The sequence below is a fragment of the Microbacterium esteraromaticum genome (assembly GCF_016907315.1).
In the GTDB taxonomy this organism is placed as follows: Bacteria; Actinomycetota; Actinomycetes; order Actinomycetales; family Microbacteriaceae; genus Microbacterium; species Microbacterium esteraromaticum.
Genome location: NZ_JAFBBS010000001.1, coordinates 511088 through 568179 on the forward strand (window position 1 = coordinate 511088; position 57092 = coordinate 568179).

Annotated in this window: 54 protein-coding genes, 1 tRNA gene, 3 rRNA genes and 1 pseudogene (2 of these 59 running past the window's edge); 13 read left to right on the forward strand and 46 right to left on the reverse strand. The window is 67.3% G+C overall.

The window, feature by feature from the left end; translation table 11 throughout:
- On the forward strand, positions 1–1975 hold the 3' portion of the coding sequence (locus JOE67_RS02495; RefSeq protein ID WP_204974006.1) for an error-prone DNA polymerase. 1526 nt of this gene lie to the left of the window's left edge; the window shows 1975 of its 3501 coding nt (coding positions 1527–3501); its start codon lies beyond the left edge, outside the window; its stop codon occupies positions 1973–1975.
- Positions 1976–1990: 15 nt separating this feature from the next.
- Here JOE67_RS02495 and JOE67_RS02500 read toward each other — a convergent pair whose 3' ends face one another.
- The 3 genes from JOE67_RS02500 to JOE67_RS02510 form a co-directional block, all read right to left on the reverse strand.
- On the reverse strand, positions 1991–3217 hold the full coding sequence (locus JOE67_RS02500) for an ankyrin repeat domain-containing protein (protein ID WP_239527954.1): 1227 nt from the start codon (positions 3215–3217) through the stop codon (positions 1991–1993).
- Between the two features lie 93 nt (positions 3218–3310).
- Positions 3311–4195 (reverse strand): GNAT family N-acetyltransferase, encoded by an 885-nt coding sequence (locus JOE67_RS02505; protein WP_204974007.1) that lies wholly within the window; start codon positions 4193–4195, stop codon positions 3311–3313.
- A 37-nt stretch (positions 4196–4232) separates the two neighbouring features.
- The gene (locus tag JOE67_RS02510) at positions 4233–4598 is read right to left on the reverse strand and encodes a hypothetical protein (protein WP_204974008.1); all 366 of its coding nucleotides are present in this window, start codon (positions 4596–4598) and stop codon (positions 4233–4235) included.
- Positions 4599–4678: 80 nt separating this feature from the next.
- Here JOE67_RS02510 and JOE67_RS02515 point away from each other — a divergent pair, with 80 nt between their 5' ends.
- The 5 genes from JOE67_RS02515 (at position 4679) to JOE67_RS02535 (ending at position 8948) form a co-directional block, all read left to right on the forward strand.
- Positions 4679–6919, forward strand: coding sequence for an MMPL family transporter (locus JOE67_RS02515; protein ID WP_204974009.1), 2241 nt, complete (start codon positions 4679–4681; stop codon positions 6917–6919).
- Positions 6916–7350 (forward strand): pyrimidine dimer DNA glycosylase/endonuclease V, encoded by a 435-nt coding sequence (locus JOE67_RS02520; protein ID WP_204974010.1) that lies wholly within the window; start codon positions 6916–6918, stop codon positions 7348–7350. The genes JOE67_RS02515 and JOE67_RS02520 overlap by 4 nt, the downstream gene beginning before the upstream one ends.
- 55 nt (positions 7351–7405) lie before the next feature.
- On the forward strand, positions 7406–7831 hold the full coding sequence (locus tag JOE67_RS02525) for a pyridoxamine 5'-phosphate oxidase family protein (protein WP_204974011.1): 426 nt from the start codon (positions 7406–7408) through the stop codon (positions 7829–7831).
- A gap of 113 nt (positions 7832–7944) precedes the next feature.
- A complete protein-coding gene (locus tag JOE67_RS02530) occupies positions 7945–8205 on the forward strand; it encodes a DUF7218 family protein (protein WP_204974012.1) in 261 nt (86 codons plus the stop codon).
- A gap of 44 nt (positions 8206–8249) precedes the next feature.
- Complete coding sequence (locus JOE67_RS02535) at positions 8250–8948, forward strand: NAD(P)-binding domain-containing protein (protein ID WP_204974013.1); 699 nt, start codon at positions 8250–8252, stop codon at positions 8946–8948.
- Between the two features lie 65 nt (positions 8949–9013).
- Here the strand turns inward: JOE67_RS02535 and JOE67_RS15830 are convergent.
- Positions 9014–9661 (reverse strand): annotated as a pseudogene (locus tag JOE67_RS15830) (DUF998 domain-containing protein); the annotation flags it as partial.
- A 196-nt stretch (positions 9662–9857) separates the two neighbouring features.
- A complete protein-coding gene (locus JOE67_RS02540) occupies positions 9858–10361 on the reverse strand; it encodes a metallophosphoesterase family protein (protein WP_204974014.1) in 504 nt (167 codons plus the stop codon).
- A gap of 74 nt (positions 10362–10435) precedes the next feature.
- Here JOE67_RS02540 and JOE67_RS02545 point away from each other — a divergent pair, with 74 nt between their 5' ends.
- Positions 10436–10837 (forward strand): VOC family protein, encoded by a 402-nt coding sequence (locus JOE67_RS02545; RefSeq protein WP_204974015.1) that lies wholly within the window; start codon positions 10436–10438, stop codon positions 10835–10837.
- A gap of 36 nt (positions 10838–10873) precedes the next feature.
- Here the strand turns inward: JOE67_RS02545 and JOE67_RS02550 are convergent, their stop codons facing one another.
- The 9 genes from JOE67_RS02550 to JOE67_RS02590 form a co-directional block, all read right to left on the reverse strand.
- A complete protein-coding gene (locus JOE67_RS02550; protein WP_239527955.1) occupies positions 10874–11269 on the reverse strand; it encodes a hypothetical protein in 396 nt (131 codons plus the stop codon).
- A 133-nt stretch (positions 11270–11402) separates the two neighbouring features.
- Entirely contained in the window at positions 11403–11699 is a 297-nt protein-coding gene (locus JOE67_RS02555; RefSeq protein WP_204974016.1) for a hypothetical protein, read from the reverse strand.
- Between the two features lie 83 nt (positions 11700–11782).
- Entirely contained in the window at positions 11783–12631 is an 849-nt protein-coding gene (locus JOE67_RS02560; protein WP_204974017.1) for a nucleotidyltransferase domain-containing protein, read from the reverse strand.
- The gene (locus JOE67_RS02565) at positions 12628–13140 is read right to left on the reverse strand and encodes an SLATT domain-containing protein (RefSeq protein ID WP_204974018.1); all 513 of its coding nucleotides are present in this window, start codon (positions 13138–13140) and stop codon (positions 12628–12630) included. Before JOE67_RS02565 ends, JOE67_RS02560 begins: the two co-directional genes overlap by 4 nt.
- 4 nt (positions 13141–13144) lie before the next feature.
- On the reverse strand, positions 13145–14311 hold the full coding sequence (locus tag JOE67_RS02570) for an HNH endonuclease family protein (protein ID WP_204974019.1): 1167 nt from the start codon (positions 14309–14311) through the stop codon (positions 13145–13147).
- The gene (locus JOE67_RS02575; protein WP_338041471.1) at positions 14308–15465 is read right to left on the reverse strand and encodes an adenine-specific methyltransferase EcoRI family protein; all 1158 of its coding nucleotides are present in this window, start codon (positions 15463–15465) and stop codon (positions 14308–14310) included. Before JOE67_RS02575 ends, JOE67_RS02570 begins: the two co-directional genes overlap by 4 nt.
- 410 nt (positions 15466–15875) lie before the next feature.
- Positions 15876–16061, reverse strand: coding sequence for a hypothetical protein (locus tag JOE67_RS02580; RefSeq protein ID WP_204974020.1), 186 nt, complete (start codon positions 16059–16061; stop codon positions 15876–15878).
- A gap of 4 nt (positions 16062–16065) precedes the next feature.
- A complete protein-coding gene (locus JOE67_RS15745; protein ID WP_338041472.1) occupies positions 16066–16338 on the reverse strand; it encodes a helix-turn-helix domain-containing protein in 273 nt (90 codons plus the stop codon).
- A gap of 155 nt (positions 16339–16493) precedes the next feature.
- Positions 16494–16567: transfer RNA gene (locus tag JOE67_RS02590), tRNA-Pro, on the reverse strand.
- 142 nt (positions 16568–16709) lie between these two features.
- Between JOE67_RS02590 and JOE67_RS02595 the strand changes: the two genes are divergently transcribed.
- Genes JOE67_RS02595 through JOE67_RS02610 form a run of 4 tightly spaced genes read left to right on the forward strand, consistent with a single transcriptional unit; the run spans position 16710 to position 18844 of the window.
- Complete coding sequence (locus JOE67_RS02595) at positions 16710–17294, forward strand: GNAT family N-acetyltransferase (protein WP_204974021.1); 585 nt, start codon at positions 16710–16712, stop codon at positions 17292–17294.
- Positions 17295–17325: 31 nt separating this feature from the next.
- Positions 17326–17778, forward strand: coding sequence for a hypothetical protein (locus tag JOE67_RS02600; protein WP_204974022.1), 453 nt, complete (start codon positions 17326–17328; stop codon positions 17776–17778).
- A 20-nt stretch (positions 17779–17798) separates the two neighbouring features.
- Positions 17799–18467, forward strand: coding sequence for a lysoplasmalogenase family protein (locus JOE67_RS02605; RefSeq protein ID WP_204974023.1), 669 nt, complete (start codon positions 17799–17801; stop codon positions 18465–18467).
- An 8-nt stretch (positions 18468–18475) separates the two neighbouring features.
- Positions 18476–18844, forward strand: coding sequence for an RNA-binding S4 domain-containing protein (locus JOE67_RS02610; protein ID WP_239527956.1), 369 nt, complete (start codon positions 18476–18478; stop codon positions 18842–18844).
- A gap of 44 nt (positions 18845–18888) precedes the next feature.
- Here JOE67_RS02610 and JOE67_RS02615 read toward each other — a convergent pair whose 3' ends face one another.
- From JOE67_RS02615 to JOE67_RS02700, 18 genes are all read right to left on the reverse strand, one after another.
- A complete protein-coding gene (locus JOE67_RS02615) occupies positions 18889–19821 on the reverse strand; it encodes an NUDIX domain-containing protein (protein WP_204974025.1) in 933 nt (310 codons plus the stop codon).
- A gap of 76 nt (positions 19822–19897) precedes the next feature.
- Entirely contained in the window at positions 19898–20968 is a 1071-nt protein-coding gene (locus JOE67_RS02620; protein ID WP_204974026.1) for a Glu/Leu/Phe/Val dehydrogenase family protein, read from the reverse strand.
- Positions 20969–21055: 87 nt separating this feature from the next.
- A complete protein-coding gene (gene der, locus JOE67_RS02625; RefSeq protein WP_204974027.1) occupies positions 21056–22576 on the reverse strand; it encodes a ribosome biogenesis GTPase Der in 1521 nt (506 codons plus the stop codon).
- Positions 22577–22578: 2 nt separating this feature from the next.
- Positions 22579–23265, reverse strand: coding sequence for a (d)CMP kinase (gene cmk / locus JOE67_RS02630; protein WP_204974028.1), 687 nt, complete (start codon positions 23263–23265; stop codon positions 22579–22581).
- Positions 23258–24382, reverse strand: a complete 1125-nt coding sequence (locus tag JOE67_RS02635) for a prephenate dehydrogenase (RefSeq protein ID WP_204974029.1) — start codon at positions 24380–24382, stop codon at positions 23258–23260. The genes cmk and JOE67_RS02635 overlap by 8 nt, the downstream gene beginning before the upstream one ends.
- Positions 24379–25197, reverse strand: coding sequence for a pseudouridine synthase (locus tag JOE67_RS02640; protein WP_204974030.1), 819 nt, complete (start codon positions 25195–25197; stop codon positions 24379–24381). Before JOE67_RS02640 ends, JOE67_RS02635 begins: the two co-directional genes overlap by 4 nt.
- Entirely contained in the window at positions 25194–25832 is a 639-nt protein-coding gene (gene scpB / locus JOE67_RS02645) for an SMC-Scp complex subunit ScpB (protein WP_239528329.1), read from the reverse strand. The genes JOE67_RS02640 and scpB overlap by 4 nt, the downstream gene beginning before the upstream one ends.
- A gap of 7 nt (positions 25833–25839) precedes the next feature.
- Complete coding sequence (locus JOE67_RS02650; RefSeq protein ID WP_204974031.1) at positions 25840–26670, reverse strand: segregation/condensation protein A; 831 nt, start codon at positions 26668–26670, stop codon at positions 25840–25842.
- Positions 26654–27544: a ParA family protein gene (locus JOE67_RS02655; protein ID WP_204974032.1), complete on the reverse strand. Its 891-nt coding sequence runs from the start codon at positions 27542–27544 to the stop codon at positions 26654–26656. Before JOE67_RS02655 ends, JOE67_RS02650 begins: the two co-directional genes overlap by 17 nt.
- A gap of 71 nt (positions 27545–27615) precedes the next feature.
- Complete coding sequence (gene xerD, locus JOE67_RS02660) at positions 27616–28518, reverse strand: site-specific tyrosine recombinase XerD (protein WP_204974033.1); 903 nt, start codon at positions 28516–28518, stop codon at positions 27616–27618.
- Position 28519: 1 nt separating this feature from the next.
- Complete coding sequence (locus tag JOE67_RS02665) at positions 28520–29110, reverse strand: NUDIX domain-containing protein (RefSeq protein ID WP_204974034.1); 591 nt, start codon at positions 29108–29110, stop codon at positions 28520–28522.
- Positions 29111–29115: 5 nt separating this feature from the next.
- Entirely contained in the window at positions 29116–30819 is a 1704-nt protein-coding gene (locus tag JOE67_RS02670; protein WP_204974035.1) for a CTP synthase, read from the reverse strand.
- Between the two features lie 17 nt (positions 30820–30836).
- On the reverse strand, positions 30837–32525 hold the full coding sequence (recN, locus tag JOE67_RS02675) for a DNA repair protein RecN (RefSeq protein ID WP_204974036.1): 1689 nt from the start codon (positions 32523–32525) through the stop codon (positions 30837–30839).
- Entirely contained in the window at positions 32522–33427 is a 906-nt protein-coding gene (locus JOE67_RS02680) for an NAD kinase (protein WP_204974037.1), read from the reverse strand. The genes recN and JOE67_RS02680 overlap by 4 nt, the downstream gene beginning before the upstream one ends.
- Positions 33424–34221, reverse strand: a complete 798-nt coding sequence (locus JOE67_RS02685; RefSeq protein ID WP_204974038.1) for a TlyA family RNA methyltransferase — start codon at positions 34219–34221, stop codon at positions 33424–33426. Before JOE67_RS02685 ends, JOE67_RS02680 begins: the two co-directional genes overlap by 4 nt.
- The gene (locus JOE67_RS02690) at positions 34218–34388 is read right to left on the reverse strand and encodes a hypothetical protein (protein ID WP_204974039.1); all 171 of its coding nucleotides are present in this window, start codon (positions 34386–34388) and stop codon (positions 34218–34220) included. Before JOE67_RS02690 ends, JOE67_RS02685 begins: the two co-directional genes overlap by 4 nt.
- 44 nt (positions 34389–34432) lie before the next feature.
- Complete coding sequence (locus JOE67_RS02695) at positions 34433–35470, reverse strand: HAD-IIA family hydrolase (RefSeq protein ID WP_204974040.1); 1038 nt, start codon at positions 35468–35470, stop codon at positions 34433–34435.
- A complete protein-coding gene (locus JOE67_RS02700) occupies positions 35470–36462 on the reverse strand; it encodes a hypothetical protein (protein ID WP_338041473.1) in 993 nt (330 codons plus the stop codon). The genes JOE67_RS02695 and JOE67_RS02700 overlap by 1 nt, the downstream gene beginning before the upstream one ends.
- Here JOE67_RS02700 and JOE67_RS02705 point away from each other — a divergent pair.
- On the forward strand, positions 36403–37350 hold the full coding sequence (locus JOE67_RS02705) for a hypothetical protein (RefSeq protein WP_204974041.1): 948 nt from the start codon (positions 36403–36405) through the stop codon (positions 37348–37350). The two genes, JOE67_RS02700 and JOE67_RS02705, sit on opposite strands and share 60 nt — an antisense overlap.
- Before the next feature lie 161 nt (positions 37351–37511).
- Here JOE67_RS02705 and rrf read toward each other — a convergent pair.
- From rrf to JOE67_RS02720, 3 genes are all read right to left on the reverse strand, one after another.
- Positions 37512–37628, reverse strand: a 5S ribosomal RNA gene (rrf, locus tag JOE67_RS02710).
- Between the two features lie 103 nt (positions 37629–37731).
- A 23S ribosomal RNA gene (locus JOE67_RS02715) occupies positions 37732–40836 on the reverse strand.
- Positions 40837–41188: 352 nt separating this feature from the next.
- Positions 41189–42713 (reverse strand): 16S ribosomal RNA (locus tag JOE67_RS02720).
- Together the 16S, 23S and 5S rRNA genes form the textbook arrangement of a ribosomal RNA operon.
- Before the next feature lie 612 nt (positions 42714–43325).
- On the opposite strand from JOE67_RS02720, the gene JOE67_RS02725 reads away from it, so the two are divergent.
- Positions 43326–44603, forward strand: a complete 1278-nt coding sequence (locus JOE67_RS02725) for a CoA transferase (RefSeq protein WP_204974042.1) — start codon at positions 43326–43328, stop codon at positions 44601–44603.
- A 28-nt stretch (positions 44604–44631) separates the two neighbouring features.
- Here the strand turns inward: JOE67_RS02725 and JOE67_RS02730 are convergent, their stop codons facing one another.
- The 11 genes from JOE67_RS02730 to JOE67_RS02780 all read right to left on the reverse strand — a co-directional run.
- On the reverse strand, positions 44632–45438 hold the full coding sequence (locus tag JOE67_RS02730; RefSeq protein ID WP_204974043.1) for a DUF4184 family protein: 807 nt from the start codon (positions 45436–45438) through the stop codon (positions 44632–44634).
- Positions 45439–45440: 2 nt separating this feature from the next.
- Positions 45441–46742, reverse strand: a complete 1302-nt coding sequence (tyrS, locus tag JOE67_RS02735) for a tyrosine--tRNA ligase (protein ID WP_204974044.1) — start codon at positions 46740–46742, stop codon at positions 45441–45443.
- 28 nt (positions 46743–46770) lie between these two features.
- Positions 46771–47520, reverse strand: a complete 750-nt coding sequence (locus JOE67_RS02740; protein ID WP_204974045.1) for a hypothetical protein — start codon at positions 47518–47520, stop codon at positions 46771–46773.
- Positions 47517–48161 carry a SatD family protein gene (locus JOE67_RS02745; RefSeq protein ID WP_204974046.1) on the reverse strand — a complete coding sequence of 215 codons (645 nt, stop codon included), beginning with the start codon at positions 48159–48161 and terminating at the stop codon, positions 47517–47519. The genes JOE67_RS02740 and JOE67_RS02745 overlap by 4 nt, the downstream gene beginning before the upstream one ends.
- A gap of 76 nt (positions 48162–48237) precedes the next feature.
- Positions 48238–49677 carry an argininosuccinate lyase gene (gene argH, locus JOE67_RS02750; protein WP_204974047.1) on the reverse strand — a complete coding sequence of 480 codons (1440 nt, stop codon included), beginning with the start codon at positions 49675–49677 and terminating at the stop codon, positions 48238–48240.
- Positions 49674–50642: an ornithine carbamoyltransferase gene (gene argF / locus JOE67_RS02755; protein WP_204974048.1), complete on the reverse strand. Its 969-nt coding sequence runs from the start codon at positions 50640–50642 to the stop codon at positions 49674–49676. The genes argH and argF overlap by 4 nt, the downstream gene beginning before the upstream one ends.
- A complete protein-coding gene (locus JOE67_RS02760) occupies positions 50639–51862 on the reverse strand; it encodes an acetylornithine transaminase (RefSeq protein ID WP_204974049.1) in 1224 nt (407 codons plus the stop codon). The genes argF and JOE67_RS02760 overlap by 4 nt, the downstream gene beginning before the upstream one ends.
- Positions 51855–52757: an acetylglutamate kinase gene (gene argB / locus JOE67_RS02765; protein ID WP_204974050.1), complete on the reverse strand. Its 903-nt coding sequence runs from the start codon at positions 52755–52757 to the stop codon at positions 51855–51857. The genes JOE67_RS02760 and argB overlap by 8 nt, the downstream gene beginning before the upstream one ends.
- Complete coding sequence (gene argJ, locus JOE67_RS02770) at positions 52754–53911, reverse strand: bifunctional glutamate N-acetyltransferase/amino-acid acetyltransferase ArgJ (protein ID WP_204974051.1); 1158 nt, start codon at positions 53909–53911, stop codon at positions 52754–52756. Before argJ ends, argB begins: the two co-directional genes overlap by 4 nt.
- Positions 53908–54960 (reverse strand): N-acetyl-gamma-glutamyl-phosphate reductase, encoded by a 1053-nt coding sequence (gene argC / locus JOE67_RS02775; protein WP_204974052.1) that lies wholly within the window; start codon positions 54958–54960, stop codon positions 53908–53910. Before argC ends, argJ begins: the two co-directional genes overlap by 4 nt.
- Positions 54961–55229: 269 nt before the next feature.
- Positions 55230–57092 carry the 3' portion of a bifunctional hydroxymethylpyrimidine kinase/phosphomethylpyrimidine kinase gene (locus JOE67_RS02780; RefSeq protein ID WP_204974053.1) on the reverse strand. 264 nt of this gene lie beyond the right edge of the window, so the window shows 1863 of its 2127 coding nt (coding positions 265–2127); its start codon lies beyond the right edge, outside the window — the gene reads right to left on this strand; it ends in the stop codon at positions 55230–55232.

The following is a 57092-nucleotide window of genomic DNA, read 5'->3' on the forward strand; positions in this document are numbered from 1 at the left end:
GTACTCACCCGGTCAGCAGGATGCCTGGTCGAAGCAGGTCGACGGATGGAGCTCGGGCCTGCAGCCGGTCGAGGGGCATGACATCCCCGATGACGTGCTCGGCTATGCCGACGATCTGCTGCGGGCCCCTCGGCATCTCGGCATCCACTCCGGCGGAATGGTGCTCACCGACCGCCCTGTGGGCGAGGTGGTGCCGGTCGAGCACGCCCGTATGGAGAAGCGCACGGTGATCCAGTGGGACAAAGACGACGCGGCCTCGATGGGGCTGGTGAAGTTCGATCTGCTCGGTCTCGGAATGCTGGCAGCGCTGCAGCACTGCTTCGATCTCATCCAGGCATCCACCGGCGAGCGCTGGACGCTCGAGAGCATCCCCAAAGAGGAGCCGGGTGTCTACGACATGCTCTGCCGGGCGGATTCGATCGGCGTGTTCCAGGTCGAGTCGCGAGCGCAGATGGGTCTGCTGCCTCGGCTGCAGCCTCGATGCTTCTACGATCTTGCCATCCAGATCGCGCTCATCCGTCCCGGCCCCATCCAGGGCGGTGCGGTGCATCCGTTCGTGCGTCGCAAGCTCGAAAAGGACAGGGTTGATGCCGAGAACCGCGAACGTGCTCGCCGGGGAGAACCGCCGCTGCCGTTCGAGATCCCCTATCCGCACCACGATCTCGAGCCGATCCTGAAGCGCACGCTGGGCGTGCCGATCTTCCAGGAGCAGCTGATCCAGATGGCCACGGCGATCGGCGACTGCACCGCTGACGAGGCGGATCTGCTGCGACGGGCGATGGGCTCGAAGCGCGGGCTGGAGAAGATCGAGAAGGTCAGGGCGAAGCTGTACGCGGGAATGAGCCGCCGCGGGCTTGGCAAGGAGATCTCGGATCGCATCTATGCGCAGATCCAGGCCTTCTCGAACTTCGGCTTCGCGGAGTCGCACTCCCTGTCGTTCGCGCTGCTCGTCTACGCCAGCTCCTGGGTGAAGCTGCACTATCCCGCGGCCTTTCTCGCGGGCCTGCTTCGAGCGCAGCCGATGGGCTTCTACTCGGCGGCATCGCTGACCTCGGATGCCCGTCATCACGGCGTGCAGGTGCTGCGCCCCGACCTGCATGCCTCCGGGGTCATGGACGGCATGGAGCCGATCCAGAGCACGGAGGCCGGGACCGGACCGGCTCCAGGACCCACCGGACGGGAGTCGTGCTGCTCCTTCGACCAGCCGGCTCCCCTGCGTTTCGATGCCACTGCTCCTGACGAGTCGGCCGCGCATCGTCGTGACGGCCGGTTCGCCGTGCGACTGGGCCTGTCTGGCGTGCGCGGCATCGGCATGAAGCTCGCGGAGCGGATCGTGGCGGCGCGTGACGAGCACGGACCGTTCCGAGACCTGCACGACCTGGTGCGTCGCACCGACGCCACGACGGCGCAGATCGAGGCGCTCGCGACAGCCGGAGCCTTCGAGTGCCTGGGACTGAGCAGGCGCGAGGCGATCTGGCTCGCAGGCGCCGCCGCTGAGGACCGGGCGCGCTTTCTGCCTGGCACCGCCCTCTCGGTGCAGCCGCCGCTGTTCTCCGACCAGTCGGGGTACGAGCGCCTGGCAGCGGATCTCTGGGCGACGGGCGTCTCGACCGACGACCACCCGATATCGCATCTGCGTCCTGCGCTCGATGAGCGGGGCGTGCTGACCTCCGCCCGGCTTCGCACGCACGAGTCGGGCCGGCGCATAGAGGTCGCGGGAGTCGTGACGCACCGTCAGCGCCCGGCGACCGCCAGCGGCATCACCTTCCTGAACCTGGAAGACGAGCACGGCCTGATGAACATCATCTGCACGACGGGCGTCTGGGCGCGCTATCGGCGGGTGGCGCGCGACTCGCCGGCGCTCATCGTGCGGGGCATCCTCGAGCGCTCCCCCGAGGGCGTCGCCAACGTGCTGGCCGACGCGTTCGAAGACCTGCGCACCGGGCTCGCACACCGCTCGCGGGACTTCCGCTGAGCGATGCGGTCGGGTTCACCGATCGAGGATCGCGGCGACCTCGCCGTAGCCCAGCCGGCGCGCGTTCTCGAGAGCCGTTCGTCCCTTCGCATCGCGGATGCCGGGGTCGGCACCCGCGTCGAGCAGAGCGCGGACGATGCGCTGGGCATCCGCGCCGCCTCCGCCGAACACCACGGCCTCCTGCAACGCGGTCCAGCGATTGAGGTTCTGGTGATCGAGATCGATGTCGAGCTGCACGATGCGCTCGATGTACTCGACGTGCCCGCGCTCGGCGGCCGGGTTCGCCGGAGTTCCGCCGCGGCGATTGCGGATGCCGAGATCGGGCTGTCCTGGCAGCAGAGCATCGAGCATCCGCACGCTGCCGGTCACGCCGGTCATCGCCCAGGGCGTGTCCTTGCGGTAATCGAAGGCATCGACGTCGGCGCCGAGGGCGACGAGCAGCTGCGCGACCGCGACGTGATCGCCCATGACGGCGTGGAACAGCGGGGTTCGCTGCAGCTCGGCATCCCGATGCTCGAGATCGGCTCCTGCACGGATCGCGATCATCGCCGCGTCCGCATCACCGTCTCGGGCTGCAGCGAGCAGCGCCGCTGTCGGGTCGGCCGGCGCCGTGCGATCGCTGGCGGCTGCGAGGATCGCCCTGCTGCCGTCGAGTCCGCGCGCCTCCGCCATCAGCTGCGGCGTCTGGTGCTCGCCTTCCGACGCGCGATCGAATTCGGCGCCGCCCGCGATGAGCGCCCGCACCGTGAGGTGATACGGCTCTGTGTCCTCGCCGAAGATGACCGCCTCGTGGATGGCCTGGTATCCGATGCGGTTGACGTGGTCGCGTTCGATGCCCGCCTGCAGCAGCTCGCCCACGATGTACCCGTGGCCGCGCTCGGCGGCACGGATCAGGCCGGTGCCGTTCCAGCTGTCCTTGTCATCGACGTCGCCACCATGAGCGAGGGCGAGGCGCAGCAGGTCGAGATAGCCCTCGCTGGTGGCGATGAGGTAGGCCGACTGCTGCGTCTCGTCCTTGGCGTTCACGTCAGCACCCGCGGCGACCAGCTCGGTCGCGCGCGGCACATCGTTCTGCCAGGCGGCGTCTCGCAGCTCGGCGTTCATCGGATTCTCTGCCGGGCTCGGCCCGGCAGCCGGGGTCGATGACTGACGCGGCACCGGAACCGTCTCCGGGCTGCAACCGGCGAGCGCCAGCGCGGCGACCACGGCGAGCGCGCCGACGGCAAGCGAACGATGAGTCATCTGACCTCCTGAGCGGCTCCCAGTCTTCCCGAGCATGCGGGTGCAGGGCATCGCTCGGCCGGCGAGATCGACATGGCCGATCGGATGATGCGCTCAGCTTCCGGACGGCACCTCGATCGGAGCGGTCCACAGCGTCTCGGTCTCGGCGAACCCCTCGCGTGCGTAGAGACGGCGCGCATCGTCATTGCTGCCGAAGACGTTGAGAGCCAGAACATCGAGTCCGGCGGCACGTATCTCGGCGGCGGCTGCGCGCAGCGCCTGGGTGCCGATCCCCTGCCCTCGGCGGCTCTCGTCGAGAGAGATGTCGTTGATGAACCCGAAGCCGTCGCGAATGGCGACCCACAGGATGCCGGTGCGCTCGCCCTCATCGTCGCGCACTGTCCACAGAAGCTGCCCCGCGGTACGCGGCCCGTCCGGCAGCATCTCGATCATCTGCGCGGCGGCCGTGTTGCGAGCCGCCTCGATGCTGGGGTCGGCGCCGGCCGCGAAGCGCTCCTGCGCGTACTCCTCATCAGCGTGCTCACGATAGGCCGCGTAGTCGGCGTCGTCCATCGGCTGCAGACCAACACCCACCGGGTCAGGCGCGTCACGCACGTCGAGCTGCATCTTGGTCGCCACGCGCCGGGCATCCGGAATCCCGGTGAGAGAGGCGAGAAGCGGATCCCCGTCGATCACCCCGAAGCGCCAGTTCCCGGTCCACCCGGCGGCAGCCGCGAGCTCGGCGAGCAGCTGCCGCAGGCCCTGCGGGTCGTCGCCGTAGCGAGCGGGCGCATCGATGTCGAGCAGGGTCACCGAACGGGCATCCGGCATCGCCCACACCGTCACCGCCTCTTCGGCGAGGTGCCAGACCTCGCCCCGCTCGGCTTCGGGCTCGACCCAGCCCTGCACCGCACGGCGCCGGGCCTGCACACGGGAGGCAGCGGCGGCGATCACCGCCCGGCTCGCGTCGTGCTCGGCGACCCGCGTCCAGATGCCCATCACCAGAACCGATCGGCGACCCGCGTCCAGATGCCCATCACCAGAACCGATCGGCGACCTGAGCGGGCCGCTTGTCGGCTCCACCCCAGCGATCCGATTCGGCCTTCGCCGCCGCGGCCGCCGCGTCGGCCTCGCTGAGCGCCTCTTCGGCCGCCGATGCCGCATCGGTGAACGAGACGAGCAGCGACGTGCTCGCCCCGCGAGCCGACTCGGTCACCCGGCAGTCGCGAACGACCGCACGCCAGACGTCGATGCGCTCCCGGGTCACGTCCCGCACCTGGTACTGGATGCCGCGATCGATGTCGCGCACGGCGATAACGGTGCCGTCCGCCGTCTGCGCGACCTCGACGCGATTGCCCTTCGGCACCGGCGCGGATGCCGAGATGACGAGTGTTCTCTGCATGCCCTCATGCTAGGCCTGTCAAGCCTTCCGGGGACCTTTCTTCGCGCCGGTAGCGTGGAGGTGTCTACGAGGAGATGCACATGACGACACGGGCCGAGCTTCGCACCGAGCAGCACAAGCCGAGGACGCTCTGGCGTGCTCTGCTGTCGGCGGCGCTCATTCTGCTGTGGCTGACCGGCGCCGGGCTCGGCGGCCCACTGTTCGGCAAGATCGACGAGGTCTCGTCGAATGACCGCACCGCATACCTGCCCGACTCTGCTGATGCGACTGAGGTGCAGCGCGCACTCGACGACTTCCTCGGCTCGGATTCGATACCAGCCGTGGTGGTCTTCGCGTCGGAGGAGAAGATCGACGATGCCGTCGCTGACGATCTGACCGCGGCACTGGACGAGGCGACGACGGCTGAGGGAGTGAAGGACGGCTCTTCGCCCGTGATCGTCTCCGACGACGGACTCGCCGCCCAGGCCTTCGTGCCGATCGACACCGACGCCGATGTCGGAGACGTGTCGACCGCGCTCTCGAGCGACCTCCGCGATGCGGTCCCCTCGGGTGTGGATGTCTACGTCACCGGCCCCGCCGGCTTCACCGCCGACCTCGTCGCCGGGTTCTCGGGCATCGACGGCATCCTGCTGCTCGTGGCGCTCGCCGCGGTGCTGGTGATCCTGGTGATCGTGTACCGCTCCCTGCTTCTGCCCGTGGTGGTGCTCAGCACCAGCCTCTTCGCCCTCTGCGTGGCGCTGCTGGTGGTGTGGTGGGCGGCCAAGCTCGGCATCCTGCTGCTGAGCGGACAGACTCAGGGAATCCTGTTCATCCTCGTCATCGGCGCCGCGACCGACTACTCGCTGCTGATGGTCGCGCGCTTCCGCGAAGAGCTCCACATCACCCAGAACCGCTGGACCGCTGTCGGAAGAGCATGGCGCGGTTCGTTCGAGCCGATCCTCGCCTCCGGAGGCACGGTCATCGCCGGTCTGCTCTGCCTGCTGCTCAGCGACCTGAAGTCGAACAGCACGCTCGGTCCCGTTGCCGCCATCGGCATCGTGTTCGCGATGCTCGCCGCTCTCACCCTGCTTCCCGCCCTGCTCGGCCTGTTCGGGCGCACGGCGTTCTGGCCCCGACGCCCGAAGTACGAGCCCGAGCGCCTCGCCGAGGTCAGCCCGCTCGAGGGGCGCGGTCTCTGGCCGCGTCTCGCCCGCGGCATCCGGCGCCGCCCGCGCCTCATCTGGATCTCGACGGCGATCGTGCTCGCGATCGCCGCGGTCGGCGTGGTGCAGCTCGATGCCGATGGCGTGCCGCAGTCCGACCTCGTTCTGGGCGCTTCCGAGGCGCGCGACGGGCAGAAGGTCCTCGGCGAGCACTTCCCCGGCGGCTCCGGCAGCCCGGCCTACGTGCTGGTCGACGAGGACAGGCTGCAGGATGCCGCTGACGTGCTGCTCGCTGACGACGGCATCGACGGCGTGAGCGTGACCTCCGAGGACTCGCCGTCCGGCAGCGCCCCGGTCACGGAAGACGGCATCACCGCCTTCGGCCCTCCAGGCACCCCTGCCCCCGAGCCGACGGTCATCGACGGTCGTGTGCTGCTGCAGGGCACACTGTCCGACGCCGCCGATTCGGCAGACGCCGAGGCGACGGTCGACCGCCTGCGCGCTGATCTCGACGAGACGGGTGCCCTGCTCGGTGGCGTCACCGCCACTGCGGTCGACACCAACACGGCGTCGATCCACGACCGCAACCTGATCATCCCTGTGATCCTCGGCGTGATCCTGCTGATCCTCATGCTGCTGCTGCGCGCGATCCTCGCGCCGGTTCTGCTGATCCTCACCACGGTGCTGTCGTTCGGCTCCGCGATGGGCGTTGCCGCACTGCTGTTCAACGGAGTCTTCCGGTTCCCCGGCGCGGATCCCGCGGTGCCGCTGTTCGGCTTCGTGTTCCTCGTCGCTCTGGGCATCGACTACAACATCTTCCTCATGACGCGCGTGCGCGAGGAGTCGAAGCGGCACGGCACCCGCGAGGGCATCCTTCGGGGCCTGTCGGTGACCGGTGGCGTGATCACCTCTGCTGGTCTCGTGCTGGCGGCGACCTTCGCGGCGCTGTCGGTGATCCCGATCCTGTTCCTGGTGCAGCTGGCTTTCATCGTCGCCTTCGGTGTGCTGCTCGACACGTTCGTCGTCCGGTCGCTTCTCGTGCCGGCGCTCGGCTACGACATCGGGCGGGCGATCTGGTGGCCTTCGAAGCTCAGTCGACGCGACGACGAGGCGGAGGCTGAGGCTGAGGCTCTGGCGGCCGAGGACGCAGCAGCGGCGGATGGCACGATCCGGCGGTGAGGATCTGGTCTCTGCACCCCTCGCACCTCGATCGGGCCGCGCTCGTCGCGGACTGGCGAGAGACTCTGCTCGCGCAGGCGGTGCTCGCGGGGCGCACGAAGGGATACACCCGGCATCCGCAGCTCGAGCGCTTCCGCGCTCAAGCCGATCCGCTCGCATCGGTCGGCTTCTATCTCGCGTGCGTCGCGGATGAGGCGGATGCCCGCGGCTACCGCTTCGACCGCACGCGTATCCTCTCCCCCGGCTCGCCGGTCTCGCCGATCTCGGTGACGGACGGACAGCTCGCGCTGGAGTGGACGCACCTCGGTGCGAAGCTCGCGGAGCGGAGCCCGTCGGATGCCGTGCGCTGGCGCGCCGCGTCGCCGACGCCGCACCCGCTGTTCACCGTCGTTCCCGGCCCGGTGGAATCGTGGGAGCGGGCGGTTCTCTGACTGGTGGTCGCAAGTTCCTCTCGCTCTCGTGTCGCGAGGCGCGTACCGTTCTTACATGACCATCGATGCGTCTGATCGAGCCGCCGTCGCGCACTTCGTCCGCGTGTGCGGATCGGGCGTCGTGGCGAGCATCGGCACCGACGGCGGACCTCAGGCTTCCTACGTCGGGCTGACCGCCACCGATGACGGTGTGCTCGTGTTCGACGCGACCAGCGATTCGCGGAAAGTGGCCAACATCCGTGAGCGCCCGCAGGTGGCCATCGCGGTGACCGGGGCTGACACGTCGGTGCAGCTCGAGGGGCGGGCGCGCGTGGCTCGCGATGAGGAGCGATGGCGGCTCGGCGAGGTGTACAGCGAGCGCTTCCCCGGCTCGAGGGCTCTGGATGCCGGATTCGAGGTCGTCGCCGTCGAGGTGCGCTGGGTGCGCGTGTACGACGCGGGTGAGCGTCCGCCGAAGGTGATCGAGGCGAGCTGGGCGTGATGCCTCGTTAGGCAGGGCGTCTGCGGGTGTCAAGGCCGTTCGAGGCGTCGTCAGGCGTGCGTATCGTCGGGCTCGTCGCTGACTGCGACATCCGACGATCCGAGGAGGCGGCCATGCCGAACCAGCCAGCGCTCAAGGACGAAGAGCTGTACGAGAAGCTTCGCGACGAGGGCGCATCGAAAGAGAAGGCGGCGCGCATCTCGAACGCCGCAGCGCGAGACGGCCGATCGACCGTGGGGCGCCGAGGGGGCGAATCGGGCGACTACGAGGACTGGACGGTCGACGAGCTGAAGAAGCGCGCGAAAGAGCTCGGCATCGAGGGGTACTCCGGCAAGCGCAAGGCCGAGATCATCAAGATGCTGCGCGACCACTGAGCACGCCGAGCCGGCACCGATCCGCCGACCCGTACGATGACGGGGTGACTCCCACCTCCGGCCTCCGCACGCTCGGCATCATCGGCGCCGGCCGGCTGGGGCGGGTGCTCGCGGCGCTGGCGGTGGATGCCGGATACCGCGTGCTCATCGCGCGCTCGGGTGACCCCGCCCCGATAGCCAGGGCGATGGCGGCGATCGGCGCCGAGGCGGTCACCGTGTCAGAGCTCGGTGCACGGGCGGATGCTGTCGTGCTCGCCCTCCCGCTCGGCAGCTACCTGACGCTGCCGGCAGAGCAAATGCGCGGGATGCTCGTGATCGACGCCATGAACTACTGGTGGGGCGCCGACGGCGACAGGCCCGACCTCGACGATCCTCGCACCTCGACGAGCGAGCTGGTTCAGCGGCACCTCGCCGGCGCGCGGGTCGTGAAGGGGCTGGGGCACATGGGGTACCACGACATGGAAGACGAAGCACGCCCCGCCGGGGCATCCGGTCGCAAGGCGATCGCGATCGCCGGTGAATCCGCCGCCGATCTCGAGACGGTGTCGCGTGTGGTCGATGACCTCGGTTTCGACCCCGTGATCGCTGGCTCTCTGGCATCCGGGATCATGCTCGAACCGGGGGCCGACGCGTTCGGCGCCGATGTCGGGGCCGACGAACTGCGGGAGATGCTCGCGGGATTCGCACGTTCACGGCGCGGCATCGTCGTCGCCAGGGCGAGGGGCGGCGCGCTGCCCACCTGAACAGTGTCGGGACGCGCGGTCGCAGCGGCTCGCACGACGTGCTCGAGCCGGTGCACCCAGCAGAGGATGATCGCGAACACGATCGCCTCGAAGAGCGTGAGAGAGATCACTCCGGTCTTCACGACGACGAGTGCCGAGATCAGGGTGATGGCGCTGATCACGGTGGACCGCTGGAGGCCCGTCGAGAGCTGCCACAGCAGCAGGCGATGCGCGAGCAGCAGCACGGCGAAAGCCAGAACGGCGCCGTTGGTCGCCCACTCATGGGCAACGGGGTCCACCGAGAGCGGGAAGACGCCGATCGAGAGCAGGCTCACGCCGAGTCCGGTGATCGCCTGCGGCATGAGTCGCGTCGCGGCGCGGACGCGGCGCGACGGAGGGGTCAGATCACGCAGCCGCATCCGGAGAACCCATGACGAGCCGGCGATGATCGCCCCGCTGAGGATGAGTCCGCCGTTGAACGCGAGGCTCGAGAAATCGCCCATCATGCCGAGTCGGCTGAAGTACAGATGCCACCAGTTGGAGTCGGTGGTCGTCGCCGCCGATACCAGGATCGACCCGCACAGCAGCAGGCCGGCGCAGAGCACCCACGTCAGACGGGGAACGCGATCGGGCGGTCCGAGCTGCTCAGACCGTTCTGTTCGCTCTGCTATGACCGGTGTGCCGTCGTCGACGACGACCACCACCGGTACTGTCAGCAGAGCATCGGCTCTCATCCCACCGCCTGATCACCGCGTTCGGGCGACGGCGGGGAGAACCGTGTCCGGGTGCGGAGCGAGTGCGGAGCCCCTCTGAACGCTCCGCTTCTTGGAAGCCTATTCGGGGCAGGCAGAATTGTGGCACTCATTCTCGGCCTCGGAGCACGGATGCCCGGCTTTTCAGCCTTCAGGCGAACAAGAGTTGCGTTCTTTGTCAGCTGTCCCGATCGACGGGGATCACCGATACGTCCACGGCGTGGCTGTTGGTCTCGACGATCATCATCGTGCAGACGGGCTGCCTGCGTCGATCGGTGGGCGATCCGGGGTTGAGCAGCCGCATCCCTGCGGGCGTGACGGTGTCCCAGGGAATGTGCGAATGCCCGAAGATGAGGATGTCGGTGTCGGGGAACGCCTCATCCATGCGCTCCTCCCGATTGCGAGCGGCGCCCGTCTCGTGGATCACCGCGAACCGCCGGCCGTCGACGTCGAAACGCGCGATCTCGGGAAGACGCGCACGCAGGTCGGCACCATCGTTGTTGCCGTACACGCCGTAGAAGCGCTTGGCGCGCGATTCGATCTCATCGAGCGTCGCGACGTCGACCCAGTCGCCGGCGTGGACGACGATGACCGCGCCGTCGATCGCTTCGAGCACGACACCCGGAAGGCGTCTCGCCCGTGCCGGGATGTGCGTGTCGGCGAGCAGCAGCATCGTCGTCATGCAGTCCATCATGGGCCATGCTGCTCTCTTGAGAACCAGTGGAAATGAGCCGGGTGCAGGCGCACCATGAACTCATGAGCGCATTCACCCCCGAGCGGGCCTTCAGTGGCTTCAGCGTCGACGACCTCGACGCAGCCCGCACGTTCTACAGCGAGACGCTCGGCATGCAGGTCTCGAGCAACCCCATGGGCTTTCTCGAGATCGGCCTGCCGCAGGGCGGCTCGCTTCTCGTGTACGACAAGCCGGACCACCAGCCGGCGACGTACACCGTTCTGAACTTCGCGGTGCCTGATGTCGAGGCAGCCGTCGACGATCTGAACGCCCGCGGTGTCGTCACCAAGATCTACACCGATCCCGACTTCGGCACGGATGAGAAGGGCATCGCCCGCGGGGGCCCTGATGGTTCGACGGGACCGGAGATCGCCTGGTTCAAGGACCCTGCGGGGAACGTCATCTCGGTGCTCGCTACGCCGTGATAGGGAGGCGCTCTGCGGGCTCACCTGTGGAAGCCCTCACCACTCGGGAAGCCCGTCACGCCACTCGTGGTCTGGCGGTAGACCGACGCGCTCGGTGAGCGCGAGGTCTCGGAAGGTCGAGGGCAGCATCACCGGTGCCGCGCTCTGGTCGACATCCAGCAGATCCCAGCGGTCCTCGTAACCGGCGAAGGTGGAAAGGAGAACGCGAGAGCGTTCAACCGGCGCATTGCGCTTTCCGGGGAACGCGTCGGGGTGGGTGAGCCAGTTCATGTGTTCGATCCACGCCGCCGCCGCGACATGGATACGCGGCACGACGAAGTTGCGGGGATGCGCGTGCAGGTCGTGCGGGATCGCGACCATGACGAAGTACTCCCGCTCGTGAAGGCTGGGCGCCTGCGACTTCGAGCCGAGCGGCCAGCTGATCGAGTGCATCCGGGCTCCACGCGCCGCTTTGACCTGGACCTCTACAAGGCGCCGTTCGCCGCCCTCTGCGCGCACCGCAAGGATGTCGGTGCGTTCCAGTCCATCGCGAGTGAGCGCCGGTGCCCACCCCCGTCGAGCCAGCTCAGCAGCAACACGGGAACTTCTCCCGCGCGAGCTCGTAGCGCTGCTGCGAGACCAGCACGGCTCGGAGCAGCCATCGGCTCTCGGGTGGCATGCGGGCCAGGTCGATCGCGGCGAGCTCCTCGTCGCGGACATGGGCCTTACGGGCCTGGATCCTGGCTGAACGATGCTCGGGGCGCTGGGCCTGGGCCGGCGTGGGACCGACGTACTCGGCCAGGCGGTCGAAGTACCGCCACAGGGCGTAGTAGTCAGAAGGAGCCCAGTCCGCCTGGTTCTCGTAGTAGATTCTGTCGGTCACCGGTCGTCCCTCCTCCCTGCGCACGGAGCCGTGTCCATTCTCGCCCGTTCTTCCTCCGGCTCTGGCTGTGTAGGTTCGGGGCGCTATTCCTGCACGTTGAACAGCTCGAGGTAGTGGCGGATCGCGGTCGCGTGATTATCGTCGTCCGCGGCGGACTTGGCGAGCTTGGATAGACGAGCAGCTTTGTCGATGTCGTACTTGGCTGCGTACGCCTCGGTGAGCCCGGTTGCCCCCGTGCCGATCCTGCGGCCATAGTTCGTGGGGTCGTTCATATCGCGCAGCCCGTCGCTGGAAAGGCCGCTGAAGAAGTCCCGGAGGTCCCACGGATAGATGATGGGATGATTCGCACGGGCGTACTGGGTCACTCGCATCTCCAGGTAGAAGGACGAGAGCGGAACGTGGTTCCAGGCCTTCCAGGTCTTGACGAGCCTGATCAAGTTCTTCGCGCGTCCGTCGGTCATTCGCTGCGCTTCATTGACGTACTCGAGGTGCACGGCTGGGTTGCTACGCACCCATCCGGTGCCGGCAGGATCGGGGATGTCGTAGTCGTCAGTCTCGCGGAAATAGGCCGGAGTGATCTCAACTGCAGGTGTGCCATCGAAATACACGATCCGAACTGCAGGGCGGTCGATGGACACGAAGCAGTTGCTCAGCCCCTTGGAGAGCGATGCGCGAAGCTGTTCCAGCGCGTCCCACGAATTCGTCGGCTTCGAGCCGGACATCGTGACGAAATAGTCGACGTCGCTGTGGTTGATGATCGCGGTGCCATGGTGCCACGAGCCGGTCTCGCGCATGCGAACGATTTCCAGGTCGTCCCGGAGCCAGGCTTCGATTGCAGCTCGGTGAGTCGCAGCGGCGGTCCGGGCGGCCTCGTCCGGGGTCATGGCGCGGAAGATCGAGACCAGTGTCGAGTCGGCAGTTGCTGCAGTCATTTGCCGTCGACCTCGAAGCTCTGACCGCCGTCCTGTTCAATGTTCCGTTTGGCCAAGAGGTATCCTCGGCGAGGGATCGCGTCTGCTGCTTGGTCGATGCTGGCGGCCTGCTCAGCCAGCGACTCCAGCGCTTCACGAAGCTCAGCAAGTGGATCGGTTGCCACTCTGATGTCCCGAAGACGACGAGCGTTGTTTCGGAGAGCGATGTAGTCGTTCGCACTCGTCTGGGCGCGCTCTGCGAGACGATCCGGGCGGATACCCGTCAAGAAGCTCACTGCTATGGCAGCGAGGACCGCAAGTACGCCAGAAGCGATCTGGCTTCCTGATGCGAATGTGATCACAGCGGCGGTCGTGCTCAAGGCCGCGGTGAGCGCACCCAGACCCCAGTGGATCGCGCGCCACATCTTGGCGGCCTCGAACTGACCTTGGCTCGACAGCACCGCGCTCTCATGGATACGAGACAACTCCCTGCGAATGGCGTCACGCTCGACGGCCGCCTCGTCAGCCACGGCGCTACCGGTTGCCCTTGGCTCTGTTGTGCGTCACGCAAAGCATCTCGCAGTTTTTCAGGTCGGTGGAGCCACCCTTGGACCACGCTGTCACGTGGTCGGCGTCCATCTCGTTCTGCTTGTAGATGCGGGTCTTGTTGGCGTTGCCACTGATTGCGCACAGCGGGCAGTTGGAGACTCCGTCTGCCTTGGCCTTGTCGGTCTGCTGCTTGTAGGCCAGGGCCTTGGTCTTGTCGTCGAACAGGCGGACGGAGAGGAGGCTGGGCTCGGTCTCGCCGCTGAGCAGGAACTCGTAGGCCCCTTTGCGGTTGTTGATGAATGGGCTGTTGAGAAGCTCGTTCAGGCGGGTGTCGATCTTCGCAGTGTTGTACGACGTCGAGTGGTACTGCTCGTAGAGGCGGCCCCACTCGAGACCCTGCATGAGCTTGTCGGGCGGGCTGACAAAGACGCCAGCCACCCAGTCGATCACCGAGGTGAAGTACGTCTTCAGATGCGCGATGTTGTCGTCGTCGCGGTGCTGGGCGAGGTAGCTCTCGACGGTGACGCCTTGCGACGAGGCGGCCCATTCAAGCGCGACAGCGAGCACGCCCTGGCGCTTCGGGTCGCCCTTCACGTAGGCCAGCCACTTCTGCAGGTTGGAGTTGTTGGAGTTGCTGTACTCCTTCTTGGCGGCCGTGATGAAGGGACCGGAGTAGATCGCGTTGAGCAGCTCCTGCTTGTTGAGCGGCACGCCAGCGATGTTGATCGTCTCGAACCACTGCTTGATCTCGGTCTCGGATCCGTTGCACTCGTAGATATCGAGCTTGGCCTTGAGGATCTTGTCCTTTTGATCCTGGGGCAGCGATGAAAAGGTCTGCTCGTTGCCATCGACCTTGATGGCGAACTTGCCGGTAACGAAGCGCCCAATGCTCGTGATGCGCTGCTGGCCGTCCAGCACCTCGAGCGTGTCCCCTTCGACGTTGAAGTAGATGAGCCCGAGCGGGTAGCCCTTGAGGATCGAGTCGATGACGGCCACGTCCTTCTTGCCGTCGTTGTAGATGTAGTTCCGCTGGTACTCGGGCTGGATCACGAGCTTGCCTGCCAGGCCGAAGAGGCCCTTGCCCTCGAGCTCGTTATAGACGAAGCCGTCGACGACCTGCTCGACGGTGTAGTGCTGGAGATCGGTCTTCATTGATCGGCCTTCCTGTGACGGATGAGGATGCGCTTGAACACGGCCTTGTTCGTGCTCGCGAGCCCGAGCTTGGTCCGGCCGACGTTGCCGGCATACTCGGGCCCGAGAGGCGTCACTCCAAGAGCAGCTGCGAAGCCGCCGTCGCTGGTGCCGACGATCTCGAACTGCTCGGGGTTGTACTTGTCCAAGAAGGTCACGGGAACGCCCATGAGCCCGTCGTAGTCAGCAGGAATGGCGTCTGTGAACGGCACTTCGATCGCGTCGAAGTTCGAGTACGCCTCGTAGCCGACGCCACGGATGCCAGCGTGCTTGCTGTACTTGATGTTGTCGGCCTCGGTCATGAGTTGGAGCGGCTGGTGGCGTCGACCGTGGTCGATGTTCGTAAGCCAGCAGGAGTTCCCGAGGCGGGTGAAGTCGTATTTCTCGTCCGGTGGGTACCCGAGGCGTTCGGCCTTGAGCCTGTCTGCAGCGCTCACCTCGGACCCCTTGGGCACGCCGAAGACCATGTCGGTGCTGTTGGCTGTCGCGCCCTTCCAGAGTTTGTTGTCACGGATAAGCGGGAACACCTCTTTGTATGTGATCGCGTTATTGCTACCGATGACGGAGAACTGCTTGCCACTGGCCATCAGCCAAGTGATGAACGGGCGGAAGAGGCTGAACGGAGGGTTTGTGATGATGATGTCGGCCTCGTCGCGCAACGCGGTGACCTCGGCGGATCTGAAGTCGCCATCGCCTTCGAGGTACTCCCACTGCAAGTCGTCGATGTTGATGACGCCGTCTTGATTGATATCGTGGCTGTCCAACGTGAACTTCTTGCCGTTGGTTCGAGTCTTCGTCTCGTCAAACTGAGGATCGTTCAGCTCGAAGAGCGTGGGCTCGTAGGAAAACGCGGCGGGGTTCGAGTCCGGAGCGTAAGAGGTCGAGATGAGCTTCTTGATGCCGTAGTCCGCGAAGTGCAGGGCGAAGAACTTCGCGAAGTTGCTCCACTCAGGGTCGTCGCACGGCAGCAAAACGACCTTGCCTCGGAACACGTCAGGATCGTATTCAAGGTAGGCGTTGACCTCGCGCTCGATGTCGGCCCACTGCGTATAGAACTCGTCGTTCTTGGCGTTCTTCGCGGCAGCGAGACTCGAGTTTGATGTTTGTTTGGTCACTGTTGCCTGCCTTGGGTACACCGATGAACGCACTCCTGGGGGACGGTAGCGCGGATGATGCCTCGATCCTATCGGCAGGGTATGACATTGACCGTTGGCCCTTCATCTCGACTGTGAGAAGCGACGGCTGCGGCTACCGCCGGCGCGCATCACACCAATCTGACGCGACGGAAGCCCCGGATGAACGCGGGCTCTCGCACACGCCCCTTGCTGCCGTCGAAGGCTTCCAGTAGGCGAAGCCGCCCACCACCTTCGTGAGCACCACGGGCACTCCGTCGTCCAGCCGCCACCATATGTCTTCGATCTCTGCCATGCCACCGACGGTAGCCAAGAAGCGGATCAACATTGTTGTCAGTTTTGGAGGGCTGGCTGCAAGACCCCTGCAGGCGAACCTGCAGGGGTCTTGTGCTCTAACGGCGAGCAGCAGCTTCTGCCTGCTCGGCCTTCTCGACGAGCGCCCGGTGCAGCTCGGAAGCGGTGAGGCCCGGTTCCTCGGCGAGCATCTCGCCGACCACGCGGGCCGCGTACTGCTTGGCAGCCAAGTCGAGCTCTGCAGTGAACGGAGGGCCTGTGATCGCCCTGAGGTCGATGTCCACATGATCAGGCCACCAGCTTGGACTCGACAAACGCGTCGAGGTCGGTCGGCCTGTAGAGCACCGGGCCACCGATCTTGGCGTACTTCGGGCCCCTGCCCTCGGAGCGCCACTTCTTCAGGGTCGAGTAGCCGACGCTGAGGTAGACGGCGGCGTTGGCCGAAGCACGGAGCGATCTCGGGGTGTCTATCGGGTGTCGTGCATCCTGAGCAAAGACAAATTGAACCTGCGATCTTGGTTCTTTGTAGACAGGTTCCGAACGAACAACTGACGCAGGCACAAAGCGATCAAGAGCGCTATCTTGGGAGACCGTATTTCAAATCAGGCCGGGCGTGTCGCGGTGACATCTGCCTCTTACTGGTGACATCTGCGGTGACATTTGGTGATTGAGACGACGAAACCCCGATCGGAATCATCTTCTGATCGGGGTTTTTGTCGGGCTGACAGGATTTGAACCTGCGACCCCTTGACCCCCAGTCAAGTGCGCTACCAAGCTGCGCCACAGCCCGTGGCAGTCCGCGCTTTCGCGCGGGCAACTCCACTATCGTAGCCGACGGAATCGGCCACCGCGAACCGGCGCCCCCGGGCGTGGCGAACCGGACCTCACCGCGACCGTTGCCGATGTCGGCGCCTCCGCGTAGCGTGCCTGCCATGGCGACGATCACCACAGAACCGGCCACGATAGCCCGGTGGGACGACGTGCAGCACTCGCTCTCGGGTGGCGGCGACGGGCGCAGCTGCCAGTGCATCTGGCCCATCGTGCGCAACAAGGTCTGGAACACAACGAACCTTGACGAGCGCCGGGACATGCTCCACGACGAGATCGCCGCAGGTCCGGCTCCCGGGCTCATCGTCTACGTCGACGGCGCGGCAGCAGGGTGGATCCGCGTCGGCCCTCGCACCGTGCAGCAGCGCATCCTGCACACCCGCGCCATCGCAGCGGCCACCACGCAGCCGCTCGACGACGACACCGTCTGGGCCGTGACCTGCTTCGTCGTCCGCAAAGAGCACCGCGGCAAGGGCCTGAACGCTGAGCTTCTGGCATCCGCTCTCGACTACGCCCGCAGCTCCGGCGCGCGGATGATCGAGGCCTATCCGGTCGACACTTCGATCGGATCGCACCGATCCAATGACCTCTTCCACGGCACTCTCTCGACGTTCCTCGCCGCGGGATTCGAACGCGGCCCGGCTCTGACGGGAGGACGAGTACTCGTGACGCGCGGGCTGGCCGACTGATCACAGCGCATCGAGGTACTACGGTGGCGCCATGAGCACCCAGTACCCGACCATCGAAGACCCGGAACTCGGTACCCTCTCGCGCGCCGAGACCACGCTCGACGATGGCGACGTCGTCATCCATGACTGGTACTCAGGTGCGCTGACGATCGACGGGCGTGAGCTCGAGCTGATGATCGACGGAGCCGACGCCGACGCGGTCGGCGCGCTGCTCCCCCGTGCACATGCGATCGTCGCTGACCTCCGGGGCGTCCGTCGCCGGGCATCCGAAGCCGTCATCTCCCACTTCAGCGACAGCGAGCCGACTCCTGCTCAGCTCGAAGAGGGCGCTGTCGACCTCGTGCTCGACACTCTCGAGATCACCGACGACACCACCGTGCTGCACTTCACCGACTCGTGCGGGCAGCACTTCCCCGAGGGATACTGGCCGGCGGTGCACCTCGACCTTGACGGCGAGGTCGCCGAGGTCACGGTCGAAGGCTGACCGCTCAATACGATGGGAGGATGCGCCGCAGCATCCGCCCGCTCGACATCGCCGTCTGGGCGCCGTACATCCTCCTCGCGATCATCCACGTGATCGCGCTTGCCGCGCAGAGTCCGCTCGCCGCGCCGACGAAGCTGACGCTGATGCCGCTGCTCGCGGTGCCCGTGCTGGCTGCGGCACCCCGGCTCCGACCACGCATCGCCGTATTGCTGCTCCTCGCCGCACTGCTGTTCTCGTGGCTCGGCGACGGCGCGGGCACCTTCTTCCCCGGCGGGCCCGAGCTGCCGCTGATGCTGCTGTTCTTCGGCATCGCCCACATCGCCTACATCGTCGTCTTCCTGCGGCTCACCGCCCGCCGCCGGCTGCCCTGGTGGACGCTGATCTATGCCGTCTGGTGGATGGGGATGCTGGTCATCCTCGGTCCGCACATCGGCGGCCTCTTCTTCGCCGTCGCCGCATACGGCCTCGTGCTCGCCGGCACCGCGGCGACCTCCGCCCGCAGCAACGCGACCATCGCCACCGGCGGGGCGTTCTTCCTCGCCAGCGATTCGATCCTCGCGTTCCGCCTCTTCCTGCCCGACATGATGCCCGCCTGGACGAGCCCGGCCGTGATGCTCACCTACACCCTCGGCCAGGGGCTCATCATCGCCGGCGTGATCCGTGCGCTGCGAAAGGCAGAGGTCGGATGATGGATGCTATGAAACCCGTGCGCGTCGACAGCTGGCTCTGGGCGATCCGCATCTACAAGACCCGCTCGGCGGCCACCACAGCCTGCCGCGCCGGGCATGTTCGGGTGGGCGGTGAGCGCACCAAGGCAGCGCAGACGGTCAAACCCGGCGACGAGGTGAGAGTGCGGATGTCGGGGTTCGACCGCATCCTCATCGTGAAGCAGACCCTGTCGAAGCGGGTCGGCGCCCCGGTCGCCGTCACCGCCTACGAGGACCGCACTCCCGCGCGCGAGCCGTCGGCGATGCTCGCAGTCCGCGACCGCGGTGCCGGAAGACCCACCAAGCGCGAGCGGCGGGAGATCGACCGGCTGCGCGGGCGGGATCCGCACGACGACTGAGTCCGAGCCGCGCCCGCTGAGACGCATCCGACGCTGGGCTGCGCTCAGCCGCGGGCATCCAGCTGGCGAAGCAGCCAGCCGGAGGACACGACCCTCGCGCCCGCCTCTTCGAGACGCAGCACGAGTTCGCGGTCACTCGTCACGGCGGTGACATCGGCACCGTCGCCGACGAGGCGCCGCGCCTCCTCGACGATGGCGTCGTCGCCGGCGCCGTCCGCCCGCACGATGGCGACGCGGGCGCCGTGCGTCTGCTGCTGCTGCTCGGCATCCGGAATCGCGCGGGCAGCGCCCTCCACGACCATCGACACCGGCGGGAACCAGCGGTCGGCCTCGAGGCCGAGCCCGGCGGCCTGCACTCCGCCCGCGGCCCATTCTGAGAGCCGGGCATGCAGACGCGACGCGGCGCCCGCGCGGTCTTTCCACCAGCCGTCCGGGACCGAGCCGACGACGTTCGCGGCATCCACCACGATTGCGGGATGCTCCGTCAGCAGCGACCGCAGCAGTGGCCACGAGTCGGCGAACCCGGGGTGCAGCGGCCGCTGGTCGACCTCATTGACCGGCACCCACTCGAGGGCGAGGCTCTCGGGATCGCTGATCACCGGGTCGAAGGGTGCGAGCACGTCTGCGACGACCGTCGTGTACGACCAGATCTCGAGATCCAGCACCCGAGCGAACCGCGCGTGCAGCGCGCCGTCCGGAATGCCGGCCTCCTCCTGCGCCTCACGCAGAGCGCCGTCGAGCGGCGACTCGTCTTGATGCAGGGCTCCGCCCGGGATGCCCCAGGTGCCGCCGAAGTGGCTCCACCCGACGCGATGCTGCAGCAGCACGCCGCGCTGCGGATCGACCGCGAGAACCCCGGCGGCGCCGAAGCGACCCCAGTACTTCTCACCGGTCGGCGCGAGAACCCAGGCGTCTCCCGGATCCTGCGGCCCGAGCGGGCGTCGAGGCTCGTCAGGGGCCGGGGGAACGATCGTCACTCCCCCAGCCTTTCATGCCTCGACGCCCACCGGCGCAGCGGATGGCGAAGCGGATCGCGGAACGTGTGGCGGAAGGTCAGCGTGCGCCGACCGCCGCTCCGGACCGCAGACGCGAAGCCGCGAGCTCCTCCGCGGCGAGCAGAGGCGTCACCCCACGGCTCTCGGCATCGTCGAGGATCCGCCGCACGGTGTCGCCGATGCCGGCCACGCGCTGCATGATCTCTTCGCTCGACCCGATGCGCTTGGCTTCGAGGTCGAGGTAGATCACGCCACCGGCGTTCACGACGAAGTCGGGCGCATACAGCACCCCGCGCTGCGCGAGGCGGTCGGCGCCGGAACGGTCGGCGAGCGGGTTGTTGGCCGGACCGCACACGGCCTGCACGTCGAGCGCATCGATGACCTCGTCGGTCAGCACGCCGCCGATGCCTGCCGGCACGAAGACGTCCCCCGCGACGAGGTGCTCGGTGCCCGGCTCCACCCACGTGGCGCCGATCTCATCAGCGAACGCACGTCGCGCGGGGTTGATGTCGGTGACGGTCAGCTGCGCGCCCTGCTCGGCGAGCCGGGATGCCAGGCGTCCGCCCACCTGCCCCAGGCCGGAGATGGTGATGCGGCGTCCTGCAGCGTCTGCCGATCCGGTCAGGCGCTCGAGAACCGCCTGCAACGAGGCGTAGACACCGAGGCTGGTCGGACCAGCGGGCTCACCCGAGCCGCCGACCGTCGACGGCAGGCCGACCACGTGCTGCGTGCGCTCGCTGACCGTGAGCATGTCGTCGGTCGTCGATCCGACGTCTTCCGCGGTGCGGTACAGGCCGCCCATCAGCTCGACCGCATCGCCGAGGTCGAGGAACGCATCGCGACGACGATCGGCGTCGAGAGTCTCGCCGGGCGCGAGCCCGATCACCGACTTGCCGCCACCGGCATCCAGCCCCGCCGCCGCGTTCTTCAGCGTCATCGCCGCCGAGAGCCGCAGCGCGTCGCCGAGCGCGTCACTCCAGTGCGGATACGTCCATAGACGCGCGCCGCCGAGGGCGGAGCCGAGTACCGAGGAGTGCAGCGCGACGGCGATGAACAGTCCGCTCCGCCGTCCCGTCGTCACCTCCACGCGCTCGTGGACGAAGTCGGGCAGTGGCAGGGTGTGCGTCATCGCAGTCTCCTCGGGCGGGCCTCGTGGGCCGGGCTGGGGGCGGATGCCGGGATCATGGCATCCGCCCCCATTCTGCCTCAGAGACGTCTAGCGCTGGCGACGCTCGCGCACGCGCATGTTGATGACGATCGGGGTTCCCTCGAACGAGTACAGCTCGCGCAGGCGGCGCTGCACGAAGCGGCGGTAGCCCGGGTCGAGGAATCCCGTCGTGAACAGCACGAACGTCGGCGGACGCGTCGACGCCTGCGTGCCGAACAGGATGCGAGGCTGCTTGCCACCGCGCAGCGGGTGCGGGTGCGCGGCGACGAGCTCGGCGATGAACGCATTGAACTTGCCGGTGGGGATGCGACGGTCCCAGTTCTCGAGCGCCTGCTCGAGCGCGGGCACGAGCTTGTCGAGGTGACGGCCCGTCTTCGCCGAGATGTTCACGCGCGGAGCCCAGGCGACGTGCGCGAGGTCCTGCTCGATCTCGCGCTCGAGGTAGCGGCGACGGTCGGCGTTCTCCATGTCGTCGTCCGACAGGCGGTCCCACTTGTTGAAGGCGAGCACCAGCGCACGGCCCGACTCGAGCACCATGTCGATGATGTTCAGGTCCTGCACGCTGATCGACTGCGAGACGTCGAGCACGACGACAGCGACCTCCGCCTTCTCGAGAGCGGCCGAGGTGCGCAGCGACGCATAGAAGTCGGCGCCCTGCTGCAGGTGCACGCGGCGGCGGATGCCTGCGGTGTCGACCAGGCGCCACATCTTGCCGCCCAGCTCGACGATCTCGTCGACCGGGTCGCGCGTCGTGCCGGCGAGGTCGTTCACGACCACGCGCTCCTCGCCCGCGGCCTTGTTCAGCAGCGACGACTTGCCCACGTTCGGGCGGCCGATGATCGCCACGCGACGCGGTCCGCCGATCTCGGCCTTCGCGACAGCGGAGACCTCCGGCAGCTTCGCGATCACCAGGTCGAGCAGGTCGGCCACTCCGCGGCCGTGGATCGCCGAGACGGGGTGCGGCTCACCGAGCCCCAGGTTCCACAGCGGAGCCGCCTCGGGCTCCTGGCGGGCGTCGTCGATCTTGTTCGCGACGAGGAAGACCGGCTTGCCGCTCTTGCGCAGCAGCTTGACGACGTACTCGTCTGTCGAGGTCGCGCCGACCTTCGCATCGACGACGAACAGCACCATGTCGGCGAGATCGATCGCGACCTCGGCCTGGGCGGCCACCGAGCGGTCGATGCCCTTGGCATCCGGTTCCCACCCGCCGGTGTCGACGAGCGAGAAGCGCCGGTCGTTCCACTCGGCCTTGTAGGTCACGCGGTCGCGGGTGACACCGGGGGTGTCTTCGACGACGGCCTCACGGCGACCGAGGATGCGGTTCACGAGCGCCGACTTGCCGACGTTCGGGCGACCGACGATCGCGACCACCGGCAGGGCCGGCGAGTACTCGATGCCGTCGTCGCCCTCGGTGAGACCCTCGAGAAGCGCCGCGTCGTCTTCTTCCAGCTCGTAGTCGCTGAGCGATGCGCGCATCGCGGTGGCGCGCTGCTCGGCGAACTCCTCGTCGAGCGAGGCCATCTTCTCGGCGAGATCGTCGGGGGCGCCGGTGTACTCTTCATCGGCCATGTTCAAGCTCCTCTGTCAGCGTCGCGCCGCTGGGCGATCACCGTGAGCACGGCGTCGATGGTCTGCGCGAAATCAAGTTCGGTGGAGTCGACCACGTCAACGCCCTCTGCGGCGTTGAGGAAGTCGACGACGGCGCTGTCCGACGCGTCGCGCTTGTGCAGCGCTTCGGCGACAGCGGCGGCGTTCTCGCCCGCCAGCTCGCCGGCGCGCCGGGCGGCGCGCACCTCCGGCGCGGCGGTGAGCAGGATCCGTACGGGCGCATCGGGCGCCACGACGGTGGTGATGTCTCGTCCTTCGACGATGACGGCCGGGTAGTCGGACTCCGCCACGATGCGGCGGAACATCTCGTTCACCTGGACGCGGATCTCCGGCACGCGGGCGACACCGCTCACGGCTCCCGACACCCGCGGCTCGCGGATGGCTGCGGTGACGTCGACGTCTCCGACGCGGACGATGCGATCATCGGGGTCGAGCCCCTGCGTAAAGGGGAAATCGGATGCTGCCGCGCGAACGGCCTCGGGGTCTGCTGTGTCGTCGCCGCGGTCGAGCACGTGCCAGGCGAGCGCACGGTAGGCGGCACCCGTGTCGAGGTAGCCGTAGCCCTCACGCCGCGCGATCTCCTTCGAGACGCTCGACTTGCCCGAACCCGCAGGTCCGTCGATCGCGATGAACTTGTCGGCATCAGTCATTGGTGTTCCCCGCAATCCGCCAGCCCCGTGCTTCCAGTCCCTCGATCGCACCGCGCAGCGCGGCCGGCGCGACGCTGATCTCGGCGAGACCGAACTGGGCGCCAGGAGAGTGCTCCAGACGCAGATCCTCGACGTTCACGTTCAGCTCGCCGAGCTCGCCGAACAGGCGACCGAGCTGGCCTGCCGTGTCGTCGACCATGACGACCAGCGTCTCGAAGCGGCGGTTCTGACCGTGTTTGCCCGGCAGACGCTCCACGCCCTCGTTGCCCTGGCGGATGGCATCCGCGACGGTGCGACGGGACCCGGGGGCGTTCGGCTCCCGCAGGGCATCGGCCACCTCCTTGAGATCCACCGCGAGCGCGTCGAGCAGCTCGACGACGGGTGCGGCATTCGCTCCGAGGATCTGCACCCACAGCTCGGGCGCAGACGCGGCGATGCGCGTCGTGTCGCGCACGCCCTGTCCTGCGAGGCGCAGCGAGCCCTCCTCGGCCTCGGCCAGCCGCCCGGCGAGCAGGCTCGCGACCACCTGAGGCACGTGGGAGGTCAGGGCGACCGAGCGGTCGTGCTCTTCGGGAGTCATCTCCAGCGGCATCGCGCCGACATCGAGCGCGAGCGCCTCGACGAGCGCGAGGTCGGCGGGGCGGGTCTCCTCGTCACGGCAGACCACCCACGGACGGCCGATGAACAGGTCGGCACGCGCGGAGATCGCGCCTCCGCGCTCCCGTCCGGCCAGCGGGTGCGAGCCGATGTAGCGCGAGAGGTCGAGCCCGCGGCGCCGCAGCTCTTCGAACGGCTCGAGCTTCACACTCGCGACGTCGGTGACGACGGCATCCGGGTAGGCAGTGAGTTCCGCCTCGATCACGTCGGCGGTGACGTCGGGCGGCACGGCGACGACGATCAGTCGCGGCGCGTCGCCTGCCTGCGAGGCGCGGCCCGCGCCGTAGTCGATCGCGAGCCGCAGCTGCGACGGCGATGCGTCGGCGAGCACGACGTCGACCCCTTTGGATCTGAGGGCGTGCCCGATGCTCGAGCCGAGAAGCCCCGCTCCGACGATGCGCACCGTCCCCGAGAGCCGCGCGGCGTTCTGCGTCGCGCGCGCGTTGTGGGAATCGCTCACTCGTTCTCCTGAGGGCTGTCGTGCGCTCGGCGCTGCTCGGTGGCAGCGGGCGCCGGGGAATCCTGGCGCGACAGAGTCAGAAGTGCGCCTCGTTCGATTTTAGTCAGCTCGCGCGCCTTCCCGACCGGGAGAGTTCCCAGGTGCAGCGGACCGAACTGACGACGCACGAGTTCGTCGACCGGATGCCCGACCGCGGCCATCATGCGGCGGACGATGCGGTTGCGTCCGGAGTGCAGGGTCAGCTCCACCAGGCTCGACCCACGCGACACGTCGAGCAGCCTGGCCTTGTCGGCCTTGATCGGGCCGTCTTCGAGCTCAATCCCCCGCGTCAGCCGCGCGATCGTCTGCGCGGTGACCTCGCCTGAGACCTTCGCGATGTACACCTTCGTCACGCCGAACGACGGATGCGCCAGCACGTGCGCCAGGTCGCCGTCGTTGGTGAGGACGAGCAGTCCGCTGGTCTCGGCATCCAGCCGGCCCACGTTGTAGAGCCGCTCCGGCCACTCCTTCGTGAAGCGGCGCAGGTCCGGTCGGCCGTTCTCGTCCTTCATGGTGCTGACCACGCCGGTGGGCTTGTTCAGCATCACGTAGCGCTTCGAGACGTCGAGCTGCACGGCCGTGCCGTCGACGTCGATGAGGTCGGTCTCGGGATCGATGCGCGTGCCGAGCTCGGTGACGGTCGTGCCGTTGACGCGGATGCGACCCTCGACGATGTACTGCTCGATGACGCGGCGGGAGGCCACCCCGGCGTTCGCGAGCGCCTTCTGCAGCCGGATGCCGTCGGGCAGGGCGTTCGCGTTGCTGTCAGGGCTCATCGCATGACTCCTTCTTCGAATCCGTCGGCGCCGTCGTCGAGCAGCGGCGAGATGGGCGGCAGCTCGTCGATCGAGTTGATGCCGAGGTGCTGCAGCAGCTGGTCGGTGGTGCCGTAGTTGATGGCGCCGGTCTCGGAGTCGGCGAAGAGCTCGGTGATCAGCCCGCGGGCGAGCAGTGTGCGCACGACCGAGTCGACGTTCACGGCGCGGATGGAGGCCACCTGCCCGCGGGTGACGGGCTGCTTGTAGGCGATGACCGCGAGCGTCTCGAGCGCAGCCTGGGAGAGGCGAGCCGGCGCCTGCCCGCCGATGAAGTCGGCGACGAGGTCGTCGTGGTCCTCGCGCACGTACAGCCTCCATCCCCCGCCCACCTCGCGCAGCTCGAAGCCTCGCCGCGGGCCGTGGCCGCGACCGTCGTAGTCATCGACCAGCGCCTCGAGAACCTGGCGGACCGCGGGCACCGGCGCGTGCACGGCAGCGGCCAGCGCGACCAGCGCGATCGGCTCGTCGACGATCAGCAGCACCGCCTCCACTCGCTCCGCCAGAGGAGTCTCGAGGGTCTCTTCGGGCTCTGTCGGCGAGGTCGCCTCATCCACTGGCTCGATGTCGGTCATGGCATCCGTCTCATCTGTCATGGTCATCTCACCTGTCGTAGTCCGCGCCGAGGGTCGCCAGCTGCTCGTCCGACCAGCTCTCTGCCGACCACCGCAAGGTCAGCTCTCCGAGGGGCTCGAGCTGCTCGAACGAGAGCGCGGCATGGCGGTACAGCTCGAGCACCGAGATGAAGCGGGCGACGACGATGCCGGGCTCGCCCACCCCCGCGACTAGCTCGCGGAACGTCAGCGATTCGCTGCTGCGCAGCAGGGTCACGACGATCGCGGCCTGCTCGCGGATGCTCACCAGCGGCGCGTGCAGGTGATCGAGCCCGACCGTCGGCAGCTCCTTCGGCGTGAAGGCCATCAGCGCGATGGCCGCGAAGTCGGCGGGCGTCAGGGTCCAGACCAACTCGGGCGTTCTGCTGCGATGCTTCTCGTCGAGTGGCACGGCGCGCACGTGTCGGCGATCCTCGCGCTGAAGGCAGCGTGCGAACCACGACGACACCTCCTTGAACGCCCGGTACTGCAGCAGCCGCGCGAACAGCAGGTCCCGTGCCTCGAGCAGCGCCACGGATTCAGCGTCGACCAGCTCGCCCTGCGGCAGCAGACCGGCGATCTTCATGTCGAGCAGGGTGGCCGCGACCACGAGGAACTCCGACGCCTGGTCAAGCTCGGCGTCTCCGTCGAGCTCCTTCAGATACGAGATGAACTCGTCGGTGACCCGGCTCAGCGATACCTCGGTGATGTCGAGCTCGTGCTTCGAGATGAGATTCAGCAGCAGGTCGAAGGGCCCGTCGAAGTTCGACAGCGAGACCCGGAAGCCGGTGTCGGCAGCAGCTTCCTGAGCGTCGTCGAGCGGCTCAGGCGACAGCGCCACGGGCGACCAGCTCCCGCGCCAGTCGCAGGTACGCCTGTGCTGCGGCGTGCTCGGGCGCGAACTCGGTGATGGGAACACCCGACACCGACGCGTCGGGGAACTTCACGGTGCGACCGATCACGGTCTCGAGGACGTCGTCTCCGAAGGCCTCGACGACGCGCTCCAGCACCTCACGGGAGTGCAGCGTGCGCGGGTCGTACATGGTGGCCAGCAGACCGTCGAGCTCGATCGCCGGGTTGAGACGGTCGCGCACCTTGTCGATGGTCTCGATCAGCAGCGCCACACCGCGCAGCGCGAAGAACTCGCACTCGAGCGGGATCAGCACGCCGTGCGCAGCCGTGAGCGCGTTCACCGTGAGCAGACCGAGCGACGGCTGGCAGTCGATGAGGATGACGTCGTACTCACCCGACACGTGCCGCAGCACGCGCGAGAGGATCGTCTCGCGGGCGACCTCGTTGACGAGGTGCACCTCGGCGGCCGACAGGTCGATGTTGGCCGGCAGCACGTCGAGGTTCTCGACCGACGAGTGCACGATGGCCTCACGCGGGTCGCGCTTGGTGTCGAGCAGCAGGTCGTACACCGTCGGCACGTCGTGTGTGGGGATGCCGAGACCAGCCGACAGAGCGCCCTGCGGGTCGAAGTCGATGGCGAGAACCTTGCGTCCGTACTCGGCGAGGGAGGCGGCGAGGTTGATCGAGGTGGTCGTCTTGCCGACGCCGCCCTTCTGGTTGCACAGCGCGATGATGCGTGCAGGGCCATGCCCGTCGAGCGGCGCGGGGATCGGGAACCCCTGATAGGGACGACCGGTCGGGCCGATGGGGGTGTCGTCACCCTTCGTCGCCTTCGACCTGCTCTTCGTCACCTTGTCCGCCATCCTGCTCCTTCGTGCTCGCTCGATTCTAGCCGCAGGGCGCCCGCGCGCCGGGGTCGGCACGCGGCGTTGCCTCAGCGAGCCCGCGGGTGCGAGGTCGCGTAGATGTCGCGCAGGGCATCGACCGACACATGCGTGTAGATCTGGGTCGTCGCGACTGAGGCGTGACCGAGCAGCTCCTGCACCACGCGCACATCGGCACCGCCCTGCAGCAGGTGGGTGGCGAAGCTGTGGCGCAGGGTATGCGGCGAGACCTCCGCGGTGATCTGCGCCCGCTCGGCCGCAGCGCGGATCACCAGCCAGGCGCTCTGGCGCGACAGCGGGGCGCCCCGCGCACCGAGGAACAGCCGCGCCGTCGCGCGGCCCTTGGCGGCCAGCTCGGGCCGGACGCGAGTCAGGTATGCGTCGACTGCGGCACGCGCGTACGAGCCGATCGGCACGATCCGCTCTTTGTCGCCCTTGCCTCGAAGGCGCAGCACGTCGCCGTACGCAAGATCGTCGACGTCGAGCGAGACGGCCTCCGACACCCGCGCGCCGGTCGCGTACAGCAGCTCCAGCAAGGCCCGATCGCGCAGTCCGATCGGCTCATCGGGGGACGGTGCGGCGAGCAGCCGCTCGACCTGCTCGATCGTCAGCGCCTTCGGCAGTCGCTGCGGCGTCTTGGGCGGACGCAGGCGGCCGGTGGGGTCGTCGGATTCGATGCCCTCTCGCACGAGGAAGCGGTGCCATCCGCGCACCGCCGACTGTAGGCGCGCGAGACTGGTAGCCGCGGGCGGCGGCTCGGCCCCAGCACGGTCGGCGATGAAGGCCGTCACCGTGCGCGGGTCGATGGCATCCGTCGTGTCGATGCCCCGCTCGCCCAGCCATGCCGCGTACCCGGCGAGGTCGCGCCGGTAGGCGGCGACCGTGTGCTCGGAGAGGCCTCGCTCGATCGTGACGTGTCGCAGGTACGCGTCGAGCGCCCGGTCGACCTGCACGTCAGTCCTCGGCGCGCCGCTGCTCGCGCAGGCGGCGCTCCGCCGCGAGGACCCCGATCGCCAGGATGCCGTTGTGCAGCCGCCCCGCGAGCACGCCGTCGGCGGCATCGGCGAGCGGCACCCACTCGACGCGGATGTCGGCCTCCTCGTCCTCTCGGTCGTGCGCGTCTGCGTCAGAGAGACCGGTGGCGAGATAGACGTGGATCATCTCGTCGTTGCCGCCGGGAGTCGTCCATGCCGAGACGAGATGCTCCCAGTGCTCGGCGACGATGTCCGCCTCTTCGGCGAGCTCCCGCCGGGCGGCGGCCATCGTCTCCTCCCCCGGCACATCCAGCAGACCTGCGGGCAGCTCCCAGTCCCGGTGCCGGATCGGGTGCCGGTACTGCTGGATCAGCAGCACCCTGCCGTCGGCGTCGAGGGCGACGACCGCCACAGCACCGGTGTGCGCCACGTACTGACGACGGATCTCACCGTCTCCGTAGCGCACCCGGTCGTCACGCACATCCCAGACGGCGCCGTGGAATGCGAGGTCGCTGGAGACGACCTCAGGCTCGAACGGCTCGTCGTGGATGGCGCCTGCGGGAGCGGGCACGGGGATCACTCGTCGTCTTCGGTGAACAGCTCGCTGGCGCGGTGCCGCTCGATCGCCGCACCGATCAGGCCGCGGAACAGCGGGTGCGGTGCGGTCGGACGCGAGCGCAGCTCGGGGTGCGCCTGAGTGGCGATGTAGTACGGGTGCACATCACGGGGCAGCTCGACGAACTCGACGAGGTCGAGATCGGGGTTGAGTCCCGAGAACACGAGACCCGCCTCGGCGAGACGCGGACGGTACGCGTTGTTCACCTCGTAGCGGTGACGGTGACGCTCGGAAGCAGTCGGGCCGTCGTAGAGGTCGCGCGCGAGGGTGCCCTCGCCGAGAGCCGCTTCGTACAGCCCCAGGCGCATGGTGCCGCCGAGGTCTCCGCCGTCGAGGATCTGGATCTGCTCGGCCATCGTCGCGATGATCGGCTCTGCGGTGTCGGGGTCGAACTCCGTCGACGAGGCCTCGGCGATACCGGCCACGTTGCGCCCGTACTCGATGACCATGCACTGCAGACCAAGGCAGATGCCGAGCGTCGGGATGCCCTGCTCGCGGGCGAACTTCAGTGCGCCGAGCTTGCCCTCGATGCCCCGGATGCCGAAGCCGCCCGGTACGAGGATGCCGTCGAGGTCGCCCAGGTTCTTCGCGGCGCCCTCCGGGGTCTCGCACGTGTCGGAGGCGATCCAGCGGATGTTGACCTTGGTCTCCTGCGCGAAGCCGCCGGCCTTGAGCGCCTCGGTGACCGACAGGTAGGCGTCGGGCAGGTCGATGTACTTGCCGACGAGACCGATCGTGACCTCGTGCTTGGGGTTGTGGACGGCGTGGAGCACCGTGTTCCAGCGCGTCCAGTCGACCTCGCCGGCCTTGGCGTCGAGACCAAGGCGTCGGATGATGTACGCGTCGAGGCCCTGGTCGTTGAGCGTCGAGGGGATGTCGTAGATGCTCGGCAGGTCGACGGTGTTGATCACGCCTTCGACGTCGACGTCGCACATGAGCGCGATCTTGTTGCGGTTGCTCGCGCTCACCGGACGGTCGCTGCGCAGCACAAGCGCGTCGGGCTGGATGCCGACCTGGCGCAGGGCTGCGACAGAGTGCTGGGTGGGCTTGGTCTTCTGCTCACCGGAGGCACCCATGAACGGCACGAGCGACACGTGCACGAAGAACACGTTGTCGCGGCCGAGCTCGTGGCGCAGCTGGCGCGCCGACTCGAGGAAGGGCTGCGACTCGATGTCACCGACCGTGCCGCCGACCTCGGTGATGATGATATCGGGCTGCGGCTCTTCTGTGGCCTGCAGGCGCATGCGCCGCTTGATCTCATCGGTGATGTGCGGGATGACCTGCACGGTCGCGCCCAGGTAGTCGCCGCGACGCTCGTTCGCGATCACCTCGGAGTAGATCTGACCGGTGGTGACGTTGGCCGCCCGCGAGAGGTCGATGCCGAGGAAGCGCTCGTAGTGCCCGATGTCGAGATCGGTCTCAGCGCCGTCGTCGGTGACGAAGACCTCACCGTGCTCGAACGGGTTCATGGTGCCCGGGTCGACGTTGAGGTACGGGTCGAGCTTCTGCATCACGACGCGCAGTCCGCGCGCGGTGAGCAGGTTGCCGAGGCTGGCTGCGGTGAGCCCCTTGCCCAAAGAGGAAACGACACCGCCCGTCACGAAGATGTGCTTCGTGGTGAAGGAGCTGGTGTCGTTGTCTGGCGCCGCAACAGAAGAGTTCATCACGGGCTTTTATCCTATCAGTTGATCGCGGAGCCGAGGCTCAGCAGTTCGCGGGCGTGAGTGAGTGCGGCGTCGGAATCGGTGAGACCCGAGAGCAGACGAGCCATCTCGGCCTCGCGCTGCGCTCCCTCGAGACGTGTCACGCTCGACGCGGTGACGGCACCGTCATTCGATTTCACGACCGAGAGGTGATTGTTCGCGAACGCCGCGACCTGCGCCAGGTGGGTGACGGCGATGACCTGCGAGGTGCGCGCCAGCTGCGCGAGGCGTCTGCCGACCTCGATCGCCGCGGCGCCGCCGATTCCGGCATCCACCTCGTCGAAGACGAACGTCGGCACGGGATCGGTCCCGGCGATGACGACCTCGATCGCCAGCATGACGCGCGAGAGCTCGCCGCCGGATGCCCCCTTCGACACCGAGCGGGGCTCTGCCCCGGGGTGCGGAGCGAGCAGGATGGCGACATCGTCGCGCCCGTGGGCCGTTTCGGCGCCCGGCGAGACGCGCGCCTCGAGCGTGGCGTCCGGCATCGCCAGAGCATGCAGCTCTTCGGTGACGGCTGCCGAGAGCCGAACGGCGGCCGCGGTGCGCACCTCGGTGAGCGCGGCTGCGGCAGTGTCGAGAGCCTCGCGAGCGCTGTCAGCCTCGGCAGTGAGACGGTCGATGCGGTCGCCGTCGTCGTCGAGCTCGGCGAGGCGAAGCGCTCCCGTCTGCCAGACCTGCAGCGCCTCGTCCAGAGAGCCGTGCTGGCGGATCAGTCCGCTCAGCGCAGCGCGACGCTCTTCGACGGCGGCGAGCTCGTGCGGTCCTGATTCGTCGAGGTCTGCGAGGTAACCAGAGAGCTGCTGTGCGAGGTCGGCAGCACGGTACCCGAGGTCGGCGATCGCGTCGGCGATCTCGCTGAGCTTGGGGTCGGCACTGCGCTCGAGCGAACGACGGGCTTCGGCCAGAAGCGCCGCCACGTCCGGATCGCCCTCCTCGCTCGACAGCGCCGACCGGGCGACGGACGCCGACAGCCGCAGCTCCTCGGAGTTGGCGAGCCGCTCCGCGCGCTCGTTCAGCTCGACGTCCTCGCCCGGCTGGGGCTCGAGCTGCTCGATCTCGGCCAGCTGCTCGCGAAGGATCGCGGCCTCGGCCGCACGTCGATCGCGGTTCTCGGTGATCTCGGTGATCTCGGCATCCAGTTCGCGCCAGCGGCTGAAGCACTCCCGGTACGTCGCAAGCGCGGCCGCGACCTGCTCGCCGCCGAAGCGGTCGAGCGCATCGCGCTGAGCTGCGGCCGAGCGCAGCCGCAGCTGGTCGGACTGGCCGTGCACGACGACGAGCTCTTCGGCGAGCGAGGCGAGCACTCCCGCCGGCGCCGGACGTCCGCCGACGCTGGCGCGGCTGCGTCCTTCAGCGCTGAGAGTGCGCGAGACGTACAGCTCTGCGGTCTCTCCCGCCGGCTCGAGCTCGCCGCCGGCGTCGGTGACGATGTCGGCGACCGGTCCCTTCTGCGGCACCATCCAGACTCCGGCGACGGATGCCTGGGCGGCCCCGGCACGGATGGCGGAGGAATCGGCTCGCGCTCCGAGCAGCAGCCCGAGCCCGGTGACCACCATGGTCTTCCCGGCACCGGTCTCGCCGGTGACGGCGGTGAAGCCGGCGCCGAGAGGCAGCACGGCGTCATCGATCACGCCGAGACCGCGGATGCGCATCTCATCGATCACAGAGCACCTCGCCATCCCGCGACGGGCAGCTGGAACTTGCGCACGAGACGATTCGTGAAGGCGGTCGGATGCAGGCGAGCGAGGCGCACCGGTCGCGAAGAGCGACGCACCACGACGCGTGCCCCTGGAGGCAGCTCGTGCGAGCGACGACCGTCACACCACAGGATGCCGCTGCCGTCGGTGCGCTCGAGCATCTCGATCGCGACCGAGGCCTCGGGCCCGACGACGAGAGGCTTGGCGAACAGCGCGTGCGCCGACAGCGGCACGACGGCGATCGCCTCGACGGTCGGCCAGATCACCGGACCGCCGGCGGAGAAGTTGTAGGCAGTGGATCCGGTGGGGGTCGATACGACCATGCCGTCGCATCCGAAGCTCGACAGCGGCCGGCCGTCGATCTCGATGACCACCTCGATCATCCGCTCGCGACTGGCCTTCTCGACGGTCGCCTCGTTGAGCGCCCAGGTCTCGTAGACGACGGCGCCGGCGGCATCCTTCACCCTCACCGAGAGCGCGAGACGCTCCTCGACGTCATAGTCGCGGTCGATGACGCGAGCGACGGCGGCGTCCATGTCGTCGCGGTCGATCTCGGCCAGGAAGCCGACGTGGCCCATGTTGATGCCGAGCACCGGAGCCTCGGAGCCGCGCACCAGTTCGGCGGCGCGCAGGATCGTGCCGTCTCCGCCGAGCACGATGGCGAGTTCGAGGTCGTGGATGGCGACGTCCGTTCCGAGCAGTCCGACGTCGGCGAAGCGGTGATCGAGAGCGACGAACTCATCGTGATCGTCGGCGGGAAGCACCGGCGTGGCGCCCGCAGCTCGCAGCGCGTCGACGACGCGCAGGGCCGCTGCGACCGTGTCCTCACGCTTGGCGTGGGCGACGACCAGGATGGGGCGCGCGTTCATCGTCCTCCTGCCACGTGTGCGATCTGCTCCGACCATTCTGACGGATCCGTTCCGCGTCCGGGCGCGAGATGCACGAGATACTCGGCGTTGCCGTGCGTGCCGAGGATCGGCGACGGCAGGATGCCGAGCATCCCCAGGCCGACGTCGTGTGCGCTCCACAGGGTGCGCTCGACGGCGTCCAGTCTGGCGTCGACGCTGGTGACCAGCCCGCCCTTCACGGCCGTTCGTCCCACCTCGAACTGCGGCTTTACGAGCAGCACCACATCGGCGTCGGGGCTGATCGTGTCGACGACCGCGGGCAGCACGAGCGCGAGCGAGATGAAGGAGAGGTCGCCGACGGCGAGATCCGGGCGTTCGCTCTCGTGCGTGGCCTCGGCCAGCGACTGTGCGGTCATGTGGCGGACGTTGAAGCCTTCGACAGCGGTGACGCCGGGGTCGGCTGCGATCTGCTCCGCGAGCTGTCCGTGGCCGACGTCGACAGCGAGGACGCGTCTGGCCCCGCGTTCACGCAGCACCTGGGTGAATCCACCGGTGGACGCGCCCATGTCGAGCGCAAGACGTCCGTCCACCGCGATGCCGAAGCCGTCGAGCGCGGCGATGAGCTTGTGCGCCGCTCGGCTGACGTAGTGGTCGCCGCCGTCCAGGGCGATGTCGGCCGCGTCGTCGACCGGCGTCGACGGCTTGATGACCGTGCGGCCGTCGACGCGGACGAGTCCGTCTGCGATGAGGGATGCCGCGTGCGTTCGAGAACGGGCGATGCCCCGCGCGGCGAGGGCTGCGTCGAGGCGCGTCATCGGGTGCCGGGCGCCGTGTCGACGTCGCGCGGTGCGCTTTCGAGACGCTTCATCAGCTCGTCGTGCAGCGACCCGTAGGCTTCTGCGCGGTCGGCGAGGGGCTGGCCCTCGATCAGGCGCAGTCTGCTCCAGAGCGCATCAGCCGGCTCATCTCGCGTGTGCTCCATCCGACCACTGTAACGCGGGCCGCCGACGCGGCAGCCCGCGACTCTCAGGGCCTGTGGAACGGATCGTCGTAGAGCTTCTCTGGCACGCGGAAGGCGTAGATCGCGAGCCCCGTCGCCCAGATCGCCGCGGCACCGGCGCGCAGCAGGTCGATCTGCGCAGTGCCCTCCGAGAGGATCTGCACGTCGGCGTTCACGATGCGCACCGAGGCTCCGTTGACCGTGAACACGCCGTCTTTCTCTACGATTTCGGGGTACGGCTCGTGAAGATCGCGGAGGTCCGCCAGGATGTAGTCCGGCCGCGAGCCCTTCGGTGCAGCCAGCACATGCTTCGGGCGATCGATGCCGGTGAGCACGAGTGCCGAAGCGATGCCGGCTCGCACCGCGCCCATGATGTCGGTGTCGAGCCGATCGCCGAGGAACAAGGGGCGCTGCGCGCTGAAACGCGCGATCGCCTCTTCGAAGATCGGCGTCTCGGGCTTGCCCGCGACGGTCGACAGCCGGCCGATCGCGGTGTGCACGGCCGAGACGAGCGTGCCGTTGCCTGGGGCCACACCGCGCTCGCGGGGAATGGTCCAGTCGGTGTTGGTCGAGATCCAGGGGATGCCGCCCTCGTCTTCGGGCACTTTCAGAGCGAAGGCCGCCTCGGCGAGGTCGGTCCACGCGACATCCGGGCTGAAGCCCTGCACGACCGCGGCCGGCGAGTCCTCGGCGCTGCGGGTGACGGTGTATCCGGCCTTCTCGGCTTCGACGACAAGACCCTCTCCCCCGACGATCAGGATGGTGGCCGGGGCGGGAACCATGGTGGTGAGCAGACGCATGGCCGCCTGCGGACTCGTGACGACGTCATCGGCCGCGACCGTGAGTCCGAGGCCGGTGAGGTGCTCGGCGACCGACGCGTCGGTACGCGACGCGTTGTTCGTGATGTAGCCGAGGCGCATCGACTCCGCGACGCGGTTGAGGCTGTCGACGGCGTACGGCACAGCAGTCGGCCCGGCGTACACCACGCCGTCGAGATCGGCGAGAACCGTGTCGCGACCGGTCAGCGGCGTGGATGCCTGCTTCGCGCGGCGGAACAGCGCCATCAGCGGTCGGACTCCGCGTCGTCGGCCTCTCCGTCTTCAGGGACGCGCTCATCGGATCCGTTCGGCTCGGAGGCTTCGGCTTCGGCTTCGGCTTCGGCTTCGGCTTCGGCTTCGGCTTCGGCTTCGGCTTCGGCTTCGGCTTCGGCTTCAGGATCCTCGCGGTCGACGGTCTCAGCCGGTTCAGCATCTGCATCTGCTTCTGCATCTGCTTCTGGGACGTCGGTGGCGTTGGCTTCGTCAGCATCCCGGTGAGACGCCTCTGCCTGCTCGTCGGACGCCTGATCGTCATCGAAGTCCTCGACGTCATCCACGAGGCCGTCCTCGACGATGATCTCGTCGTACTCGCCGTCGTGCCCCAGGGCGGATGCTGCGACCTCGGCACGATGAGTCCAGAACTCGGCCTCATCGTTGCGGCCGAGGTCTTCGAGCACGGCCGCGCGGGCGGCGAAGAGCGCGGGGCTCCATTCGAAAGCCCGGTTCGGGTCGAGCTCGGGGATCTCGAGCTCGCCGAGCGCCAGCTCGGTCTCACCCCGGTCGAGGCGTGCCCCCGACATCGCGATGGCGAGTGCGACGCGCACAGCCGGTGTCAGGGCAGCACGGTCGACAGCGCGTCCCTCCTCGAGCGCGCGGTCGGGACGACCGACACCGCGCTCGCTGTCGACGATCAGAGCGATCTGGTCGTCGTTGCCCGAGATGCGACGGTAGGTGCGCAGTTCACGCAGCGCGAGGGCGAAGTCGCCGATGCCGTACGCCGTGATCGCGAGGGTCTCGCGAACGACCGCGACGCGGCCGGCTCGGCGGGATGCTGCGAGGGCGTGCTCATGAGCGCGAGCGGGATCTTCGTCAACCAGCTGAGCCACCATCGCGAGGTGACGCGCGACCTGCTCGGCGTTCTCCTTGCTGAGTGTCTTCAGCTCGTTGCGCGCTGCGGGGTGCAGATCGCGTGCGGTGATCTCGTCGGGCAGCGGCGGCTCGGGAATGCGCTCGCGCACGGGGGCGAACTCGTTCTGCGGGCGGTCGACGCCTCCGCGCGGACGGTCGCGGTAGGAGGGCCGCTCGCCTCGGCTGTCATCGCGATCGTGGCGGGGGCGGTCACCGAACGACCGGCGCTCCCCGGACTGGTTGCGATCACCGGACTGGTTGCGATCACCGGACTGGTTGCGGTCGCCGTACGGACGACGCTCACCCTGATTGCGGTCACCCTGGTTGCGGTCACCGTACGGGCGACGCTCACCCTGGTTGCGGTCACCATAGGGACGACGCTCACCCTGACTGCGGCCACCCTGGTTACGGTCACTGTACGGGCGACGCTCACCCTGATTGCGGTCACCATAGGGACGACGCTCACCCTGGCTGCGGTCACCCTGGTTACGGTCACCATAGGGACGACGCTCACCCTGATTGCGGTCACCCTGGTTGCGGTCACCGTACGGGCGACGCTCACCCTGGTTGCGGTCACCATAGGGACGACGCTCACCCTGGCTGCGGTCACCCTGGTTGCGGTCACCGTACGGGCGACGCTCACCCTGGTTGCGGTCACCATAGGGACGACGCTCACCCTGGCTGCGGTCACCCTGGTTGCGGTCACCGTACGGGCGACGCTCACCCTGGTTGCGGTCACCATAAGGACGACGCTCACCCTGATTGCGGTCACCCTGGTTACGGTCACCGTACGGGCGACGCTCACCCTGGTTGCGGTCACCATAAGGACGACGCTCACCCTGATTGCGGTCACCCTGGTTGCGGTCACCATACGGACGACGCTCACCCGACTGATTACGGTCTCCGTAGGAGCGACGCTCACTCTGGTTGCGGTCGCCATAAGGACGACGCTCACCCTGGCTACGATCGCCATCACGACGAGGACCGCGCGACGATGAGTCATTGTAGCGCGGTCTGCGGTCGGAGTCCGAACGTCGGTTGTGCGCGCCTTCGCCGTCGTTCCGGCGGTCCCGCTGCTCATCTGACATTCTGACTCCCTGTTCTACCGCTAAACGCAAAATGGCCACCCAGCTCTGGGTGGCCATTTTACTTAAGAGAAGTCCGGCGGTGTCCTACTCTCCCACAGGGTCCCCCCTGCAGTACCATCGGCGCTGTGAGGCTTAGCTTCCGGGTTCGGAATGTGACCGGGCGTTTCCCTCACGCTATGGCCGCCGTAACACTATTGACGTTTCGGCAACGCACACGTTGAGTGTGGTTGTTTGGTTCCGACCGTACGTCGAGAACCACAAAGTGGACGCGTTCATCTCGCAGAAAGGAGTGTTATCAAGTCATCGGCTTATTAGTACCAGTCAGCTGCACGTGTTGCCACGCTTCCACATCTGGCCTATCAACCCAGTAGTCTGGCTGGGAGCCTCTCGCCCCGAGGGGCATGGAAGTCTCATCTTGAGGCCGGCTTCCCGCTTAGATGCTTTCAGCGGTTATCCATCCCGAACGTAGCTAACCAGCGGTGCTCCTGGCGGAACAACTGGCACACCAGAGGTTCGTCCAACCCGGTCCTCTCGTACTAGGGTCAGATCCTCTCAAACTTCCTACGCGCGCAGCGGATAGGGACCGAACTGTCTCACGACGTTCTAAACCCAGCTCGCGTACCGCTTTAATGGGCGAACAGCCCAACCCTTGGGACCTACTCCAGCCCCAGGATGCGACGAGCCGACATCGAGGTGCCAAACCATGCCGTCGATATGGACTCTTGGGCAAGATCAGCCTGTTATCCCCGAGGTACCTTTTATCCGTTGAGCGACAGCGCTTCCACAAGCCACTGCCGGATCACTAGTCCCGACTTTCGTCCCTGCTCGACCTGTCAGTCTCACAGTCAAGCTCCCTTGTGCACTTACACTCGCCACCTGATTGCCAACCAGGTTGAGGGAACCTTTGGGCGCCTCCGTTACTTTTTGGGAGGCAACCGCCCCAGTTAAACTACCCACCAGGCACTGTCCCTGAACCGGATTACGGTTCGAAGTTAGATATCCAATATGACCAGAGTGGTATTTCAACAATGACTCCACCGTAACTGGCGTCACGGTTTCATAGTCTCCCACCTATCCTACACAAGCCACACCGAACACCAATACCAAGCTGTAGTAAAGGTCACGGGGTCTTTCCGTCCTGCTGCGCGTAACGAGCATCTTTACTCGTAGTGCAATTTCGCCGAGTTCGCGGTTGAGACAGTTGGGAAGTCGTTACGCCATTCGTGCAGGTCGGAACTTACCCGACAAGGAATTTCGCTACCTTAGGATGGTTATAGTTACCACCGCCGTTTACTGGGGCTTAAATTCTCAGCTTCGCCTTGCGGCTAACCGGTCCTCTTAACCTTCCAGCACCGGGCAGGCGTCAGTCCGTATACATCGACTTGCGTCTTCGCACGGACCTGTGTTTTTAGTAAACAGTCGCTACCCACTAGTCTCTGCGGCCACCACACCCTTTCCGGAGCAAGTCCGTATAAGCGGGTGGCCCCCCTTCTCCCGAAGTTACGGGGGCATTTTGCCGAGTTCCTTAACCACGATTCTCTCGATCTCCTTGGTATTCTCTACCTGACCACCTGAGTCGGTTTGGGGTACGGGCGGCTTGAACCTCGCGTCGATGCTTTTCTTGGCAGCATAGGATCACCCACTTTTTATCCGCATCGTGTCTCAGCCTGTATGAGTCACGGATTTGCCTATGACTCGGCCTACGCACTTGCACCAGGACAACCATCGCCTGGCTTGGGCTACCTTCCTGCGTCACACCTGTTAATACGCTAGCCGCACCAGCATAGGGTCGTGTGCTCCACCGGACGGTGAACCCCGAAGGGTTCGATGTCCGGCTTTGGACACTTAGCATTACTGGATTGACTGGGGCGGTTCTTCGCCGGTACGGGAATATCAACCCGTTGTCCATCGACTACGCCTGTCGGCCTCGCCTTAGGTCCCGACTTACCCAGGGAAGATTAGCTTGACCCTGGAACCCTTGGTCTTCCGGAGGACGTGTTTCTCACACGTCTTTCGCTACTCATGCCTGCATTCTCACTCGTGTGGCGTCCACGGCTGGTTTACACCGCCGCTTCACTCGCCACACGACGCTCTCCTACCCATCAACACGGCTGGACCACGAAGGCCTACCACAAATGTCAATGCCACAGCTTCGGTGGCGTGCTTGAGCCCCGTTACATTGTCGGCGCGGAATCACTTGACCAGTGAGCTATTACGCACTCTTTCAAGGGTGGCTGCTTCTAAGCCAACCTCCTGGTTGTCTAAGCAACTCCACATCCTTTTCCACTTAGCACGCGCTTTGGGACCTTAGATGGTGGTCTGGGTTGTTTCCCTCTCGACTATGAAGCTTATCCCCCACAGTCTCACTGCTGCGCTCTCACTTACCGGCATTCGGAGTTTGGCTGACGTCAGTAACCTGGTGAGGCCCATCGGCCATCCAGTAGCTCTACCTCCGGCAAGAAACACGCAACGCTGCACCTAAATGCATTTCGGAGAGAACCAGCTATCACGAAGTTTGATTGGCCTTTCACCCCTATCCACAGCTCATCCCCTCAGTTTTCAACCTAAGTGGGTTCGGCCCTCCACGACGTCTTACCGTCGCTTCAGCCTGGCCATGGATAGATCACTTCGCTTCGGGTCTAGAACATGCGACTGAAACGCCCTATTCAGACTCGCTTTCGCTACGGCTACCCCACACGGGTTAACCTCGCCACATATCACTAACTCGCAGGCTCATTCTTCAAAAGGCACGCTGTCACCCCTACTAAGGAGGCTCCAACGGTTTGTAAGCAAACGGTTTCAGGTACTATTTCACTCCCCTCCCGGGGTACTTTTCACCTTTCCCTCACGGTACTTGTCCGCTATCGGTCATCTGGGAGTATTTAGGCTTATCAGGTGGTCCTGACAGATTCACACGGGATTTCTCGGGCCCCGTGCTACTTGGGATACTCTTCACGCTGCGCACAACATTTCGACTACGGGGCTGGCACCCACTATGGCCCGCCTTTCAAGACGGTTCGTCTATATCGTCACATCACGTCGAACACTCGGCAGAATGTTCAAAAGAGTCCCGCAACCCCGGGCATGCAACGCCTGCCGGCTATCACACACACCCGGTTTAGCCTCATCCGCTTTCGCTCGCCACTACTCACGGAATCACTGTTGTTTTCTCTTCCTGTGGGTACTGAGATGTTTCACTTCCCCACGTTCCCTCTACCCGCCCTATATATTCAGGCGGGAGTCACCAGGTCGCAAAACGCCTGGCGGGGTTTCCCCATTCGGACATCCTCGGATCAACACTCGCTTATCAATTCCCCGAGGCTTATCGCAGATTGCTACGTCCTTCTTCGGCTCCAGATGCCAAGGCATCCACCGTTTGCTCTTAAAGACTTGAAATCACATGAGATGAACCAGATCCAGGAAAAGATCTGATTCGGTTTTCTTTAAGATGCTCGCGTCCACTGTGTAGTTCTCAAAGTACGGGCGGTCCCCCACCCCCACTGCCATACGGCAACAGAAGTAAGGGCCGAGAGGTTCAGAACGACCCGAAGGCCGGCCCGGTCCCTCAGGACCCAACAGCGTGCAGGCACCCCACCCTCCAGGCCAAGCGTTCCCCCTGCCGAAGCAGCGTACTAACTCAAACCCTCAGGTCGAATGCCATGTCAAATGTTCCACCCATGAGCTCCGGTCACACACATTCGGTGTGAATCCGGCTCTGTCAGACCCGAAGGCCTGCAGTGCTCCTTAGAAAGGAGGTGATCCAGCCGCACCTTCCGGTACGGCTACCTTGTTACGACTTAGTCCTAATTACCGATCCCACCTTCGACAGCTCCCTCCCACAAGGGGTTAGGCCACCGGCTTCAGGTGTTACCGACTTTCATGACTTGACGGGCGGTGTGTACAAGACCCGGGAACGTATTCACCGCAGCGTTGCTGATCTGCGATTACTAGCGACTCCGACTTCATGAGGTCGAGTTGCAGACCTCAATCCGAACTGGGACCGGCTTTTTGGGATTCGCTCCACCTTACGGTATTGCAGCCCATTGTACCGGCCATTGTAGCATGCGTGAAGCCCAAGACATAAGGGGCATGATGATTTGACGTCATCCCCACCTTCCTCCGAGTTGACCCCGGCAGTATCCCATGAGTTCCCACCATTACGTGCTGGCAACATAGAACGAGGGTTGCGCTCGTTGCGGGACTTAACCCAACATCTCACGACACGAGCTGACGACAACCATGCACCACCTGTTCACGAGTGTCCAAAGAGTTGACCATTTCTGGCCCGTTCTCGTGTATGTCAAGCCTTGGTAAGGTTCTTCGCGTTGCATCGAATTAATCCGCATGCTCCGCCGCTTGTGCGGGTCCCCGTCAATTCCTTTGAGTTTTAGCCTTGCGGCCGTACTCCCCAGGCGGGGAACTTAATGCGTTAGCTGCGTCACGGAATCCGTGGAAAGGACCCCACAACTAGTTCCCAACGTTTACGGGGTGGACTACCAGGGTATCTAAGCCTGTTTGCTCCCCACCCTTTCGCTCCTCAGCGTCAGTTACGGCCCAGAGATCTGCCTTCGCCATCGGTGTTCCTCCTGATATCTGCGCATTCCACCGCTACACCAGGAATTCCAATCTCCCCTACCGCACTCTAGTCTGCCCGTACCCACTGCAAGCCCGAGGTTGAGCCTCGGAATTTCACAGCAGACGCGACAGACCGCCTACGAGCTCTTTACGCCCAATAATTCCGGATAACGCTTGCACCCTACGTATTACCGCGGCTGCTGGCACGTAGTTAGCCGGTGCTTTTTCTGCAGGTACCGTCACTTTCGCTTCTTCCCTGCTAAAAGAGGTTTACAACCCGAAGGCCGTCATCCCTCACGCGGCGTTGCTGCATCAGGCTTCCGCCCATTGTGCAATATTCCCCACTGCTGCCTCCCGTAGGAGTCTGGGCCGTGTCTCAGTCCCAGTGTGGCCGGTCACCCTCTCAGGCCGGCTACCCGTCGACGCCTTGGTGAGCCATTACCTCACCAACAAGCTGATAGGCCGCGAGCCCATCCCCAACCGAAAAATCTTTCCACCCGCACACCATGCGGTGACGGGACATATCCAGTATTAGACGCCGTTTCCAGCGCTTATCCCAGAGTCAGGGGCAGGTTGCTCACGTGTTACTCACCCGTTCGCCACTAATCCACCCAGCAAGCTGGGCTTCATCGTTCGACTTGCATGTGTTAAGCACGCCGCCAGCGTTCATCCTGAGCCAGGATCAAACTCTCCGTAAAAAAGAAATGCATACACAACCGGGAAAACGGTCATGCAGCGAGTTTGAAACTGACCAAAAGAGACGAACATCATTGCTGACATTCATATAAATTGATCCAAAGGAATTCTCAACCAACCCCCACAGGGATTGGACGAGGATAATTTGGCATTTGACAAGTGCACGCTGTTGAGTTCTCAAGGATCGGACGCACCCGCACACCCACCCCTCAGGGCAGAGAAGCGCAGGGCAACTTCACAATCTTATATCTTCCCGACCAGGCAGTCAAATCCGACACGCCGTAAGGACCAGGTGAAGACATCCGCCACCTCAACGAGGCAACCGCTCCAGCCTATCCCAACCAGCGAGCTTGTCAAATCGACGAACCCGAACCGGGAACCACACTCCCCGGGCCTAACAGCCCCTCCAAACCAACAAGTGATCCAGAGTGAAGGTGGGTGGTTCGCTACTTGGAGGGGAGCCAGGCCCTTCAGGCCTTCCGCTCAACCGCTTGGGGCGAACAAGTAATAATTTACGCGCCACCCACCACCCCCGCAAATCACCACCACACCCCGGGCGTGTCGCACCTGAGGTTCCGCGTGATTCCGCGGTTCTGCGGGCGTAGGGTCGGCTCATGAGACAGCCCGCCGCAGGCCACACCGTGCCACTGCCCTCACGCCTCGCCGTGGGCGAGCTGGCCTGGAGCAGCGTCCTCGCCGCGGGCGCTGCCCTCTCCCCTGACGCACCGACTGCGCCGGATCCGGCCCAGGTCGCCGCCGCTTATCGCAGCGACCGGCATCTGCTCATCGACGGCGAGGCGCCCGATGTGTGGTCTCCGCTGTCGCGGTTCTGGCGCGTGTCCGACGGCTGGGTGCGGACGCACGGAAACTATCCGCATCACGCGGCCGCGCTGCGCTCCGGCATCGGCGCACCGGAGGATGCCGCAGCCGTCGACATCGGCGAGCGTCTCTCTCGCATGACGGCTGAAGCCGCGACTCGGATGATCACATCGGCCGGGGGCCTGTGCGTACCCGTGCGCCGAGAGCATCCTCACGACGATGCCGCCCTGCGGAGGCATCCGATCGTCGAGACGCATCGCCTCACCCACTCGCCCGCTCGTCGTCGGAGCGCGGCCACGACGCACGCTCCCCTTGCGGGCCTGCGCGTACTCGATCTGACCCGGGTGATCGCAGGTCCCGTCGCGACCCGCACCCTCGCCTTCGCCGGCGCCGATGTGCTGCGCATCGATCCACTGCGTCTGCCCGAGCCCGCCTGGCAGCACCTGGACGTCGGGCACGGCAAGCGATCCGCGCTGCGGGACGTCGACGCCGACCGTCCGCTGTTCGAATCGCTACTGGCGGACGCGGATGCGGTCGTGCTCGGCTACCGGCCGAGCGGCCTCGCGCGGCTCGGGCTCTCCCCCGAAGCCCTGGCGGAGCGGCATCCCCATCTCGTCATCGGTCAGCTCAGTGCGTGGCCCGGCGACGGGTCACCCCGTGGCTTCGACAGTCTCGTGCAGGCGGACTCGGGCATCTCGTGGATCGAATCGCCGGACGGCGCGACCCCTGGCGCCCTTCCGGCACAGGCGCTCGACCACTCCGCCGGCTACCTGCTCGCGGCCGGCATCGCAACCGCGCTGCGGCGCCGAGGCGAGACCGGCGGCGGGTGGCTGGTGCGCACCTCTCTGCGCCGGGTCGCGGCGGAGCTGCTCGGGATGCCCCGAGACGCCGCGCCCGCCTACGCCGCCGACCCCGGGTCATCGACGCACGCCACGTACACCGCGCGGACGCAGGAGTTCGATGTCGGCGGGCGGCGCGTCACCACGGTGGCACCGGCAGTGCGATGGCCGGGGTCGCCCGAGGCATTCAGCCCGCCTCGTCCCTGGGGTGGCGATGCCGCCGAGTGGTGGTGACAGACCGGCGGACAGCAGACAGCAGCGGTCACGCCTGCTTTTCGGATGCCTTCCGGCGACGATCCGCGACGAGGACGAGCACCACTGAGAGCGCGATCGTCACGGCTCCCCACAGTCCGGACGCCGGCGGGAGCACCCGATAGGCCAGATGCTGCACGGTGAACGAGCTGTCCAGCGGGCCCAGCATCGCCAGCCCGAAGGCCCAGGCCGCGACCAGCAGAGCAGGCAGGCTCAGCATCCACGCCCAGCGCACCCAGGCGGGCAGCATCCGGACTCGCCGGACCGCAGGCCGGCGGATCAGCCAGAGCACCGCGAAGACGCCGATGATCAGCAGCCCCACCACGCTCGAGCCATGCTGCAGCCACTTGTATCCGGCCAGAGGGCCCCACATCTGCTGCAGCGCGGGAACCGCCTGCACCCCCCAGCGCCCCTCATGCGTGAACAGGTCCCAGCCGATGTGCGAGAGCACGCCGAGCACGAGCGAGATCGCCAGCAGCAGCGGATGCCAGCGAATCCCCCGCTGCGAGGTCGTCTCGAGCGCCGCCTCGGAGCCGGTACGCCGCCAGGCGTCGGGAAGACGGTCGGCGATGGCGTCCGGCGCCAGTTCCACAGCTGCCGGCCGAAGCACCATGCGCCACACCAGCAGCAGCACGAACGCGACCAGCGTCGTCCAGACGATGTTCGACCACCCGTGCGTGAACCCGTAAGACAGGCCGGCGCCGCGCAGGAACAGCGGCAGGTCGGGGGTCATCGCACCGACCGCGATCGCCGCCGGAACCAGCGGCGACCGCGCGAACGGCAGCGCGATCACCGCATGGCTCGGCGTGAACGGCATGCTCAGCCGATGAAGACGCCGGCGAGGGTCTTCTTGCCGCGGCGCAGAACCGACACCCCGCCCGGCAGCGTGCCCTGCACGGTCGCGTCATCGTCGGCGACCTTCACTCCGTCGAGCGTGACACCGCCCTGGGCGATGGCGCGACGCGCCTCGGACGCGCTGGCGACGAGTCCCGTGGCGACGAGCGCCTCGACCACGGGTGTGCCGACAGCCACCGTCGCGTTCGGGAGCTCGTCGAGCGCCGTGCGCAGCGTCGCCGCGTCGAGCTCGCTCAGATCTCCCTGCCCGAACAGCGCCTCGGATGCGGCGATGACGGCGGCCGTCGCGTCAAGACCGTGCACCGTGGCGCACACCTCGAGCGCGAGGCGCTTCTGCGCCGCGCGACGGAACGGCTCGCTCTCGACCAGCGCCGCGTACTCCTCGATCTCGGCACGCGTCAGGAAGGTGAAGACCTTGAGCCGCTCGATCACATCGGCGTCGGCGGTGCTGAGCCAGAACTGGTACATCCGGTACGGGCTGCACATCTCGGCGTCGAGCCAGACGGCGTTGCCCTCGCTCTTGCCGAACTTGGTGCCGTCGCTGTTGGTGATCAGCGGCGTGCCGATCGCATGCGCCGACACGCCCTCGACACGGTGGATGAGGTCGGTTCCGCTGGTGAGATTGCCCCACTGATCGCTTCCGCCGGTCTGCAGCACGCAGCCGTACTGCCGGTAGAGCTCGAGGAAGTCCATGCCCTGCAGGATCTGGTAGCTGAACTCGGTGTAGCTGATGCCTGCCTCGGAGTTCAGTCGAGCCGCGACCGCATCCTTCTTGAGCATGGTGCCCACGCGGTAGTGCTTGCCGATCTCACGCAGGAAGTCGATGGCGCTCATCGGCGCCGTCCAGTCGAGGTTGTTGACCATCCGGGCGGCGTTGTCGCCCTCGAAGCTCAGGAAGCGCTCGACCTGCGCGCGCAGACGCTGCACCCATTCCTCGACCGTCTCACGCGTGTTCAGCGTGCGCTCGGCCGTGGGGCGAGGGTCGCCGATCAGTCCGGTGGAGCCGCCGACGAGGCCGAGCGGCTTGTGCCCGGCGAGCTGGATTCGACGCAGCGTGAGCAGCTGCACGAGGTTGCCGAGATGCAGGCTGGGTGCGGTCGGATCGAATCCGCAGTAATACGTGATGGGATCCCCGGCGAGAAGGGCGCGCAGCGCCTCCTGATCGGTGGACACGTGGACGAGGCCGCGCCACAGCAGCTCGTCCCACACGTTCTCGAACGTGGGATCGAGCGCCACGGAGGCGGTCGTCAGAGCGGGATTCGACACGCGTTCCAGGCTATCAGCGGCGCTCGGCTCAGCTGTGCACACCCCACCACAGCAGGAATGCGGCACCCAGGGCGACGACCCAGCTGACCAGGCTGCCGACGAGGAAGTACTCGGCGCGTGCACCGGTCTCGCCGTCTTTGGAGATCTCCGGGAACCGGACGATGCCCTTCGCCGCGAGCATCGCAGCGAGAAGCGAGTACGCGCCGGCGAGCGTCAGCACGACGACGAGCAGGCGTTCGAGGGGGCCGATCAGCCTGCCGCCCTGGAAGCCCGACGCACCCTGCTGGGGTTGACGCAGCTGCCCTCCGCGGAAGCGTCCGCCCGCCTCGACGGGGCGCCAGGTGCCCTCGCGGTCGAGGGCGGCGCGCACGATCAGGTTCCCCGATTCTGCGACGACGAGCAGCACGCCGACGGCGAGGACCGCAGCGTCGAAGCCGATCTCGCCTTCGGGCGACGGCAGATGCCAGACCTCGCCGATGAGTCCCGGGGTATCGCGCTCGGGCATCAGCGCGGTGGTCGCACCTGCCAGCACCGCGAGCAGCACCGCAGGCCAGAAGGATGCGCTGCCCGTCGCATCCAGTGGCATCGACCGCACCCAGGCGAGTCCGACCACGACCGCGATGGCCGCCTGCACGCCCGCGTCGCTGAGGACGCCGGCTACCACGATCGCCGTCGCCAGCAGGATCAGGAGGACCACGCGGACGACGGACCGGGTGGCGAAGCGCCGGATCAGGTCGGCGGCGCCGGCCGCTGCCAGGGCCAGCCCCGCGAGGATCATGAACGCTCCCCCGTCATGAGCGCCAGCCCATCGAGAAGCGCGGCAGCGCCCGAGCTGCGCAGTGCCTTCGACACAGCGGGCTGCGTGATGCCCTCCTGCTCGGCGAGCGCGCTCTGGGAGAGTCCGCCGATACGGCCGTAGGTGAGGCGCCGCTCGCGCTCGGTCATGCGCACGACGATCGCGTCGCGCGCCAGCAGATAGGCGTTGCTCGTCGACACCTGGGATTCCATGACCTCATCCTGCCCGGGGGCGGCGACAATCCAGCTGCGGGCCGTCGGCACGGCTCGCTCCTGACGGGCGTGCACCGTATCGATCGCCTCTCGCGCGGCCCACCAGCCCGGGCCGTCGGTGAGCTCGCGGTGCGCGGACTCGATCGCGCGGATCTCGCCGATGCCCAGCCCATAGCGGAACTCGATGCCCTCCGGCAGCGCGAGCTGCAGCAGCAGCACGCCTGCCAGCGCGTCGTCGAGAGTGCGGTACACGCCCTGCTGCTCGTCGCCGACCGTGGGCTGCAGCGGCTGATCGGCGAGCGGATGCTCGCGCTGGACGCGCACGATCGTCTCGTCGAACACCCGCTGGGCTCCGGCCCGGTCGCGGAGTCGACGTGAGCCGACGATGTCGGCGATCACTGCGACGACCATGCCATCACCGTAGCACGAATAGTTTCGATTTATGCCCCATTCGGTTATAAGTCGGAACTATTCGCGGAGACTCCGATCAGAGCCCGATGGCGTGCGCGGCGGCCTGAGCCCGCGCCACGAGCTCCGCGCGCTGCTCGACTACCCTCTCCGGCGCCGTTCCCCCTACGCCTGAGCGGGACGCCACCGATCCCTCGATCGTCAGCACCTCTCGCACGTCGGCCGAGAGGTGGTCCGAGACCGACAGCAGCAGCTCGTCATCGGCGTCCTCGAGCCCGATACCGCGCTCTTCGCATGCGCGCACCAGCGCGCCCGATATCTCATGCGCGTCGCGGAACGGCACGCGCCGCTTGACCAGCCACTCGGCGACATCGGTCGCGAGCGAGAAGCCCTGCGGCGCGAGCTCTGCCATCCGCTCGGCGTCGAAGCGCAGCGTCGCGATCATGCCCGCGAACGCCGGCAGCACCACCTCGAGCGTCTGCACCGAGTCGAAGACCGGCTCCTTGTCTTCCTGCAGATCGCGGTTGTACGCCAGGGGCAGGCCCTTGAGCGTCGCCAGCAGACCCGACAGGTTGCCGATGAGACGACCGGACTTGCCGCGCGCGAGCTCGGCGATGTCGGGGTTCTTCTTCTGCGGCATGATGCTCGAGCCCGTCGAGTACGCGTCGTCGAGGGTGACGAAGCCGAACTCGCGAGTGTTCCAGAGGATGATCTCCTCGCTCAGACGCGACAGGTCGATGCCGGTCATCGCGGTAATGAAGGCGAACTCGGCGACCACGTCACGCGCCGAGGTGCCGTCGAGCGAGTTCTCGGCTGGGCGGTCGAGACCCAGCTCACGGGCGACGAGTGCCGGGTCGAGTCCGAGGGTCGAACCTGCCAGCGCTCCTCCGCCGTACGGAGAGACGCCCGCGCGGCGACGCCAGTCCACGATGCGCTCCAGCTCGCGGACCAGGGGCCATGCGTGAGCCTGGAGGTGATGCGCGAGCAGCACCGGCTGCGCATGCTGGAGATGCGTGCGCCCCGGCAGGATCGCGTGCGGATGAGCCTCGGCCTGGGCCACCAGCGCATCGATCACGCGCAGCAGATGCTTGGCGATGACACGGGCATGGTCGATGAGGTACATGCGCACGAGCGTGGCGATCTGGTCATTGCGGCTGCGACCGGCGCGCAGGCGGCCGCCGATGTCGGCGCCGACCTCGGCGATCAGCGCCTTCTCGAGCGCGCCGTGCACATCCTCGTCGCCCGGATCCGGCAGCAGCGTGCCGTCTGCGATGCGGGCGGCGAGAGCGTCGAGTCCGTCATGCATGATGCGGGCCTCGTCGGCTTCGAGGTACCCGGCCGCCTCCAGCGCCGTGGCGTGCGCATGCGATCCGGCGATGTCGTACGGCGCGAGGATCCAGTCGAAGTGCGTCGACCGGCTCAGCTCCGCCAGCTCCGGAGACGGCCCGCCGGCGAAGCGGGCACCCCACAGCGCGCCCTCGTTCGTGCCGTGTGCGTCTGCACCTGCATCCGCGCTCATCTCGTCTCGCTCCCGTCGCTCAGCGCACCGCGTGCTGCGTCCTCCTGCTTGCCGAGCAGCCAGACGAGCAGCGCCTTCTGCGCGTGAAGGCGGTTCTCCGCCTCATCCCAGACGACGCTCTGCGGGCCGTCGATGACCTCGGAGTCCACCTCGTAGCCGCGGTCGGCGGGAAGACAGTGGATGAAAATCGCGTCGGCTTCCGCCTGCTCCATGATCGCCGTGGTCACCTTGTACCCGCCGAGTTCACGGAGACGCTCGATCTTCTCCTCCTCCTTGCCCATCGACACCCAGGTGTCGGTGACGATCACATCCGCGCCCTGCGCGGCCTGGCTCGGATCGGCGACGAGTGCGATGGAACCGCCGGTCTCGGCCGCACGCTTCTGCGCGGCGATGACCACATCGGCGCGGGGAGCATAGGAATCGGGCGAAGCGATGCGCACGTGCATGCCGGCGGTGACACCGGCGAGCGCGTACGAGTGCGCCATGTTGCTGCGTCCGTCGCCGAAGAATGTGAGCGTGAGTCCCTTCAGATCGCCCTTGTGCTCGCGGATGGTGAGCAGGTCGGCGAGCAGCTGACACGGGTGGAAGTCATCGGAGAGCGCGTTCACGACGGGCACGCGCGTGCCGCGTGCCATCTCTTCCAGGCCCGCCTGCGCGTACGTCCGCCACACGATGGCCGCGACCTGGCGCTCGAGAACGCGCGCGGTGTCGGAGGGGGTCTCCTTGCCGCCGAGCTGGCTGTTGGCGGTCGAGATGATCAGCGGCGACCCGCCGAGGTCTGCGATGCCGACCGCGAACGAGACGCGCGTGCGGGTCGACGACTTGTCGAAGATCACGGCGACGGTCTGCGGACCGGCCAGCGCCTTGCTCGCCCAGCGGTCCTTCTTGAGCTCGATCGCGAGGTCGAGGATCTCCGCCTGCTCGGCGGGGGTCAGGTCGTCGTCGCGCAGCAGGTGGCGGGTCACTTCGGCTCCTTGATGTCGGGAAGGTTCTGGGCGACGGCTGTGAGAGCAGCGCCGAAACGCGTGACGAACTCGTCGATCTCATCGTCGCCGATCGTGTAGGCGGGTGCGATGCGGATGACGTCGTCCGTCGGCGCATTGACGATCAGGCCGCGTTCGTGCGCGGCGGCTCGGACGGCGGCGGCGACCGGCTGGGTGAGGCGGATGCCGATGAGCAGGCCTGCGCCGGACGTGCCGCCGACGAGCGGCAGCGACAGCACGGCCTCGCGCAGCTGCGCTCCGCGAGCAGTGACATTCGCGAGGAGGTTCTCGCTCTCGATGTGACCGAGCACGGCGTTGGCGACGGCGCTCGCGAGCGGATTGCCACCGAAAGTGGAGTTGTGCGTGCCGGGATAGAACAGGTCGCTGGCGGCACCGAAGGTGATGAGCGCGCCGAGCGGGAAGCCCGCTCCGATGCTCTTAGCCACGGTCACGGCATCCGGAGTCACGCCCTCGCGCTGGAAGGCGAACCACTCCCCCGTGCGTCCAGAGCCGGTCTGCACCTCGTCGAGGATCAGCAGCGCATCGTGCTCGGTCGTGAGCTCGCGGGCGCGGGCGAGGAACCCGGCCGGCAGCTCGACCACTCCTGCCTCGCCCTGGATCGGCTCGACGATCATCGCCGCGACGGCGTGCGATGAGAAGGCCGACTCGAGGCCCTCGATCGAGCGCTCGACCGTGATGACATCAGGGAGGGCGGGCTGGAACGGGTCACGGTACGCAGCCTTGGGCGTCAGCGAGAGCGTACCCATGGTTCGTCCGTGGAAGGCGCCCTCGACGACGAGGATCGCCGTGCGTGCGCGCCCCTCGGTCTCGGCGAAGCGCGCACCGTGCAGCCGCGAGAGCTTGATGGCCGTCTCGTTGGCCTCGGCGCCGGAGTTCGCCAGGTACACGCGCCCCTGCTCACCCGTGCCGGCGAGTCGTTTCAGCCGTGCGGCGATCTCGAGCTGCGCCGGCGAGGCGAAGTAGTTCGAGACATGCGAGAGCGTCGCCGCCTGGCGGGAGACGGCGTCGACGAAGACAGGATGGGCATGCCCGAGGCAGTTGACCGCGATGCCGCCGAGGAAGTCCAGGTAGCGGTTCTCGTCGGCATCCCACACCCAGGACCCCTCGCCGCGGGTCAGCAGCGCCAGCCGTCCGCCCAGGCTCATCAGGTCTCGTGCGGCGTCTTCGCTCCACTCATGCATCCTTGACCACCTCCGTGCCGATTCCCTTGCTCGTGAACAGCTCGACGAGCACCGAGTGCGGCACCCGTCCGTCGATGATGGCTGCGGCGTCGACGCCGCCCTCGACGGCGTCGAGGCAGGCGCGCATCTTGGGGATCATGCCCGACTCGAGCTGCGGGAGCATGGCGGTCAGGTCGTGCGACGTGAGGTGCGAGACCAGCGAGTCGCGGTTCGGCCAGTCGGCGTAGAGACCCGGCACGTCGGTGAGGATCACCAGCTTGCGGGCGTTCAGCGCGACCGCGAGTGCGGATGCCGCGGCATCCGCGTTCACATTGAGAGACTGGCCGGGGTGATCGAGGTCGGGCGCGATCGACGAGACGACAGGAATGCGTCCGGCGGCGAGATGATCGAGGACGGGAGTCGGGTCGACCTGCACGACGTCGCCGACGCGACCGAGATCGACCTCCTCGCCGTCGATCATGACCCCGCGGCGACGGCCGCCGAACAGACCCGCGTCCTCCCCGCTCAGGCCGGTGGCGATGGGGCCGTGCGAGTTGATCTTGGCGACGAGCTGAGGGTTCACCTGACCGGTGAGCACCATGCGCACGACCGAGATGGCCTCGGTGTTGGTGACCCGGTACCCGCCCTTGAACTCACTGGGGATGGCGAGCCTGTCGAGCATGTTGGAGATCTGCGGACCGCCGCCGTGCACGACGACGGGCTGCACGCCGACGTAGCGCAGGTAGGCGATGTCCTGGGCGAAGGCCTCCTGCAGCTCGTCCGAGACCATCGCGTTGCCGCCGTACTTGACGACGACGATCTGGTCGCGGAACTTCTTGAGCCAGGGCAGGGATTCGATGAGGGTGGCGGCCTTGACGGCGGCCTCCTCGGGGGCGGTGTCCTGAATATCCGTCATGAGGCGTATGCGCTGTTCTCGTGCACGTAGTCGTGGGTCAGGTCGTTGGTGAGGATCGTCGCCGTGGCGTCGCCGACCTTGAGGTCGATCTCGATATGCGTCTCGCGAGGCGTCAGATCCACCTCCTCGCGGGGCCGGTCCGGTCCGCCCGCGGTGCACACCCGCACTCCGTTCATCGACACGTCGACGTCATACGGGTCGAACTGGGCGGAGGTGGTGCCGATCGCGGCGAGCACCCGCCCCCAGTTGGGGTCGTTGCCGAAGATCGCAGCCTTGAACAGGTTGTTCCTGGCGACGGAGCGGCCGACCTCTACGGCCTCGGCCTCGGTCACGGCGTTCTTCACTTCGATCGCGATGCTGTGACTCGCGCCCTCGGCGTCGGCCTGCAGCTGCACAGCCAGGTCGCGGCACAGGTCGGCGAGAGCGTCGGCGAAGTCGTCGAGGTCGGGCCGGATGCCGCTGGCCGCGCTCGCGAGCAGCGTCACCTGGTCGTTGGTGGACATGCATCCGTCGGAGTCGAGTCGGTCGAAGCTGACCCCGGTCGCCTTGCGCAGCGCCGCGTCGGCTTCGGATGCCTCCAGATCGGCGTCGGTGGTGATCACGACCAGCATGGTGGCGAGCCCAGGTGCGAGCATGCCCGCGCCTTTGGCCATGCCGCCGATCGTCCATCCGCCGCGGCTGATGACGGCGGTCTTCGGCACGGTGTCGGTGGTCATGATCGCGGCGGCCGCATCGTCGCCCCCGTCAGGGCTGAGGGCTGCGATGCCGCGCTCGAGGCCGTCGAGCACCTTGGTGCGGAAGACCTCGTCGCCGGTGCCGATCAGGCCGGTGGAGCACACCAGCACGTCGCCGGCACTGACATCCAGCAGCTCCCCGGCCTTCTCGGCGGTGAGGTGGGTGGTCTGGAAGCCGAAGGCGCCGGTGAAGCAGTTGGCACCGCCGGAGTTCAGCACGATGGCCTCGACCACCCGGTCGACGATCACCTGCTGCGACCAGATGATGGGGTTCGCCTTCGCGCGATTCGTGGTGAACACGGCGGCGCCCACCTTGCGAGGGCCGCGGTTGACGACGACGGCGACGTCGGGCTTGCCGGTGCTCTTCAGACCGGCGGCGACTCCTGCCGCCTCGAATCCCTGGGGGGCGGTGACGCTCACGGCGCGACTCCGTTCACGGTGAGGGCGCGGCCTTCGGGCAGGCCGAGCGCGATGTTCATGGACTGCACAGCGGCACCCGCGGTGCCCTTGACGAGGTTGTCGACGGCGGTGACGATGGTCACGCGGTTCGCCGCGCGGTCGATCGCCAGGCCGATCAGCGCGGTGTTCGCGCCGAGCACGTCTGCCGTGCGAGGGAAGTGCCCTGCTGGCAGCAGCTGCACGAAGGTCTCGTCACTGTAGGCGCTCTGCCACGCGTCGCGGATCTGCGCGTCGCTCACCCCCTCGGCGATGGTCGCTGTCGAGGTGGCCAGGATGCCCCTCGCCATCGGCACGATCACGGGCGTGAATGAGATGCGGATGCCGTCGGGCGCCGTTCCGGATGCCGCGGCGAGCGCCTGACGGATCTCGGGGATGTGCCGGTGCGTGCCGCCGACCGCGTAGGGGTTGGCGGTGCCGAGGATCTCGCTGCCGAGCAGGTTCGTCTTCAGGCTCTTTCCCGCGCCGGACGGGCCCACAGCCAGGACACTGACGATGTCGGATGCCTCGATCACACCGGCTGCCACACCGGGCGCGAGGCTGAGGCTGACGGTGGAGGCGTTGCAGCCGGGGGCCGCGATACGCCCCGCACCCCGCAGGTTCTCGCGCTGCTTGCCGCCATCGACGAGCAGCTCGGGCACGCCGTAGGTCCAGGGTTCGTGGAATGCACCGCCGTAGAAGGCGTCCCACGCGTCCTCTGAGGTCAGCCGGTGGTCAGCCCCGGCATCGATCACGAGAGGAACGTCGCCCAGGGCGTCCGTGTACTGACCCGACTGCCCGTGCGGCAGGGCGAGGAAGACGACGTCGTGGCCGGAGAGGATCTCGGGAGTCGTGTCCTGCAGAGTGAGGTGCGCGAGCGAGCGCAGATGCGGCTGGTGCTCGATGAGCGCCTGACCGGCGTTGGAATGCGCGGTCACGGTGCGGATCTCGATGTCGGGATGGGCGGCGAGAAGCCGCAGGATCTCGCCTCCTGCATAGCCGGATGCGCCGGAGACGGCGACGGAGTACGTCATGCTTCCACCTTAACGGTCGGTGCTCGGTCGACCCGGGAGATGACGCGGGCGAGAGCGGAGAACGGGGCCGGGGCGGCGACACCGGCGCCGTGCCCGCCGAGCATGACGGGAAGCGCGGGGTCGCCTAGAGTCGGCGGCCGCCGCGGCGTCGGCGCACAGGAGCAGCGCTCAGAAGGCGCTGAGCGATGTGGTGTGCGGCCGAGGGCATGCCGTGACAGTAGCGCCGGGAACGCGGCGTTCGCAAATCGAGGTGTCCCCGGCGCCACGGTTCAGCGCAGGTCGAAGAACGCCCGCTCGTGCTCGGACGCGAGCATGAACGCGCGCTGCATCCGCCGCCTGACCTGCTCGTCGGCAGTGGCCGCCGCCGACATGACGAAGCCGATCGCTCGCTCGCTCGCCTCGGCGAACCCCGGGTCGGCGTAGGTCGTGAGCCACGACGCGTAGCGATGCCGGGGATCCAGAGCGCGTGCTCCGAACGCACCCGCACGCAGGCGGGCGCCGAGGTCGGCGTACAGCCAGAAGCAGGGCAGCACCGCCGCGATGAGCACCGCGTACTCGCCGGAGAACGCCGCCGCCCGCAGGTGGTCGAGGTAGGCGGTCGTCACCGGGCTGGGCTCGGCGTCGAACGTCTCGGCTTCGACGCCGGTCTCTGGTGTGAGCCACGACGCGTGCAGCTCGAGCTCGCCGTCGATGCAGCCTCTCGCCGATTCCGCCCAGAAGGCCTGCTCCTCAGGACTCGGCGCGAGACGCGCGGCCTCGGCGAGAACCCGCGCGTACTCGCGCAGGTACAGCGCGTCCTGCGCGAGATAGCGGAGGAACCGCTCGCGGTCGAGAGAGCCGTCCGCCAGCGCGCGGATGAACGGCAGCTCGTCGATGGCCGTCCGGACGTCGGCGATGCCCTGCCACCACTCGTCACGGACCTCATAGGGCGTGGGGCGGGTTCTCAGGCCGCCCCGCTGCCACAGTCCCGCGAAGTGATTCACCGGACCATGGCCCCTGCCCACGTCGAGCGCGTCGCCGGCGCGCAGCGACTCCCGCAGCCACGCGCGCGCCTCGCACACGGCATCCGGCCACTCGTTCCCCGCGGCACGCAGCGTCGCCAGCCCGGACGACAGCGAGCACCCCGTGCCATGCGTGCTGCCGGTCTCGATGCGCGCGCCGTCGAAGGCGGCGATGACGCCGTCTTCGCCGACGAGGGCATCCGGCGCCGACGGGCCGCCGAGGTGACCACCCTTGGCGAGCACGAGGGCGCCGGTCTCGGCCGAGACGCGCTGCGCGGCGCACAGGGCGTCGTCCCAGCCATGCAGCGGCCGCCCCGCGAGCACGGCCAGCTCGGCGAGGTTGGGAGTGACGACATCCGCGAGGGCCGCGAGGTCACGCAAGGCCGATTCCGCCCGTGCATCGAGCAGTCGGTCGCCGCTGGTGGCGACCATCACGGGGTCGAGCACGACCGTGGCCGGCCGATGCGCGGAGAGCCATTCGGCGACGGTCTCGATGACCTCGGCGCTCGCCAGCATCCCGATCTTCACCGCGTCGATCCCGATGTCGTCAGAGAGGGCTCGCAGCTGGTCGCGCAGGAACCCGGCCGGAGGCACGTGCACAGCACGCACGCCCTGGGTGTTCTGCGCGGTCAGCGCCGTGATCGCCGCCATGCCGTAGCCGCCGTGCGCGGCGATCGACTTGAGGTCGGCCTGGATTCCGGCACCGCCGGAGGGATCGCTGCCCGCGATGCTCAGCACCCGCGGCGCTGTGCGCCCCGTCCACAGCCGCCTGATCTCCTGCGCCGCCTGCCTGGCGTCGTCGGCGGCGCAGATGGCAGAGACGACCGCGACGCCGGCAGCGCCCGCCTCGCGGAGGGGTGCGATGTCGTCGACGCCGATGCCGCCGATCGCCACGGCGGGAACCGGGCTGTCTGCGGCGAGCGCACGGAATCCATCGACGCCCAGAGCCGGAGGATGATCCGGCTTCGTGGCGGTAGGGCGGATCACTCCCACACCGATGTAGTCGACCGTTCCCGCGGGCAGGGCACGGACGGCATCGAGATGCGCGGTGGTGTTCGCGGTGAGTCCGATCAGCGCATCGGGGCCGAGCAGGCGCCTGGCGTCGGCGACGTGGATGTCGGACTGGCCCAC

Excerpts from the sequence above, each read along its gene's own strand:
- JOE67_RS02500 (WP_239527954.1), bottom strand. The coding sequence starts at position 3,217 with ATGACTCATCGTTCGCTTGCCGTCGGCGCGCTCGCCGTGGTCGCCGCG.
- JOE67_RS02505 (WP_204974007.1), bottom strand. The coding sequence starts at position 4,195 with ATGGGCATCTGGACGCGGGTCGCCGAGCACGACGCGAGCCGGGCGGTG.
- JOE67_RS02510 (WP_204974008.1), bottom strand. The coding sequence starts at position 4,598 with ATGCAGAGAACACTCGTCATCTCGGCATCCGCGCCGGTGCCGAAGGGC.
- JOE67_RS02515 (WP_204974009.1), top strand. The coding sequence starts at position 4,679 with ATGACGACACGGGCCGAGCTTCGCACCGAGCAGCACAAGCCGAGGACG.
- JOE67_RS02525 (WP_204974011.1), top strand. The coding sequence starts at position 7,406 with ATGACCATCGATGCGTCTGATCGAGCCGCCGTCGCGCACTTCGTCCGC.
- JOE67_RS02530 (WP_204974012.1), top strand. The coding sequence starts at position 7,945 with ATGCCGAACCAGCCAGCGCTCAAGGACGAAGAGCTGTACGAGAAGCTT.
- JOE67_RS02540 (WP_204974014.1), bottom strand. The coding sequence starts at position 10,361 with ATGACGACGATGCTGCTGCTCGCCGACACGCACATCCCGGCACGGGCG.
- JOE67_RS02545 (WP_204974015.1), top strand. The coding sequence starts at position 10,436 with ATGAGCGCATTCACCCCCGAGCGGGCCTTCAGTGGCTTCAGCGTCGAC.
- JOE67_RS02550 (WP_239527955.1), bottom strand. The coding sequence starts at position 11,269 with ATGCACTCGATCAGCTGGCCGCTCGGCTCGAAGTCGCAGGCGCCCAGC.
- JOE67_RS02560 (WP_204974017.1), bottom strand. The coding sequence starts at position 12,631 with ATGACTGCAGCAACTGCCGACTCGACACTGGTCTCGATCTTCCGCGCC.
- JOE67_RS02570 (WP_204974019.1), bottom strand. The coding sequence starts at position 14,311 with ATGAAGACCGATCTCCAGCACTACACCGTCGAGCAGGTCGTCGACGGC.
- JOE67_RS02595 (WP_204974021.1), top strand. The coding sequence starts at position 16,710 with ATGGCGACGATCACCACAGAACCGGCCACGATAGCCCGGTGGGACGAC.
- JOE67_RS02600 (WP_204974022.1), top strand. The coding sequence starts at position 17,326 with ATGAGCACCCAGTACCCGACCATCGAAGACCCGGAACTCGGTACCCTC.
- JOE67_RS02605 (WP_204974023.1), top strand. The coding sequence starts at position 17,799 with ATGCGCCGCAGCATCCGCCCGCTCGACATCGCCGTCTGGGCGCCGTAC.
- JOE67_RS02610 (WP_239527956.1), top strand. The coding sequence starts at position 18,476 with ATGAAACCCGTGCGCGTCGACAGCTGGCTCTGGGCGATCCGCATCTAC.
- JOE67_RS02620 (WP_204974026.1), bottom strand. The coding sequence starts at position 20,968 with ATGACGCACACCCTGCCACTGCCCGACTTCGTCCACGAGCGCGTGGAG.
- der (WP_204974027.1), bottom strand. The coding sequence starts at position 22,576 with ATGGCCGATGAAGAGTACACCGGCGCCCCCGACGATCTCGCCGAGAAG.
- cmk (WP_204974028.1), bottom strand. The coding sequence starts at position 23,265 with ATGACTGATGCCGACAAGTTCATCGCGATCGACGGACCTGCGGGTTCG.
- JOE67_RS02640 (WP_204974030.1), bottom strand. The coding sequence starts at position 25,197 with ATGAGCCCTGACAGCAACGCGAACGCCCTGCCCGACGGCATCCGGCTG.
- scpB (WP_239528329.1), bottom strand. The coding sequence starts at position 25,832 with ATGACAGATGAGACGGATGCCATGACCGACATCGAGCCAGTGGATGAG.
- JOE67_RS02655 (WP_204974032.1), bottom strand. The coding sequence starts at position 27,544 with ATGGCGGACAAGGTGACGAAGAGCAGGTCGAAGGCGACGAAGGGTGAC.
- JOE67_RS02670 (WP_204974035.1), bottom strand. The coding sequence starts at position 30,819 with ATGAACTCTTCTGTTGCGGCGCCAGACAACGACACCAGCTCCTTCACC.
- JOE67_RS02680 (WP_204974037.1), bottom strand. The coding sequence starts at position 33,427 with ATGAACGCGCGCCCCATCCTGGTCGTCGCCCACGCCAAGCGTGAGGAC.
- JOE67_RS02685 (WP_204974038.1), bottom strand. The coding sequence starts at position 34,221 with ATGACGCGCCTCGACGCAGCCCTCGCCGCGCGGGGCATCGCCCGTTCT.
- JOE67_RS02690 (WP_204974039.1), bottom strand. The coding sequence starts at position 34,388 with ATGGAGCACACGCGAGATGAGCCGGCTGATGCGCTCTGGAGCAGACTG.
- JOE67_RS02695 (WP_204974040.1), bottom strand. The coding sequence starts at position 35,470 with ATGGCGCTGTTCCGCCGCGCGAAGCAGGCATCCACGCCGCTGACCGGT.
- JOE67_RS02725 (WP_204974042.1), top strand. The coding sequence starts at position 43,326 with ATGAGACAGCCCGCCGCAGGCCACACCGTGCCACTGCCCTCACGCCTC.
- JOE67_RS02730 (WP_204974043.1), bottom strand. The coding sequence starts at position 45,438 with ATGCCGTTCACGCCGAGCCATGCGGTGATCGCGCTGCCGTTCGCGCGG.
- JOE67_RS02740 (WP_204974045.1), bottom strand. The coding sequence starts at position 47,520 with ATGATCCTCGCGGGGCTGGCCCTGGCAGCGGCCGGCGCCGCCGACCTG.
- JOE67_RS02745 (WP_204974046.1), bottom strand. The coding sequence starts at position 48,161 with ATGGTCGTCGCAGTGATCGCCGACATCGTCGGCTCACGTCGACTCCGC.
- argH (WP_204974047.1), bottom strand. The coding sequence starts at position 49,677 with ATGAGCGCGGATGCAGGTGCAGACGCACACGGCACGAACGAGGGCGCG.
- JOE67_RS02760 (WP_204974049.1), bottom strand. The coding sequence starts at position 51,862 with ATGCATGAGTGGAGCGAAGACGCCGCACGAGACCTGATGAGCCTGGGC.
- argB (WP_204974050.1), bottom strand. The coding sequence starts at position 52,757 with ATGACGGATATTCAGGACACCGCCCCCGAGGAGGCCGCCGTCAAGGCC.
- argC (WP_204974052.1), bottom strand. The coding sequence starts at position 54,960 with ATGACGTACTCCGTCGCCGTCTCCGGCGCATCCGGCTATGCAGGAGGC.